This window comes from Roseimaritima sediminicola (genome assembly GCF_009618275.1).
In the GTDB taxonomy this organism is placed as follows: Bacteria; Planctomycetota; Planctomycetia; order Pirellulales; family Pirellulaceae; genus Roseimaritima; species Roseimaritima sediminicola.
The window spans coordinates 1-57,671 of sequence record NZ_WIAD01000036.1 but is presented as its reverse complement, the minus strand read 5'-3'; the positions used below and the strand labels follow the sequence as shown (position 1 = coordinate 57,671).

General features: G+C 63.7%; 47 protein-coding genes, 1 pseudogene and 1 riboswitch (1 of these 49 running past the window's edge). Of the genes and pseudogenes, 27 read left to right on the top strand and 21 right to left on the bottom strand.

Annotated features, from left to right (window positions below; translation table 11 throughout):
* The 3 genes from GE027_RS16295 to GE027_RS16285 all read right to left on the bottom strand — a co-directional run.
* Positions 1 to 72: the 5' end (the start) of a kelch repeat-containing protein gene (locus tag GE027_RS16295; protein WP_162006768.1), read on the bottom strand. Its footprint begins 1,512 nt before the window's first position; 72 of the gene's 1,584 nt are visible here — the first part of the coding sequence; it begins with the start codon at positions 70 to 72; its stop codon lies off the left edge, out of view.
* 85 nt (positions 73 to 157) lie between these two features.
* Positions 158 to 601 (bottom strand): carboxypeptidase regulatory-like domain-containing protein, encoded by a 444-nt coding sequence (locus tag GE027_RS16290; protein WP_153558276.1) that lies wholly within the window; start codon positions 599 to 601, stop codon positions 158 to 160.
* Positions 601 to 1,593 carry a DUF1559 family PulG-like putative transporter gene (locus GE027_RS16285; protein WP_153558275.1) on the bottom strand — a complete coding sequence of 331 codons (993 nt, stop codon included), beginning with the start codon at positions 1,591 to 1,593 and terminating at the stop codon, positions 601 to 603. The genes GE027_RS16290 and GE027_RS16285 overlap by 1 nt, the downstream gene beginning before the upstream one ends.
* Before the next feature lie 324 nt (positions 1,594 to 1,917).
* Here GE027_RS16285 and GE027_RS16280 point away from each other — a divergent pair, with 324 nt between their 5' ends.
* Complete coding sequence (locus GE027_RS16280) at positions 1,918 to 2,118, top strand: hemin uptake protein HemP (RefSeq protein ID WP_153558274.1); 201 nt, start codon at positions 1,918 to 1,920, stop codon at positions 2,116 to 2,118.
* Between the two features lie 227 nt (positions 2,119 to 2,345).
* Here GE027_RS16280 and GE027_RS16275 read toward each other — a convergent pair whose 3' ends face one another.
* On the bottom strand, positions 2,346 to 3,320 hold the full coding sequence (locus GE027_RS16275) for a GNAT family N-acetyltransferase (RefSeq protein WP_153558273.1): 975 nt from the start codon (positions 3,318 to 3,320) through the stop codon (positions 2,346 to 2,348).
* Between the two features lie 108 nt (positions 3,321 to 3,428).
* Between GE027_RS16275 and GE027_RS16270 the strand changes: the two genes are divergently transcribed.
* Complete coding sequence (locus tag GE027_RS16270) at positions 3,429 to 4,475, top strand: PDZ domain-containing protein (RefSeq protein WP_153558272.1); 1,047 nt, start codon at positions 3,429 to 3,431, stop codon at positions 4,473 to 4,475.
* A gap of 101 nt (positions 4,476 to 4,576) precedes the next feature.
* Here the strand turns inward: GE027_RS16270 and GE027_RS16265 are convergent, their stop codons facing one another.
* Entirely contained in the window at positions 4,577 to 5,224 is a 648-nt protein-coding gene (locus tag GE027_RS16265) for an RNA polymerase sigma factor (protein ID WP_153558271.1), read from the bottom strand.
* Between the two features lie 95 nt (positions 5,225 to 5,319).
* On the opposite strand from GE027_RS16265, the gene GE027_RS16260 reads away from it, so the two are divergent.
* The 5 genes and pseudogenes from GE027_RS16260 to GE027_RS16245 all read left to right on the top strand — a co-directional run bounded on the left by GE027_RS16260 (position 5,320) and on the right by GE027_RS16245 (position 16,931).
* Positions 5,320 to 6,144 carry a purine-nucleoside phosphorylase gene (locus tag GE027_RS16260; protein WP_162006767.1) on the top strand — a complete coding sequence of 275 codons (825 nt, stop codon included), beginning with the start codon at positions 5,320 to 5,322 and terminating at the stop codon, positions 6,142 to 6,144.
* Positions 6,145 to 7,998 carry an FMN-binding protein gene (locus GE027_RS16255; RefSeq protein ID WP_153558269.1) on the top strand — a complete coding sequence of 618 codons (1,854 nt, stop codon included), beginning with the start codon at positions 6,145 to 6,147 and terminating at the stop codon, positions 7,996 to 7,998.
* A 1,472-nt stretch (positions 7,999 to 9,470) separates the two neighbouring features.
* Positions 9,471 to 9,716, top strand: a riboswitch (cobalamin riboswitch).
* Positions 9,717 to 9,929: 213 nt separating this feature from the next.
* Positions 9,930 to 10,160, top strand: a pseudogene (locus tag GE027_RS23770) (DUF1289 domain-containing protein); the annotation flags it as partial.
* Positions 10,149 to 10,964, top strand: coding sequence for a DUF1559 family PulG-like putative transporter (locus GE027_RS16250; RefSeq protein ID WP_153558280.1), 816 nt, complete (start codon positions 10,149 to 10,151; stop codon positions 10,962 to 10,964). The pseudogene GE027_RS23770 and the gene GE027_RS16250, both read left to right, overlap by 12 nt.
* Before the next feature lie 12 nt (positions 10,965 to 10,976).
* Positions 10,977 to 16,931 carry a DUF4465 domain-containing protein gene (locus tag GE027_RS16245; RefSeq protein ID WP_153558268.1) on the top strand — a complete coding sequence of 1,985 codons (5,955 nt, stop codon included), beginning with the start codon at positions 10,977 to 10,979 and terminating at the stop codon, positions 16,929 to 16,931.
* 258 nt (positions 16,932 to 17,189) lie between these two features.
* Here GE027_RS16245 and GE027_RS16240 read toward each other — a convergent pair whose 3' ends face one another.
* Complete coding sequence (locus GE027_RS16240) at positions 17,190 to 17,486, bottom strand: hypothetical protein (protein WP_153558267.1); 297 nt, start codon at positions 17,484 to 17,486, stop codon at positions 17,190 to 17,192.
* A 28-nt stretch (positions 17,487 to 17,514) separates the two neighbouring features.
* Positions 17,515 to 18,558: a Gfo/Idh/MocA family protein gene (locus tag GE027_RS16235; RefSeq protein ID WP_153558266.1), complete on the bottom strand. Its 1,044-nt coding sequence runs from the start codon at positions 18,556 to 18,558 to the stop codon at positions 17,515 to 17,517.
* A 733-nt stretch (positions 18,559 to 19,291) separates the two neighbouring features.
* Here GE027_RS16235 and mfd point away from each other — a divergent pair.
* Together mfd and GE027_RS16225 are read left to right on the top strand one after the other, a co-directional pair.
* Positions 19,292 to 22,474, top strand: a complete 3,183-nt coding sequence (gene mfd / locus GE027_RS16230) for a transcription-repair coupling factor (protein ID WP_237607586.1) — start codon at positions 19,292 to 19,294, stop codon at positions 22,472 to 22,474.
* A gap of 137 nt (positions 22,475 to 22,611) precedes the next feature.
* Positions 22,612 to 23,784: a peptidylprolyl isomerase gene (locus GE027_RS16225; RefSeq protein ID WP_153558265.1), complete on the top strand. Its 1,173-nt coding sequence runs from the start codon at positions 22,612 to 22,614 to the stop codon at positions 23,782 to 23,784.
* 236 nt (positions 23,785 to 24,020) lie between these two features.
* Here GE027_RS16225 and GE027_RS16220 read toward each other — a convergent pair whose 3' ends face one another.
* The 4 genes from GE027_RS16220 to GE027_RS16205 form a co-directional block, all read right to left on the bottom strand.
* On the bottom strand, positions 24,021 to 25,307 hold the full coding sequence (locus tag GE027_RS16220) for a beta-ketoacyl-[acyl-carrier-protein] synthase family protein (RefSeq protein ID WP_153558264.1): 1,287 nt from the start codon (positions 25,305 to 25,307) through the stop codon (positions 24,021 to 24,023).
* 41 nt (positions 25,308 to 25,348) lie between these two features.
* Positions 25,349 to 25,855, bottom strand: coding sequence for a 3-hydroxyacyl-ACP dehydratase FabZ family protein (locus GE027_RS16215; protein WP_153558263.1), 507 nt, complete (start codon positions 25,853 to 25,855; stop codon positions 25,349 to 25,351).
* A 77-nt stretch (positions 25,856 to 25,932) separates the two neighbouring features.
* Complete coding sequence (locus GE027_RS16210) at positions 25,933 to 26,319, bottom strand: acyl carrier protein (protein ID WP_153558262.1); 387 nt, start codon at positions 26,317 to 26,319, stop codon at positions 25,933 to 25,935.
* Positions 26,320 to 26,447: 128 nt separating this feature from the next.
* Positions 26,448 to 26,930 (bottom strand): 3-hydroxyacyl-ACP dehydratase FabZ family protein, encoded by a 483-nt coding sequence (locus GE027_RS16205; RefSeq protein WP_153558261.1) that lies wholly within the window; start codon positions 26,928 to 26,930, stop codon positions 26,448 to 26,450.
* 134 nt (positions 26,931 to 27,064) lie between these two features.
* Between GE027_RS16205 and proB the strand changes: the two genes are divergently transcribed.
* On the top strand, positions 27,065 to 28,255 hold the full coding sequence (proB, locus tag GE027_RS16200) for a glutamate 5-kinase (protein WP_237607583.1): 1,191 nt from the start codon (positions 27,065 to 27,067) through the stop codon (positions 28,253 to 28,255).
* A 19-nt stretch (positions 28,256 to 28,274) separates the two neighbouring features.
* On the opposite strand, the gene tilS is transcribed toward proB, so the two are convergent.
* A complete protein-coding gene (gene tilS / locus GE027_RS16195; protein ID WP_153558259.1) occupies positions 28,275 to 29,288 on the bottom strand; it encodes a tRNA lysidine(34) synthetase TilS in 1,014 nt (337 codons plus the stop codon).
* 306 nt (positions 29,289 to 29,594) lie between these two features.
* Here tilS and rny point away from each other — a divergent pair, with 306 nt between their 5' ends.
* Together rny and GE027_RS16185 are read left to right on the top strand one after the other, a co-directional pair.
* Positions 29,595 to 31,157, top strand: coding sequence for a ribonuclease Y (rny, locus tag GE027_RS16190; protein ID WP_153558258.1), 1,563 nt, complete (start codon positions 29,595 to 29,597; stop codon positions 31,155 to 31,157).
* A complete protein-coding gene (locus GE027_RS16185; RefSeq protein WP_153558257.1) occupies positions 31,157 to 31,942 on the top strand; it encodes a TIGR00282 family metallophosphoesterase in 786 nt (261 codons plus the stop codon). The genes rny and GE027_RS16185 overlap by 1 nt, the downstream gene beginning before the upstream one ends.
* A 70-nt stretch (positions 31,943 to 32,012) precedes the next feature.
* Here the strand turns inward: GE027_RS16185 and GE027_RS16180 are convergent, their stop codons facing one another.
* Entirely contained in the window at positions 32,013 to 32,618 is a 606-nt protein-coding gene (locus tag GE027_RS16180) for a peptidylprolyl isomerase (RefSeq protein ID WP_153558256.1), read from the bottom strand.
* A gap of 242 nt (positions 32,619 to 32,860) precedes the next feature.
* Between GE027_RS16180 and GE027_RS16175 the strand changes: the two genes are divergently transcribed.
* The 9 genes from GE027_RS16175 (at position 32,861) to GE027_RS16135 (ending at position 42,835) form a co-directional block, all read left to right on the top strand.
* Complete coding sequence (locus tag GE027_RS16175; protein ID WP_153558255.1) at positions 32,861 to 33,817, top strand: 3-keto-disaccharide hydrolase; 957 nt, start codon at positions 32,861 to 32,863, stop codon at positions 33,815 to 33,817.
* A gap of 286 nt (positions 33,818 to 34,103) precedes the next feature.
* Positions 34,104 to 34,934 (top strand): endonuclease/exonuclease/phosphatase family protein, encoded by an 831-nt coding sequence (locus tag GE027_RS16170; RefSeq protein ID WP_153558254.1) that lies wholly within the window; start codon positions 34,104 to 34,106, stop codon positions 34,932 to 34,934.
* A 14-nt stretch (positions 34,935 to 34,948) separates the two neighbouring features.
* Complete coding sequence (locus GE027_RS16165; RefSeq protein WP_153558253.1) at positions 34,949 to 35,251, top strand: P-II family nitrogen regulator; 303 nt, start codon at positions 34,949 to 34,951, stop codon at positions 35,249 to 35,251.
* Between the two features lie 158 nt (positions 35,252 to 35,409).
* A complete protein-coding gene (locus GE027_RS16160; RefSeq protein ID WP_153558252.1) occupies positions 35,410 to 35,928 on the top strand; it encodes a hypothetical protein in 519 nt (172 codons plus the stop codon).
* A 139-nt stretch (positions 35,929 to 36,067) separates the two neighbouring features.
* Complete coding sequence (locus tag GE027_RS16155) at positions 36,068 to 36,985, top strand: ABC transporter ATP-binding protein (protein ID WP_153558251.1); 918 nt, start codon at positions 36,068 to 36,070, stop codon at positions 36,983 to 36,985.
* A 19-nt stretch (positions 36,986 to 37,004) separates the two neighbouring features.
* Complete coding sequence (locus GE027_RS16150) at positions 37,005 to 38,261, top strand: ABC transporter permease (RefSeq protein WP_153558250.1); 1,257 nt, start codon at positions 37,005 to 37,007, stop codon at positions 38,259 to 38,261.
* A gap of 259 nt (positions 38,262 to 38,520) precedes the next feature.
* A complete protein-coding gene (locus tag GE027_RS16145; protein WP_153558249.1) occupies positions 38,521 to 39,801 on the top strand; it encodes a glucose-1-phosphate adenylyltransferase in 1,281 nt (426 codons plus the stop codon).
* Positions 39,798 to 40,502, top strand: a complete 705-nt coding sequence (locus GE027_RS16140) for a hypothetical protein (RefSeq protein ID WP_153558248.1) — start codon at positions 39,798 to 39,800, stop codon at positions 40,500 to 40,502. Before GE027_RS16145 ends, GE027_RS16140 begins: the two co-directional genes overlap by 4 nt.
* Positions 40,502 to 42,835, top strand: a complete 2,334-nt coding sequence (locus GE027_RS16135) for a tetratricopeptide repeat protein (RefSeq protein ID WP_153558247.1) — start codon at positions 40,502 to 40,504, stop codon at positions 42,833 to 42,835. Before GE027_RS16140 ends, GE027_RS16135 begins: the two co-directional genes overlap by 1 nt.
* Positions 42,836 to 42,954: 119 nt before the next feature.
* Here GE027_RS16135 and GE027_RS16130 read toward each other — a convergent pair whose 3' ends face one another.
* Both GE027_RS16130 and GE027_RS16125 read right to left on the bottom strand, forming a co-directional pair.
* Complete coding sequence (locus GE027_RS16130) at positions 42,955 to 44,298, bottom strand: trypsin-like peptidase domain-containing protein (RefSeq protein WP_162006765.1); 1,344 nt, start codon at positions 44,296 to 44,298, stop codon at positions 42,955 to 42,957.
* Positions 44,299 to 44,574: 276 nt separating this feature from the next.
* The gene (locus GE027_RS16125; RefSeq protein WP_153558245.1) at positions 44,575 to 44,970 is read right to left on the bottom strand and encodes a hypothetical protein; all 396 of its coding nucleotides are present in this window, start codon (positions 44,968 to 44,970) and stop codon (positions 44,575 to 44,577) included.
* 188 nt (positions 44,971 to 45,158) lie between these two features.
* On the opposite strand from GE027_RS16125, the gene GE027_RS16120 reads away from it, so the two are divergent.
* From GE027_RS16120 to GE027_RS16110, 3 genes are all read left to right on the top strand, one after another.
* The gene (locus GE027_RS16120) at positions 45,159 to 46,430 is read left to right on the top strand and encodes a DUF4013 domain-containing protein (RefSeq protein WP_237607582.1); all 1,272 of its coding nucleotides are present in this window, start codon (positions 45,159 to 45,161) and stop codon (positions 46,428 to 46,430) included.
* Positions 46,431 to 46,565: 135 nt separating this feature from the next.
* Positions 46,566 to 46,712 carry a membrane or secreted protein gene (locus GE027_RS16115; RefSeq protein ID WP_153558244.1) on the top strand — a complete coding sequence of 49 codons (147 nt, stop codon included), beginning with the start codon at positions 46,566 to 46,568 and terminating at the stop codon, positions 46,710 to 46,712.
* Between the two features lie 242 nt (positions 46,713 to 46,954).
* Positions 46,955 to 47,368 (top strand): hypothetical protein, encoded by a 414-nt coding sequence (locus GE027_RS16110; protein ID WP_153558243.1) that lies wholly within the window; start codon positions 46,955 to 46,957, stop codon positions 47,366 to 47,368.
* A 68-nt stretch (positions 47,369 to 47,436) separates the two neighbouring features.
* Here GE027_RS16110 and GE027_RS16105 read toward each other — a convergent pair whose 3' ends face one another.
* From GE027_RS16105 to GE027_RS16095, 3 genes are all read right to left on the bottom strand, one after another.
* Positions 47,437 to 49,422, bottom strand: a complete 1,986-nt coding sequence (locus GE027_RS16105) for a DUF4129 domain-containing protein (protein WP_153558242.1) — start codon at positions 49,420 to 49,422, stop codon at positions 47,437 to 47,439.
* A gap of 18 nt (positions 49,423 to 49,440) precedes the next feature.
* Entirely contained in the window at positions 49,441 to 49,956 is a 516-nt protein-coding gene (locus GE027_RS16100) for a GrpB family protein (RefSeq protein ID WP_153558241.1), read from the bottom strand.
* A 71-nt stretch (positions 49,957 to 50,027) separates the two neighbouring features.
* Positions 50,028 to 51,707, bottom strand: coding sequence for a nucleoporin (locus tag GE027_RS16095; protein ID WP_153558240.1), 1,680 nt, complete (start codon positions 51,705 to 51,707; stop codon positions 50,028 to 50,030).
* A gap of 310 nt (positions 51,708 to 52,017) precedes the next feature.
* Between GE027_RS16095 and GE027_RS16090 the strand changes: the two genes are divergently transcribed.
* Complete coding sequence (locus GE027_RS16090; protein WP_153558239.1) at positions 52,018 to 53,877, top strand: sensor histidine kinase; 1,860 nt, start codon at positions 52,018 to 52,020, stop codon at positions 53,875 to 53,877.
* Here GE027_RS16090 and GE027_RS16085 read toward each other — a convergent pair.
* Positions 53,846 to 54,274 carry a secondary thiamine-phosphate synthase enzyme YjbQ gene (locus GE027_RS16085; RefSeq protein WP_153558238.1) on the bottom strand — a complete coding sequence of 143 codons (429 nt, stop codon included), beginning with the start codon at positions 54,272 to 54,274 and terminating at the stop codon, positions 53,846 to 53,848. The two genes, GE027_RS16090 and GE027_RS16085, sit on opposite strands and share 32 nt — an antisense overlap.
* Positions 54,275 to 55,146: 872 nt before the next feature.
* Here GE027_RS16085 and GE027_RS16080 point away from each other — a divergent pair.
* Positions 55,147 to 55,371: a hypothetical protein gene (locus tag GE027_RS16080; protein ID WP_153558237.1), complete on the top strand. Its 225-nt coding sequence runs from the start codon at positions 55,147 to 55,149 to the stop codon at positions 55,369 to 55,371.
* A 103-nt stretch (positions 55,372 to 55,474) separates the two neighbouring features.
* On the opposite strand, the gene GE027_RS16075 is transcribed toward GE027_RS16080, so the two are convergent.
* Both GE027_RS16075 and hisI read right to left on the bottom strand, forming a co-directional pair.
* Positions 55,475 to 55,939, bottom strand: coding sequence for a RidA family protein (locus tag GE027_RS16075; RefSeq protein ID WP_153558236.1), 465 nt, complete (start codon positions 55,937 to 55,939; stop codon positions 55,475 to 55,477).
* 194 nt (positions 55,940 to 56,133) lie between these two features.
* Entirely contained in the window at positions 56,134 to 56,613 is a 480-nt protein-coding gene (gene hisI, locus GE027_RS16070) for a phosphoribosyl-AMP cyclohydrolase (protein ID WP_153558235.1), read from the bottom strand.
* Between the two features lie 411 nt (positions 56,614 to 57,024).
* On the opposite strand from hisI, the gene GE027_RS16065 reads away from it, so the two are divergent.
* Positions 57,025 to 57,609: a glycosyltransferase family 2 protein gene (locus tag GE027_RS16065; RefSeq protein WP_162006764.1), complete on the top strand. Its 585-nt coding sequence runs from the start codon at positions 57,025 to 57,027 to the stop codon at positions 57,607 to 57,609.
* Positions 57,610 to 57,671: the final 62 nt, after the last annotated feature.

The window sequence follows — 57,671 nt, the reverse complement described above, 5'->3', positions numbered from 1 at the left end:
CACCGGTTGCTGCTGGTCATCGGTCACCAGGAAAGGAAAGTGGGCGAGAGCCGAGTGCGATGCGGAAATCACGGCTACCAGAAAAAGGGAAGACAGAAAAAAGGTTCGTCGTATTTTTAACATTTTTTATTTCATGGTGAGGAAGGGAAATCGGAACTCATCGGGAACGAAGGCGAAACTCGAATCGATTATCGCCCTGTTCTGTCACGGTTGCATGAACGCGACCGGGTTTTTGGTAGGCCAGCGGGACCGCGCGAACGCCCAACGGATCGCGGCTACCTTGCTTCATCGCCGCAACCGCTTCGGCAAGCTCCGGCTCCGCAGTCGTAAATACGACATCGTGCTCGCCGACGCTCGGTCCGCTTTCGACCGGCAACTGGAACCGCCCCTGGTCGACCGCCGCGGCCGCTCCGCGACCGTGTTGCTGGGGCACAAAGCGAACCAGGACCCCGTCGAGCGGCCGCCCGTCCAAGGTGACTTCGCCCTCGACGGCCGCCCGCACCACGGGCGGTTCGCCTCCGCAACCGGTCAGCATGAGACCGGCCAAGATGGCCCCGGAGACCCACCGGACGCGATGCGCCGGACGGCTAGCGACACGCATCACCGGCCTCCTACGACTTCGCCACCGCTGCGCGTTGCGAGCGCATGGAGCAGGTCGCGGTCGAGCGTGTCGGCCGAAAAACGGACACCGCCGTCGCCGTACAAGAACTGAACGCCGCCCGGATGCATGCTCTGAAAGCCGCCGTTGTTGGCCGCGTTGTGAACATTCAAATCCTTCAACGTCGTGCCCAGCGAGACGACCGGATAACCGACCACCCAGCGAGCCGTGCCCCATTTCACTTGCCCCGCATCCGCCGCGGGCGGCCGCCACAAGTAATCGGCCATGTCGTAAGTCGTTTCACCAAAGGCCAGCGTGTTGCTGGTGCCGTCGAGCAGGTCGGCGAAGCGGACCGCGGGGTTGCGAAAACCGTAAGCGGTCCAGTTCAAGCCGAACATGCCATCGGCCTGCGGCATGTAAGAAGCCGTGCCCTCACAAGCCAAGTAACTGCTCGGGCCGCCCGTCTCGCCGTTGCGGGTATCCGGCACGTCGCGAGGCAACGTCATCGACGGACACAAGTAGGTGGGAATGGTTTGGGCGCCCACCTGTTGGTTGTAGGGCGCGCTATAGGACTGCGCAAAGTCGAAGTGCTGGAAGGTGTTGCCCTGCTCTAAAAACGGCAGCACGCCGGTCAGCGGGCCGATCATATTGCTCTGCTGCGAACCTTCGGGAAAACAACCGTGGGTGTCGTGATAGTTATGCAGCGCCAAACCGATCTGTTTGAGATTGTTGCTGCACTGCATCCGCCGCGCCGCCTCGCGAGCCGCCTGCACCGCCGGCAGCAACAACGCCACCAACATGCCGATGATCGCGATCACGACCAACAACTCAACCAAGGTAAACCCCGCGCCGGCAGCCCGCCGCCGGCTTCGAGCCCTCGGTTCTGCTGGACGCGATGGTTGGGGACGAGATGCTTGGGGAGACGGCAGAGGGGTCCCAAGAGGTAGGGCCGAGGACGACGCGCACAGAGCGCGCGAGGGTTGAGACGGATCCATGAATTGGATACTCCAGCAAACGGGGCACACGGGCAAAAAGCATCCGTCGCGATACCGCTGGGCAGGATCCTTGGGCCGAACCACCGCAACGCAGCGGCGGCGGGAGCATCGGCCGCGAGGGTCGCGGACAGCGGGTCGGGCGGAAACGGTTCGAGCGTGGCTGGCTGGTCGCGGTCAAGAACCGCCGACCTGGCTTGCTGCGTCGTCGAGATACCGAAACGCACTGATATTGCGAATCAGTCTCAATAAGTATTGCGAGACGGCGGCCGCTTGGCAAGAATGGTTCGAAAGAAAAGTTCCTTCGACCTCCCACGCAGCCCTTCCATGACCGATTCTCAACCGCCTCGCAGCGTCCCGGCCGCCGCCAACGCCGCCGCCACCGAAGCGTGGCGCACGCACGTGGGTTCGAAGATTGTCCGTTTCCAGGACCTGGCCCACTGCGGCGAAGAAATCTGGATCGAGCACGAGGGGCAACTGTACCGCCTCCGCAAAACGCGCCAGGGAAAATTAATCCTGACTAAATAGGTAGCCGAAGTCGCCAGACTTTGGACGCAGAGGCGAGCGGCGTCGTATCGAGCACCGGCACGGTTTTCACAGGCTGGAAGCCTATGCCACAGAGTAGCTCGGCTGTCTCAGCCGAGAACAAACGCGCTCACAGGCTGGAAGCCTATGCCACAGAGTAGCTCGGCTGTCTCAGCCGAGAACAAACGCGCTCACAGGCTGGAAGCCTATGCCACTGGTTTCCTATGCCACTAGGGGACGCGGCCCCAGACGGCTTCGCTGGCGATGGTCTGGAAGCCGGCTTGGTGATAAACGTGCCGCGCCGGGGTGTTGGCTTGATCGACCGCCAACATCAGCTCCTCGCACCGCAAACGGCGGGCGATCCGAAACGCTTCGTCGATCAGCTGCCGGCCCCAGCCGCGTCCCCGCTGCCCCGGCACCACGCCCATATAGGTCAGCTCCAGCGTCCGGGCCTCGACGTAGGGCGTCGTGATCACGCAGGCCACGTCCTGTTGTTGCCACTGCAGAATCGACCAACCCGACGGGTCGAAGGCCGGAGATTCCAGGTACGCCGCCACAATATCGCTGGGCGTCCGGTAGCGATTCAGCGCCGGGCAGTCCTGGGTCCCGACGAACGTTTCGGTGACGATCTTCGTCATCCGCCGCTGCTGGTCCGCTTGCCGAGGATCGATCGGACAGACCACCAAACGATCTTCTGCCGGTGATGGTGCATCCGGCGTCTGCCGTGATTCACCCGCCAGCGTTGCCTCGGCGACCGGCTCGGCTGGCATCCGCGCAGAAAGATAATCCAACCGGGCGATGGCTTCGTAGCCTGCCGCTGCGAATGGCGGCGTTTCCCCATCGACGTCCCAACAGGCCTGCACAAACCGAATGCCCGCCTCCGCGATCTGTTGATGCAGGCCCTCCAGACAGGCCACCAGGGCCTTCGTCCCGGGCTGCGAAGTCTCCTGATCACAGCCCACCAACATGGCGGCGTCGGCGGCGATGCGAGTGGCCACCGCCGCGGCCACGGTTCGGCTCGCCGCCTGAACGTGGCTGATAAAAACGTCTTCCGCTCCGCGGTTCTTCAAGGCATCGGACAACTGTGCCATCGCCAGGTGCTGGCGTCCGATCGACATCGAGGCCATCGCGAACTGGGCAAGCTGGGGCAGATCGGCCAGTTGGCCAGGCAGGGCAGGGGACAGCGAGGACGAAGATTCGGGCATCGGATCGGACGAAGGCGACAGGAGATGTGTATTCGTAGCGGGGTCTCGCAGTAGAATTTCTGACAGTCAATGATCTGAAAGTCTACGGCAAAACGTAAAGGAATAGCGATGCGTTGGATTCTGATCCCGATGATGCTGCTCAGCTGCGGTGTGGTTTCTGCCCAGGGGGTGCTGGAGAGGCTGCGAGATCGCTTGCAAAACGCGCCGCTGTTGGATCCGGTTGCGCCGCCGCCGGCGGTTCGTCCGGAACTGGGACCGCCGCGCCCGCTGCTGGGTTTTCAAGCCGAAGAGCGGACCGAGGACGGCGTCCGCAGCGTGCATGTGGACCGGGTACAACCCGAAACGGCGGCGGCCCAAGCGGGTCTCGAGCCCGGTGACCAGATTGTCCAGCTGGGCGAGCAACCGATTTCCAGCATCGAAGACCTGACCGCCTTCATGGCCCAGCGCCGCGTCGGCGAGGAAGTGGAGATCAAGGTCCTCCGCGATGGCCAACCGGTGGTCGCCACGGCGACGCTGCAGGCCGATCCCCGCGTGCTGGCTCGGCCTACCCTGCCGCAGGGCGGACCGCTGCCCGGCCCCCGTCCCGATCGCGACTCGGCAGACGTCCCGCAACCGGCCATCCCCCTGGCCCAACATGGCCGCTTGGGCGTGGTCGTCGAAAACGTCCGCCCCAGCGAGGACGCGGCGGCGTCGCACGTCCGCATCAGCACCGTGGTTCCCGGTTCCGCAGCCGCCGCGGCAGGCCTGCTTCCCGGAGACCAGATCCGGCAGATCGATGGCGTGGCGGTCGACGGAGCCATCGATGTCGCTCGGCGGATGCGGGCCACCCAGCCCGGCCAGCAAGTGACGATCGAGTTCCAGCGCGACGGCGAGGTCTCGCAAACCACCGCAACGTTGACCGCCATGGCTCCCGTGCTCGGCGACCCCACTCCGGCAGACTCGATGCCGGTAGGCCCTCCGTCGATCGCGGCCCCGGCCGATTTGCCGCAGCCGCAGGATCCCGGCGACGCGGCTTCCACAGATCCCGCCGAGGCGGGCGAAACCGCGACCGGGGAGACGGCGGAACTGCGGCGACTGCTGCGGGAGCTGCGCGAGGAGGTCGGGCGGCTGCGCGACCGCGTCGAGCAACTGGAATCTTCGCAAGACGATTCGTAGCGGGGCGTCCGCGTTCGATGACGGGCAAGCCGATCTCGCCAACGTTTGGATCGACGCGGCGAGGAAGTCCAAAGTCTGGCGACTTCAGCTACGGACGAGTCTCAGGCATCCAGCTCGGGAAACACTTCCGGGCTGAGGTCCTGGCGGCGGATGATGGCTTTCAGGCGGATTTGAAAGTCGCTTTTGTAGTTGGCCACCTGCTGTTCGCTCAGGCCCAGTTCGTCGGCGGCCTGCTTGTTGCCGACGCCGCGGACGAACAGCAGTTCCAGACACATTAATTTGGTCCAGTCACCGCGTTGTTTCCAGCGCTCGATCTGCTGCTCGATGGCTTGCTCGACGGCTTGCTCTTCCAAGCGTTTGCGTTCGACGCTGCGGGCGATACTGCTGGCCGGTCGTGCCGAACCGGGCAACTGCCACGCCGCCGACTCGTCGCCTCGTCGACCGGGGCCATCGAGCCGCAGCGTGGGGCGGCGTCCTTCGCGACGCAGGTAATCGGTTAACTTGTAGGCACAGATCGAAAACAGATAACTTTCCAGCGGCCGCGCTCCGTCGTAGTTGGGCAGGCTGGTTAGAAAGCCGACGAACGCCTCCTGGACAATGTCTTCGCTGGCCGCCCGATTTCCTACGCGGCTCTCCGCAAAGGCCAACAAACGACCTTCATAGCGGCCGATCAGATCCTCCCACGCGCGGGTGTCTCCAGCGCGGATCCGGCGGACGACTTCGGCGTCGGGCGACAAGGGTTGGTTCATAGCTTAACGGGCCTTTTCGTTGTGCCGGCGAGGCGCTATTTTACGAGCGATCTTATCATCGGTGATCCTCTCGGAAACAGAAAGCCGCCTGAGTGTTGAATTTGGACAGTACCCTTTCGGTCATTACCGCTCGAACCGACCTGCGGCCACGCTTTGGCATCGTGCTGGGCAGTGGCCTGGGAGGATTGGCCGACGCGATTTGTTCGCCGGTGGTAATCCCGTTTTCCGACCTGCCCGGATTCGGCACCAGCACCGCCGGCGGTCACCGCAGCCAACTGGTGCTGGGCTATCTGGCCGATACGCCGGTCGTGGCCCTGGCCGGCCGCCTGCATCGCTATGGGGGCTGGAGCACCGATCAAGTGACGTTGCCCGTGCGAGTCATGCAGGCGCTGGGTGCAGAAAAATTAATTGTCAGTAACGCGGCCGGTGGCGTGAATCCCAAACTGTGCGTGGGCGACATCGTGGTGATCCACGACCATGTCGATTGGATGTACGGCCTTCCGACGGCTCGCTTCGGCTGCGCTTCACCGGACTGGGATCTGGATACGGTCTCCCGCTGCGAGGCGGTCTATGACAGTCGCTTGTCGGCCCATGCGTTCGGTGCCGGGCGCCGCGGCGGTTTTGCCGTCCATCCGGGCACCTACCTGGGCACCCTGGGGCCGAACTACGAAACCCGCGCCGAGTACCGGATGATGCGCCGACTGGGCGCCGACGTGGTGGGGATGAGCACGGTGCCGGAAGTGATGACCGCGGCACGACTGGGCATGCGCGTGTTGGCCTTGTCGATGGTCAGCAACGTGGCCTGTCCCGATGTGCGGCACGTGGCTAGTCACGACGAAGTGCTGGCGGCGGGACGCAATGCCGAGCCACGGATGGGGCAAATCGTGCAGACCGTCATTGCCGCCGAACAGGACGGATAGATGACCACCTCCGCTGGTTCCTTGCCGGTCGTCGCTTCGCCACCGCCGCCGGTGTGGCGCAGCCGAGCGGTTCATCTGGGCCGCTGGCTGATCATCGGATTGTTGGTCGTCGCCCTGCGGGTCGCCAACCTCCAGCGTCAGGAGTCCGCTTCGTCGGCCCGGCCAGTCCCCGAGTTGGACGCCGAGCGGTTGGTCCAGTGGTTCGGCCCCACGGCAGCCGAACAGCCCTTGGACGACGATGGTCGACAGCGGTTGGTTCGTTCGGCCGAGGGCGACGTCTTGGGCCGGCTGATCGCGACGTTGCCCGAGGCCGCCCAGGTCACCGGATACAAAGGCCCCAGCGACGTGCTGATCGGGCTGGACGCCCGGCGCCGAATCGTCGGCACACATCTGCTGCACAGCCAGGACACCATCGATCACGTGCAAGCGATCCGCGACCAGCCCGCGTTTCTCGAGCAGTTTGTCGGCCGCCAAGAGAGCGCCGTGACGGACGACGTCGACGTGGTATCCGGAGCGACCCTGACCAGTTTGGCGATCCGCGATGCGATCGCGCTGCGACTCGGGGCGACGCTGCCGATGTCGACGCGTTTTCCCGAGCCGCTGCAACTCGGCGAAGCTCGGCGGTGGTTTCCAGCGGCGACCCGTTTAACGCCTGCTGGCTCGGGCGTGGCCACCGTGCACGGCCGCGATGGATTATCACTGGGAACCATCGCTCGCACCGGAGTTCTGGAAGAACACATCAACGGCTACCAGGGTCCCACCGAACTGTTGCTGGCCTTTGATCCTCAGCCGCCCCAGCCGCCATCAGCCGATGCGGCCGCTGTCGCCCCACCGGCGGAGGAACCGGCTGCAGCGGATGCGCCCGGGCCGGCGTCCACCGGTCCCTGGCTGCGCGCGGTGGCGGTGCGGAAGAGTTACGACAACCAGCCGTATGCCTCCTACATCGACGACGAACCCTGGTACTGGGATCCGTTTCTCGGTCGCGACTGGTCTCAGTTGGCCGCGGCCGATCTGGAAGCGTTGCGGATCGAAGGCGTGTCCGGGGCCACAATGACCAGCGTGGCGGCGGCGGAAACGCTGGTCGCGGCGGCCGGTGAACATCAGGCGAATCTGGCGGCCGAACAAGCCGCCGCGCCGACCGGCTGGTGGGCTGCTTGGCGCCGCGTTCGCTGGTCCGCCAACAGCGTGGCCACGGTGGCCATCTTGGCCGGATCGATGTTGTTGATGTGGACGCCGCTGCGCCGCTGGCGACGACTGCGTTTCGCTTGGCAGTGGGTCCTGATCCTGGGCCTGGGACTGTTGACCGGTAACCTGCTGTCGCTGGCCCTGATGATCGGCTGGGCCGGCAGCGGAGTGGCGTGGTTTTTGGCGCCGGGCCTGGCGGCCGTGTTGGTCGTGGCATTGGGCTTCGCCGCCACCAGCAAGTCGCCGTATTACTGCGCGCAGGTTTGTCCCCACGGGGCCCTCCAGCAACAGTTGCGGGGCTGGCTGCCCCGCCGCTTCCGCTGGCACCCTTCGCCGCGAACCACCACGGTGCTGCTGCAGATCCCGCTGGTGCTGTTGGTGGCCGGATACTTGGTCGTCTTTTTTGGGCTGCCCTACGACCTCTCGCGTTGGGAACCCTTCGATGCCTACCTGTGGTGGACCGGCGCCGGCGGCAGCGTGCTGTTGGCGATTGGCTCGCTGGTCCTGGCGACCGCCCATCCGATGGGCTACTGCCGCTTCGGCTGTCCCACCGGCCGATTATTAGGGCACCTGCGGCGACACCGCCGCTCCGGCAGATGGACCGCCGCCGACACCGTCGCCGCCGCGCTATGCGCCGCGGTCTGGATCGTCCTAGCGACGAACGCGTAAAAGGGGCCAGCTGACGGCGCGCTTTCGCGGGTTTCCCAGCCACGGCTAGACGACTCCGCGAAACGAATCGCAACCATCAACGGTGCGGAAACGCGAACCGCCCGAGGATCGTCCATCACCGCGAGACCCGACAAAGCGTGCGTACGGCTCGGGATGCTATCGGCCAACACCAACCCGCAGGGCGACACAGCCGCACGCGTCCCTGTCGACCCTCCGGGGCTTTCATTTGTTTGGGTGACACGGACCGGCGGTTGACACCGCCGGCAAGGGCTGTGTCGCCCTTCGGGCTGGTTCTGCGGTCGGGCGGAATGATTGCGGCATGGATTGTTTGGAGGCCGCTGCCGGTCTAACTCTTGGTGTCCGAGCGGACACCCCGCACGCGGGCTCTCAGCCCGAAGGGCGGCACAGCCCCTGCCGGGGCCGGTGAGTCCCCGGATACGCGCACCTTAAACATACTTAGCCCGAAGGGCGGCACAGGTGCAGGCTCCCCTGTCGCCCCTCCGGGGCTTTCATTTGTTTGGGTGACACGGACCGGCGGTTGACACCGCCGGCAGGGGCTGTGTCGCCCTCCGGGCTGGTCCGGCGGTCGAGCGGAATCATTGCGGCATGGATTGTTTGCGTGCCGCTGCGTGTCTAACTCTTGGTGTCCGAGCGGACAACCCGCACGCGGGCTCTCAGCCCGAAGGGCGGCACAGCCCCTGCCGGGGACGTGAGTCCCCGGATACGCGCCCCTTGAACATGCTTAGCCCGAAGGGCGGCACAGGTGCAGGCCGGCTGTGTCGAACCTCCGGCGATTTTATTTGCTTGGGGAACGCGTCCCTGTCGCCCCTCCAGGGCTTTTATTTGTTTGGGTGACACGGACCGGCGGTTGACACCGCCGGCAAGGGCTGTGTCGCCCTCCGGGCTGGTTCTGCGGTCGGGCGGAATGATTGCGGCATGGATAGTTTGGAGGCCGCCGCCGGTCTAACTCTTGGTGTCCGAGCGGACACCCCGCACGCGGGCTCTTAGCCCGAAGGGCGGCACAGCCCCTGCCGGGGACGTGAGTCCCCGGATACGCGCACCTTAAACATACTTAGCCCGAAGGGCGGCACAGGTGCAGGCCGGCTGTGTCGAACCTCCGGCGATTTTATTTGCTTGGGGGACGCGGGCCGGCGACCCTCCGGGGCTTTTATTTGTTTGGGTGACACGTACCGGCGGCTGACACCGCCGGCAGGGGCTCTGTCGCCCTGCGGGCTGGTCCTGCGGTCGGGCGAAATGATTGCGGCATGGATTGTTTGCGTGCCGCTGCCGGTCTAACTCATGGTGTCCGAGCGGACACCCCGCACGCGGGCTCTTAGCCCGAAGGGCGGCACAGCCCCTGCCGGGGACGTGAGTCCTCGGATACGCATCCAGCTCTGACACCTTCTCGTTCGGTCTCTGCCGCAGCCGACGCTCCGCAGCGGCTGCCAGTTGACGCCTTGCGTGCAGCGGTTACATTCTATCGCGTCCTCGGTGACTTTCTCGCTTGCTGGCGAAAAGGTGAACAGGGAACTCCGGTGAAATTCCGGGACGGTCCGGCCGCTGTGTGCCACAGGCAATCCCAAGCGATTGCAACCGTCGCTCCATTCTGGTGAATGCGCCATTGTCCGAACGCGCTCCTGAAGAGTTCGCGGATGAGAAGGCTGTGAGCAACGGTAATTGTGGTGAGTCAGAAGACCTACTGAGGACAAGACGGCTCCGTGCCCTTCCGGATTGAGGGCAGTCGTTGCAGTCGCGAGGATCGTCTCCCGCAGTGTATCGGTGGGGATGTGTGCCGGTGGGGAACTGCTCCGCGCTACTGGACATTTGCTGGATCTGACCAAGTGCCCGTGCTTCGGTATTAACCCGAGCAATCGCTGTTGTTCGTTGGGTTTTTCCGCGAACACGCAGTTTGCGTTTGCTGGGGTTATCGCGTGAAGAAAGGGCTGCACGGTCCCGAGAAAAGATCTTCGAAAGTCGTGAATCCTACCCAAGGTTACTGCAAAACCGAGCGGCCGACGGTCGTGCCGGCCCCAGCGTCTCCGTGCACCGGAGTCTGCCGCCTTGATCGCGATAGTGTTTGCGTTGGATGTGGTCGCACGCGTGAGGAAATCGGCCAGTGGGGCCGGTCAGGTGCTGAGACGCGCCGCCAGATCGTGACTCGGGCGCGAACTCGGCTATCCACCGCCAGACGGCCGGCGAAGGCGTTCACCCTGGTCGAGTTGCTGGTGACGATCGGGATCATCGGCGTCCTGGTCGGTTTGCTGCTGCCGGCGGTTCAGGCGGTGCGCGAAGCGGCCCGCCGCATGCAGTGCCAGAACAACCTGCACCAAGTCGGCATCGCGCTGCACCACTATCACGACGTACACAGCACGCTGCCTGCCGGCGGAATCCAGCCGCGTCCGTTTTGGCCAGACGGCAAACAGCTCGCTTGGTCGGCGTTTCTGCTGCCGTATCTGGAACAGGAAACGGTGCATGAGGAGATCGACTTTAACTATGCCTTCGACCACCCGGTCAATGAGTCGATCGCCGCGACGCCGCTATCGGTCTACATGTGCCCGAGCACGCCGCGCAGCGAGCCGCTGAATCGCGGGCTGGGCGCGACGGACTATGGCGGGATCTACGGCGAACGGATCGTCAGTCGGAACGATCCGCCCAGCGGCGTGATGATCTACGACGAAGCAATGCGTTTTCGCGACATCACCGATGGCCTCTCCGGCACGTTGGCCGTTTCGGAAGACGCTGGCTTTCCCGACGGCCAGTGGATCAACGCGCGAAACCTTTTTGATCAAGGTTATCGAATCAACAAGGCCCCCGCCTTCGAAAACGACATCCGCAGCTTTCATCCCGCGGGCGCCGAAGGTTTGTTCGCCGATGGCTCGGCGAGGTTTCTCGACGAGAGCATGGACCTCCGCGTCCTGGCGGCGATATGCACCCGCAACGGCGGCGAAGTCGTCCCCAACTTTTGAGTAAAACTATCCATGAATATTCGCCAAAGAAGACAACGCAAGAATTCACGTCCGCTCCGCAGTTCCGCTGGTCGTCGCCGCCAATTGATGGCCCAGCAGCTGGAAGACCGGCGGTTGCTCGCCGCCGGCCCCTATTCGCCGGCGGCCGGTCAGCCGGACTCGACGGCCATCGCAATGGACGATCCGGCTCTGGTCGGCTGGGCCTCCGGCGTCGCGGATTACGCTCCTGGCGGGGAGGTCGATCTCCAGTGGCAAGACACCGACAAGGCGCTGGGGCCGGCCATCGGCAACAGCTTTGACATCACGTCTCTCGGCCGCGGCGGCCAGATCACATTGACCTTCGACGCCCCGATCTGGAATGGCATCGGGCCCGACTTTGCTGTCTTCGAGAACGGTATTAGCGATACTTTTCTCGAACTCGGTTTTGTCGAAGTCTCTTCCGATGGCACGAACTTCGTCCGGTTCCCCAACGATTCGTTGACCGCCGGTCCGGTGGGAGCCTTCGGAGCGGTCGATCCGACCAACCTCGACGGATTGGCCGGCAAATATCGTCAAGGATTCGGCACGCCGTTCGACTTGGAGCAACTGGTCGGCGTTAGCCCCGAGCTGAACACCGCGGCGATCACCCATGTCCGATTGATCGACGTGGTCGGAGACGGCACGGCGACCGACACCAGCGGCGATCCGATCTACGACCCCTATCCGACCGCCGGCAGCGCCGGATTGGATGTCGACGCGGTCGGCGTGCTGCACAAAATCGAATATGTCGAGTCGACCGTCGGATTCGAAGACGTCGGAGCCAACTTGTCACAGGAGTCGGCTTGGCAGGGACCAGATCCCCAGGGCGCAGAGGTCACCGGCCCCTATGGCGGCACGACGGTGCTGGGCGGTTTCGAAAGCGGTGGGCTTCGGTTCAATAACGCGCATTCGCTAGACTACGGTTCGTGGAATCAGTGGGCTTACTCCAATCAAACCGACACCACGACGGCCGGTTTCACGAACCAGAACAGCGTTTACGCCGGCCAGGGAGCTGAAGGATCGAGCACCTATGGCGTAGCCTTTGGCGATTCGCAAGGTATCTATGCTCCGCCCACGATTGAGCTGGCCGAAAACGATCCGCGGTCGTTTCACTCGCTGAGCGTGACCAACACGACCTACGCCGCCCTCTCCATGCTCCAGGGCGATTCGTTCGCCAAGAAGTTCGGCGGAGAAAGCGGCGACGACCCCGACTGGTTCTTGTTGACCATCGAGGGGTTCGACGCGGAGGATCAATCCGTCGGCACGGTCGATTTCTACCTCGCCGACTATCGCTTCGAGGACAACTCACTCGATTACATCGTCGATCAATGGACCGAGGTGGATGTCTCGTCGTTGAGCGAAGCGCGTGCGCTCGCGTTCACCGTGAGCTCGTCCGACGTTGGCCCTTGGGGCATGAACACGCCGGCCTATTTTGCGGCCGACCATATCGTGCTGCGGCAAGCGGTCGTTCCGCTCGACCTGGCCAGCGACGTGTTGTCCGAATCCGCGGGCGCATCCGCCACGACCGGTCGCGTCAGTCGCGTCAGCGATGACACCAGCGAACCGCTGGAGGTGACGCTCGCGGTGAGCGACGCCTCGCTGGCGGAGGTTCCCGCCTCGGTGATCATCCCCGCGGGTCTGACTTACGTCGACTTTTCGATCGACATCCTGGATGACGAACTGTTTGCCGGTGACCGCCAGTTCTTCCTGACCGCTTCGGCCGAAGGGTTGGTCGAGGCGGAGGCTGAGGTGACGGTCGTCGAGGACGAGGTGCGCGCTTTAACGGTTTCGCTTGCCGAGGCGGAAGTTTCCGAAGGGGCCGGCGCTGCGGCGACCACGCTGACCGTTTCTCGCAACGATGCCGACCTGTCATCGCCCCTGGTGGTCAACTTGGCCAGTGACGATCCCGAATCGGTGACGGTGCCCGAGTCGGTGACCATCCCGGCTGGTGCGGCGAGCGTGGAGGCGGCCGTGACGGTGATCGACGACGCGGTCACCGGTGGCAACCGATCGGTGACTTTGACCGCCGCCTCGAGCGATTATGCCGGCGCTGAAGCGGTGCTTCAGGTCATCGACGACGATGCCCCCCAACTGTCGCTTGCCCTCTCGGCCGCGAGCATCGGAGAAGCGGCCGGCGCCGCGGCGCTGACCGGCACGGTCCATCGCAATTCGGCGGATCTCAGTGAGCCGCTGGAGGTGACCCTGGCCAGCAGCGATACCAGTGAAACGACCGTGCCGGCCAGCGTCACGATCCCGGCGGGCGCCGCGTCGGCCGAGTTTCTGATCGACGCGGTCGACGACGACTGGGCCGATGGGACGCAGCGCGTTTTCATCGAGGCGACCAGTGAAGGGTTCGCTCCGGCCACCGCGGCTTTGGATGTGCTCGACAACGATCGCCCGCGCATCTCGATCACCGTCTCGACCGACTCCGTGTCAGAATCCTCGGCACCCCCGACGGCTTCGCTGGAACAGCTCGGCCGGCGTCTGGGGCCGGAGTCGTTCGATAACGGCAGCGGCGGCGAGGGTGGTTTTGTCTCCGCGGGGCTCGAATTCAACAACACTTACAACGAATCGTTCGGTGTTTGGGGCGGTTGGTCCTATTCGAATACCACCGACGTCACGACGCCCGGGTTCATCAACCAGTACAGCGCGGTTGCCGGCGGCGGCGCGGCCGGATCGGACACGTATGCGGTGGCCAGCGCTTTCGCCGGCTCATCCGCTCCGACGATTCTTCGCGATCCGTCCGAACAAGGCACCTTCCAGTCGCTGATGGTGACCAACACGACGTACGCGGCGCTTTCGATGCGCGATGGTGACCAGTTCGCTAAACAGTTTGGTGGTGAAAGCGGCGACGATCCCGATTGGTTCTTGCTGACGATCGAAGGATTCGACAGCCAGCAGCGGTCGGTGGGCACGGTCGATTTCTATCTTGCCGATTACCGCTTTGAGGAGAACAGCCTCGACTACATCGTCGACCAGTGGACCGTGGTGGATGTATCGAGCTTGAGCGATGCCACGGAGCTCGCGTTCTCGCTGAGTTCTTCCGATGTCGGGCAATTCGGCATGAACACGCCAGCTTACTTTGCGATCGATAATGTCGTGCTGGCCGAGGAAACAAGCGCGCCGACGGCAACGGTCTCCCGCAACACAGCTGATCTCAGCGAGCCGCTCGAGGTCACGCTGAGCAGTGATGATCAATCGGAGATCCTGGTTCCTCGCCGGGTGACGATTCCGGCCGGAGCCGCATCGGTCGACGTGCCGCTGACGGTGTACGACGACGGGTTGTTCGACGGCGATCAACGGGTATCGCTTCACGCTCAGGCCGACGGTTACGAGTCCGGCGAGACGGCGCTCACCGTCGTTGATGATGACTTGCTGGAGCTGACCATTTCGACTTCGCCCGGTTCGCTGTCCGAGAACGCCGCTCCGCCCACCGCTGGCTTGGAAGACATCGGCGGCCGGCTCGGTGGTGAATCGTCCTATCGCGGCAGCGACGGAGCCGGTGGTTTCATTTCGGGGCCTCTTGAGTTCAGCAATGGCTATGACCCGCAGTACGGTGTGTGGTCCGGTTGGGCGGTGTCGAACACGACCGACACGACCATGGCGGGCTTCGCAAACCAGTTCAGTGCGTATGCCGGTGGAGGTGCCTATAGTTCGTCCACCTACGCAGTCGCCAACGCGTATCCGGGCGGCGCAACTCCCACGGTCGAAATCACCGATTCCGTTTCCTCCGACGGCTTCGACTCGATTCATGTCACCAACACCACGTACGCCGCGCTCTCGATGCTTCATGGCGATTCATTCGCCAAGAAGTTTGGTGGGGAGAGCGGCAATGATCCCGATTGGTTCTTGTTGACGATCGAAGGTTTCGACGGCGAGGACCAGTCGGTGGGCACGGTCGACTTTTACCTCGCCGACTATCGGTTCGAGGACAATTCGCTGGACTACATCGTCGACGATTGGGTGAAGGTCGATCTGTCGGGCCTGGACGGAGCGCAGCGGCTCGGCTTCCAGCTCAGTTCGTCGGACGTTGGCGATTACGGGATGAACACCCCGGCTTACTTTGCGGCTGACCAAATCCAGCTCCGCAGCGAAAACGCCCCCGCCGGCCGCGGCGTCGTGTATCGCAATGCGGCCGACACGAGCGAGCCGCTGATGGTCAACCTGTCGAGCGATGACATGGGCGAGTTGGCGGTGCCTCAGACCGTGACCATTCCCGCCGGCCAGCGACGCGTCAGCTTTCCTCTGCGCGTGTTCAATGACCCGTTCGTCGATGGGGACCAAAGCGTCGGATTGACCGCGACGGCTTCTGGTTATGCCTCCGCCGAACAGAGCTTCACCGTCATCGATGACGACGAGCCCACGCTGTCGCTTTGGGCCAGTCGGCTGAGCGTCGGCGAAGGCGCCGGCGCCGCGGCGGTCGAGTTCACCGTGCACCGCAATGTCATCGACCTCAGCGAACCGCTGACGGTCGAATTGGCCAGCGGGGATACGGACGAATTGATCCTGCCCGCCAGCGTGACGATCCCCGCCGGGGCCACTTCCGTTACCTTCACCGCCGAGACGCTTGACGATGTGGTCGCGGACGGTCCGCAGTCGGTTGCGGTCTCCGCCTCGGCTGCGGATTACCACGCGGCGTCTTTGGAGGTCACGGTGGAAGACAATGATGTCGCCGGTCTGCAGGTCCGCGAAAGCGACGGAGCCACGGTCGTCAGCGAAGCGGAAGGACAAGACGCCTTTGAGGTGTCGCTGACCGCTCAGCCGATCGGCAGAGTCGTTGTCACGGCCACGCCATCGGTCGAAGGCGGCATTGCTGTTGGACCTTCGCGGTTGACCTTCACTCCTGAGAACTGGGACCAGCCTCAAACGATCACCGTTACCGGCATCCTCGATTTGGTGCTCGAGTCGGACCAGCAATTAGACGTGCAACTGAAGGTCGAGGAGGCGGCGTCCGACCCGGCGTTCGCCGAGCTGGCGCTCACTTCCGTGTCGGTCACGATCGAGGAGTACCATCCGCAGCGTTTGATATTGAGCCAAAGCGATGACTCACTCGTACTGATCGATTCCGAAACGGGAGTGGTTATCGCCCAAGCCGCCCAGCAGGACGGTCTCCATGTGACGGCGGATGATCGAGCGGATACGGTCACGGTGGAGCCGATGTCGGATGCCGCTGGCGAGATCCGCATTGAGACGGCCGGCGGTGATGACACCGTGAAAGTGAGGAGCGACCATTTCACCTGGCTCGATGGCGGCGAAGGCTACGACACGCTGGTGCTGAGGGGTGAAACGTCCGGCGACTTGGCCGCCTTGCTAGGGCAGCGCGTGACCGGGTTTGAGAAGGTTGTCCTGGCCGGGAACTCCGCTTCACCGCTGGTCGCCGACGCCGCGGCACTGCAAGCAGCTCTGGAACAGGAGGGCGACGTGCTGATCGAGGTGGCAAGCCAGGAGGCGGTGAGCTTGGAAGGCGACTGGGTTCTCGACGAGCCGCAGTTCGTCGACTCGCAATTCACTCAAGTGGTTCGCGCCGGTGGCGTCACCGTAAACGTCGTCAACGATGCTCCGTGGCAAAATGTTCTGCAGCCGGTGGACGTCAACGGCGACGGCCTTGTCACGCCACTCGACGCATTGATCGTAATCAACCGGCTCAACCGCATTGCGGAATCCGCATTGCCGGATCCCAGCCCCAGCGAGCCGTTTGGCGGCAATTACTATGACGTTTCCGGCGACCGCCACATTACCCCTCTGGATGCCTTGCGGGTGATCAACCACCTGAATCGAGCCAGCCGACAGCAGGCGGCGGCGGCGGGAGAAACGCTCAACCGGCACGGCATGTCGGGCGAATTCAATTCTGTCCCGTCCACCGCTGCGGTGTCCCCGGAGGTAGCGGTTCGTGACAAGGCGATCCGCGAGCTTTTCGGTGACGATTCCGACGCCGAGAACACTCTATAGCCGCCCGAGCGCCGGCACCTCCGGGGCTTACGAACTGGGCTATCGCCCAAACGGCTCACCTAAGCACGTCGGCATAAATCTTTCGGTGAAACCCCGCGACAACACCCTCCCGCGCAGCGGGAGGGTAAAGCCGAATGAAATGTTGCGACGTGCTTAGCAAATGCGTTTTCGACTAAATCGACAGCCGGTCCCGTCGCCGGCGGCGGGCTGTGTCGATTTGCGGGTTCGCCTATGGATTCCAAGCCTCGCGAGGTTCGGCTAGGGGCCGGAGAGGTCTTCATCGATGGCTGCTTCCCAGCCCAGGACACGGCAATCCTCGCGGCTGGCCCAGCGGCTGTGCGGTCCCCAGAGGGCGGCTTCGCAAATCGGACAGCGAGCGTTTTCGGCATCCGGATAGACGTGCTCGGTGGCCGTGTCGGGCTCCTGCCAGATGGCTTCGCACTCGTCGCAAACGACCAGTCCGTGTGGGGCATCGCTATGGATCCCGCACATCCGGATCCCACACAGCCCGTTGCCGCACAACGGACATTGGCTGACAGAATAGTGAGGCGTCATTTGGCGTGACCCGCTTCGAGGGAACCGCCTACTGGAGACGAACGATCTTGCCTTGCTGGGCCGATTCGTAGATCGCACAAATGATTTCGACGCTGCGGCGACCTTCGCGACCACAGACGGCCGGTTGGCGATCTTCGCGGATAGCTTCGACGAAATCGTTGAACAGACAGGTGTGGCCGTGGTGGCCGATTGCCGCCGGGTCCGACGCTCCGCCACCGGTTTCGGTCTTGCCGGCCAAGGCCGCTTTCAAGGCTTCGTCCTCGGCCGTGGGTTCGGCAAAGTCCCAGTCCCGGATGTCTTCTTCTTCCAGGACGGCCGAGCCCTTGCTGCCGGAGACCTCGATGCGTTTGAGCGCACCGGGGTAAGAGGCCGTGGTGGCTTCGATCACGCCCAGGGCTCCGTTGGCAAACCGCAGATTCGCCACGGCCACGTCTTCGACCTCGATCCGCTCGTGGGCCAGCGTACTGGTAAACGCGCTGATTTCGGCAACCGGGCCCATCACCCAGGAGAGCAGGTCGACGGTATGAATGGCCTGGTTCATCAGGGCTCCGCCGCCATCCAGCTTCCACGTGCCGCGCCACGCGCCGCTGTCGTAGTATTCCTGGCTGCGATACCATTTGACGTAGGCATCGCCCAGCGTCACGGTTCCGAAGCGGCCCTCTTCGACCGCTCGCTTCATGGCTCGGGACGATTCGTGAAAGCGGCTTTGGAAGGCGACGCCCAGCTTCACGCCGGCTTTTTCGCAGGCCTCGATCAACTGATTGCAGCGTTCGACCGTGATCTCCAGCGGCTTTTCCACAAACACGTGCTTGCCGGCCGCGGCGGCGGCCAATCCCGGATCCAGATGGTTGCCGCTGGGCGTGCAGATGGCCACCGCATCGATCCCCGGGGCGGCCAGCATCTCTTCCAAGCTGTCGAACGCCTGTCCGCCGTGCTCGGCAGCGAACTTTTCGGCACTTTCCCGGCGGTTGCTGGTGCAGCCGAGCAGCTGGGCACCCGTGGCATCGGCCAGAGCGCGTGCGTGAAAGTTGGCGATCATGCCACATCCGACAATCCCAAAACCGACACTCATCTTGATCTCACTGTTGTTGTTGGGGAGACGATTCAGCGGTCAATATAGAAAGTAAGCGATCGGGTTTGTAGGCGGAGAGGCAACGAGGGTGAGGGGGGGGGGTGAGGAGAGCCGGATGAGGCGGGGCAGGGCGGTAGGAGGAGGAGGGGGAGAATTGCAAAGTGCAAATTGCAAATTTTTAATTTCCTGACTTTAACGGAATCTATGTACGACAAGAAAAGATTTCTCCCCTCTCCCCCGAAGCCTGGCGAGCCTAAGCGAGCCAGGCTTCGGGGGAGAGGGGGCGGGGGTGAGGGGGATGCAGAGCAGCAGCACCATGGCCGTATCTCGATGCGGTGCACGGCAGTGGGGATCGTACGTCATGAGTCATTCCGTTACACCTGAGCCCCCTCACCCCCGGCCCCTCTCCCACCACTGCTTCACTCGCTGACGCTCGCGGCGCCGCGGGGGAGAGGGGAGAAAACACTGCATTTGACCGCCCCGCGTTGTACATAGATTCCGATAGAGTTAGCAAATTGCAAATCTGAGATCTCAAATCTCAGATCTGCAATCCGATCCTTTGGACTTGCTCCTTCCGCTAGAATACGTCGACTTTACCTGTCACTTCTTCGGGCTTGCTGGGGCGAGCTCGGCGGAGGGGACTTCGTTGACACCCGTGATACCCAGGAGTGACGTGACCGAAGCGGCGATCGCAGAGAGTATCGAACTGACCGCACTGCCGCGGCAATTGGCTGTGGCGGCGGAGCTGGCTGCGCCGCTGGATCGTTGGCAGCCCGGCCAGAACCTGTGGTTCGAGGGCGTCTATGGCAGTGTCCGGGCCCTGTTGGCCGCCACGCTTTGTCCACACAACCGAGCCACCTTGGTGCTGTTGCCCGAAGCGGTGGATGCCGAGGTCGTGGCCAGCGACCTGCAAGCGTTTGGGGTCAGCAACGTGTGCTCGTTGCCGCTGTCGGCCAACACGCAGGCCCCGGAGTCGATCCGCGACGCCGACTTTGCCGATCGCCTGCAAGTGCTGCAGCGGCTGCGTCATCTGGACGAGAACGACCAGCCGCTGGTGGTCACCGCATACGTGGGCGCGGCCCTGCAGGCCGTTCCCTCACCCCACGCGATCGCTCAGGCGACGCGGATGCTGCGCGTGGGCGAGACGCTGGACCTGGAGGACACGCGGCGGTGGTTGGCCGAAGCCGGTTTCCATCCGGCCACCGCGGTGGAATTGCCCGGGGAATTCTCGCAGCGCGGCGGCATCCTGGACATCTATTCGCCGGACCAACCGCTGCCGCTGCGGATCGAATTGTTCGGCGACGACATCGAATCGATCCGGCGTTTCGATCCGGCCAGCCAACGCAGCACCGAAACGCTCGACGAGGTCGAACTGGCGGCCGTGGGCAGCTCGGTCGCCACCCCGGGCCGCCTGATCGATTACCTGCCCGAAGACGCCGCCGTTGTGGTCGTGGACCCCCAGCGTTGTCAAAGCAGCGCCAAGGCCCTGGCCGATCGCAGCGGGGCCAGCGGCGACTTCGGTTCCTGGCAGGAGCTGCTGGCCAGTTTCGTCGGCCATCGCGTGGCCCTGGCCAGCGACTTGGCACCCGGCGACGCCGACAACCTGGTGTCCCTGCGGACCGCGTCGGTCGAAAGCTTCATCGGCAATCTGGAACAGGTTCAGGAGCGGATCGACACGGTGGCCGCCGGACACCGTGTGGTGGTCGTCGGCGATACGGGCGCCGAAGCCGAACGGTTGAGCGAACTGCTGCGGAGCACCCAAGCGGCGAAGGAGGGCCGCCTGAAGGTGACCGTCGCCTCACTGAGCGGTGGGTTCCGGCTGGCCGGCGCCGAAGCCCTGGTTTTGACCGGTGCGGAACTGTTTCATCGCAGCCCGGTGCGCCGCGTCAAGACCCGCGTGCGCGGCAAGCCCATCGACAGCTTCCAGCAGCTGAAAGCCGGCGACCTGGTCGTCCATCTGTCCCACGGCATCGGACTGTATCGCGGGATGGAGCTGATCGAGAAACAGGGTCATGGCCAGGAGCACCTGGTCATCGAGTTTGCCGAAGGCACCAAGATCTATGTGCCGGCGGCCCGCATCGGCTTGATCCAGCGCTATGTCGGCGGCAGCAAGACGCGGCCGCGACTGGCCAAGATCGGCGGGACGGCGTGGAGCAAAAATAAAAAGGCCGCCGAAGCCGCCGTCCACGATATGGCTTCGGAACTGCTGGACGTCCAAGCCGCGCGGGCTTCGCGCAGCGGCCTGGCTTTCAACGTCGACAGTCACTGGCAACAACAATTCGACGCCATCTTTCCCTACACCGAAACCCCGGACCAATTGCGGGCGATCGAAGCCTTTAAAGAGGACATGCAGCAACCGCGGCCGATGGACCGGTTGATCTGCGGCGACGTGGGCTATGGCAAAACGGAAGTCGCCATGCGGGCGGCGTTCAAAGCCGTCGACAGCGGATTTCAGGTGGCCGTGCTGGTTCCCACGACGGTGCTGGCCGAACAGCACTACCACAGCTTCACCACGCGAATGGCCGAGTTTCCCTTCGACATCGCTAAACTGAGCCGTTTCGTGTCCGCCAAAGAACAGCGCGACGTCGTCAAGCGGCTGAAGAGCGGCAATGTCGACATCGTGATCGGCACCCACCGCTTGGCTTCCAAAGACGTCGACTTCTACAACCTCGGACTGGTGATCATCGACGAGGAGCAGCGGTTCGGTGTGGCGGTCAAGGAACGGCTGAAAACGCTGCACAGCAACGTCGACGTGCTGACGCTCTCGGCCACGCCGATCCCGCGGACGCTGCACATGGCCCTGGTGGGGGCGCGCGACATCAGCAATCTGGAAACGCCGCCCGAGGACCGGATGCCGGTGGAAACGCACGTCGGCCGCTGGGACGATTCCATGATCCGCGACGCCATCGTGCGAGAATTGAACCGGGGCGGACAAATCTACTTTGTGCATAACCGGATCGGCGATATGGGAGCCATCGCCGAACGCCTCAAACGCATCGTCCCGGAGGTGCGGATCGGCATCGGACACGGTCAGATGGCCGAAGGGGAACTGGAACGCGTGATGGTGGGGTTTGTCGAGCGTCAGTTCGACCTGCTGCTGGCTACGACGATCATCGAAAGCGGACTGGACATCCCCAACGCCAACACGATCTTCGTCGACCAGGCCGATCGCTATGGGCTGGCCGACCTGCACCAGTTGCGCGGTCGCGTCGGTCGCTACAAGAACCAGGCCTACTGCTATCTGATGGTCGACCGAAATAAATTTCTCACGCCCGAAGCCTCGAAACGGCTGCGAGCGATCGAGGAGTTTTCGCAGATGGGGGCGGGCTTTGCCATCTCGATGCGGGACCTGGAAATTCGCGGCGCCGGAAACCTGCTGGGCACGCAGCAGAGCGGCCACATCGCCGCGGTGGGTTACGAGCTGTACTGCCAACTGCTCGAGGATGCCGTCCGCAAGGCCCAGAATCTGCCGCCCAAGCTGTCGGCGGAAGTCGATATCGACATGCCGGTCGAAGCCTATCTGCCGGCGGACTACGTCCCGGACATGCGGCACAAGATCGATCTCTACCGGCGGATCTCGCGGATCGACGGCGCCGCTCAGATCGCCGAGATGCGTGAGGAGCTGCTGGATCGTTTCGGCCCTCCACCGCCTCCGGTCGAGCGGATGCTGCAGCTGGCCGAACTGCGGCTGGACGCGGCCATCTGGTTGATCTCCAGCCTGCAGACGCAAACCGGATTCCTGGTGCTGAACTACAGCGATTCCGGGCGGATCGAGCAACTGGCTCGCCAGAGCAAGCATCCGGTACGCATTGTCGACTGCCGCAAGGCCTACGTGCCGGCCAAGGAGATCGATCCCGACGACCCCACCGGCGTGGGCTGGCTGCAGCTGGCTCGCCGCGTGCTCAGCCCCGGCTAGCATTGCCGCCCGTCGATTCTGGTTGACACCCCCGCGGGCTTCTGCGTACAAGCGAAGCGAACCGTCATGATCGATCCGGACCGGCCCGCCAGGGACGCGTCCGTTCGGCCCCGTTTCTCGCACTCCTTCGACGCCCCATGCTCGCTGCCGCTGTCCCATTCCGCTCGCCTGCGCCGGCGATTCTGCTGGCCGGTTTGCTGTTGTCGATGCCCTCGATGGCCGCTGCCCAGCAAGCGCCTTCGCCAGAAAAGATCGAGGAAGCGTTGGCGACCGAACTGCCGGAAAACCCCGCCGCGCTGATCGCCGTGGTCGGACAGTCGCCGATCCTGTTGGGCGATTTGATGCCCAAAATCGACCGCCGCCTGCAGATGGTCGAAGAGCAACAGGGCCGTCCGTTGACCGAAGAAGAAATCAAGTACGGCCGCGTCAACATGCTCCGCGGCCTGCTGCAGCAAGCGATCCAAGCCAAAATGATGGGCGAAGCGTTCCTCTTGAAACAGGCCGGAACGCAGGGCGCCGACAAGCGAGCCGAGGTGCAGAAAATGATGCATTCACGGGCCCGCAAACTGTTCTACGAAAGTCAGGTCCCGCACCTGATGGAGAAACTGGAGCTGACCGAATTAACCGAGCTGGACGAAAGACTGCGTTCGCAGGGCTCGTCGCTGGAAAGCCAACAGCGGGAGTTCGTCGACAGCATGCTCGGACGCATGTACTTGAACGAAGTGGTCGACCAGGATCCCAAGATCACCATCTTTGAGATCCAAGAGTACTACGACGGGCACCGGGACGAGTTCCGTCAAGCGGCGCAGGCAAAATGGGAACAGTTGACCGTGCGTTTTGACCGCTTTGACTCGCGTCAGGAAGCCGCCGAGGCGCTCGCGGCGATGGGCAACGAAGCCCTGTTCGGAGGCAATATGCAGGCGGTGGCCAAGAAGAAATCCCAGGAACCCTTCGCCTCGGCTGGCGGATTCCACGACTGGACCCAGCGCGGATCGCTGGTGTCCAAACGGCTGGAGGATCAGATCTTTGCCCTGCCGCTGAACAAGATGAGCCCTTTTATCGAGGACGAAGTCGGCCTGCACATCGTCCGCGTCCTAGACCGCAAAGAGGCCGGCCTGCGGCCCATCTCCGAAGTGCAGGATGAAATCCGCGAGAAGCTCCGCAAGCAGCGGATCGCCGAATCCGAGGAACGACTGCTGGCCGACATGCAGTCCAAGGTGCCGGTCTGGAGCATCTTTCCCGAGGACGTCCAAGGCGCGATGCCGCTGGAACGCACCGCCGCCAAAGAAACCCAGCAGCAGCAGCGCTGAGCCCACGCGGCCGAGGCTTCCCAGTGGCATAGGCTTCTAGCCTGTGATTTTTATTCTGGTCTTCACAGGCTGGAAGCCTATGCCACTGTCTTCACAGGCTGGAAGCCCATGCCACTGGTTTCACAGGCTGGAAGCCTATGCCACTGTCTTCACAGGCTGGAAGCCTATGCCACTGGTCTTCACAGGCTGGAAGCCTATGCCACTGGTTTTCACAGGCTGGAAGCCTATGCCACTGGTTATTTGCCGTCGTAGCGGCCGAGGCAGAGGGTGACGTTCTGGCCGCCGAACCCGAAGCTGTTGTTCAGGGCGTAGCGGATCTCGGCCGGACGGGCTTCGTTGGGCACGTAGTCCAGATCGCACAGTGGGTCGGGGTTGTGATAGTTGATCGTCGGCGGCAGCACCGAGTCGCGGATCGCCAACAGGCAGACGATCATTTCGGTGACGCCGGCGGCGGCGATCAGGTGCCCCATCATGCTCTTGGTACTGCTGACCGGCACCTTGTCGGCGGCTTCGCCGAACACGGTCCGGCAGGCCAGCGTTTCGACTTTATCGTTCACCGTCGTGCTGGTGCCGTGGGCGTTGACGTACTGGATGTCTGCGGGGTTCAGCCCCGCATCGGCGATGCTCATCCGCATGCTGGCGATCCCACCGTGGCCGTCCGGCGGGATGTCGGTGATGCGGTAGGCATCGGCGGTGGTCCCATAGCCGAGGACTTCGCCATAGATCGTGGCCCCACGGCGTTTGGCGTATTCCAATTCTTCCAGAACGACCATCGCCGATCCTTCGCCCAGGACGAACCCATCGCGGGTGGCGTCAAAGGGTCGGCTGGCCTTGGTCGGTTCGTCGTTGCGTTCGCTCAGTGCGGTCAGCAGATTGAACCCCGTCACGCCGAAGGGGTGGATCATGCTGTGCGTGCCGCCGGAGAGCATCACGTCGGCATCGCCGCGGCGAATGATCTCCGTCGCTTCGCCCACGGCTTGGCTGCTGGCCGCGCAGGCGGTCAAGCAGTTGTAGTTGGGCCCTTGGGCGTTGAACATTCCGGCCAAGTGGGCGGCCGGCATGTTGGGTTCTTGTTCCAGTTCGACGGCCGGGTCGAGGATTTCCAGGCCTTTGCGGATGAACTTTTCCGCGTCGTATTCTCCGTCGGCCAGCGAAGCGGCCATCATCTGCGAGAACGAGGCAAAGTCCTGATTGCCTTCGCCGCTGCCCAGGTACACGCCGAACCGGGTCGGATCGACTCCGCTGTCCAGCACACCGCTGTCGGCGATCGCTTGCTTGGCCGCACCGGCGGCGAACTTGGTATGTCGTCCGCGATGCTTCCACTGCTCGGCCGACTCGCCGCTGTCGGTGATGTCCCAGTTTTTAACTTCGGCCGAGATTTTGGTGGGAAACCCGCTGGCATCGAACAACGTGGTATAGCCCACGCCGCTCTTGCCCTCTTGCAGGCCGGACCAGACGGTTTGCACGTCATGCCCCATGGGGTTGATCATGCCGATGCCGGTGACAACAACTCGTCGACGCATATTCGGTTCGCGCTGGGTGCGTGGCGGTAAAAAAACGGAAGTTACAAGTTTGGCGAAATTTCCAACGGCTGTCCATCGGCATCGACGGCCACATGGAACAAGTCCATCAACCGCAGCATGGTCAGCAGATCGCCTTTGTTAAACATCGATTCCACCCCGAATCGTTTTGCATCCAGGAAGGCGAACATCAGATCCACCTCCGCTTGCAACTGGCCATCGCAGTGGCTGGTACAACTGCAGATGGCCCCTTCGGACTGGGTGTTTTCCAGTTTTGCGTAGTAGTGCAACTGGTCGCCGGGCCGGGCGCTACGGTGGTAGACCGCGCGGTTGACCTTGGCCAGCACCACGCGGACTTTGAAATCAAAATGCTCGGCGACCAGGATCCCGCTCAGCTGCGCCAGGCCTTCGATAATCAACGTCGGAGGAAAGAAGGGGTGGCCCGGGAAGTACTCGTCGACCACCTCTTCGTCCAACGCCACACATTTGATTCCGCGGGCGTGACTGCCGCTTTGAAATTCAGTGAACCGGTCGAGCCACAGCCAACGCATCGTTCGTTACCGCCGAGAAAACAGAAGCAGACAAAAAGGGTCGGGACGCCACGCCATGCTTCCTTGCAAAACGGCGTCTAGTTGGCTTTGGCTTTGACGTAGGAGCACATGTCCTGAACGGTCAGCAGATTGCCGAAGTCCTGGACGCGGGGATTCTCTTCAAAGTTGCTCAGGTCGGCCCAGGGCATCCGCCGCTTGAGTTCCTCGAGGCCCTGGGCGGTGACTTTGCCGTCGTCGACGTAGGTGCTGTTGGTGAGGATGTCCTCGGGCCACAGCTCTTCGCGAGGGATTTGGATATCGAACGATTTTTCCAGCTTGAACACGATGTCCAGGAAGTCGATCGACTCGGCGCCCAGATCCCCCACCAAGGTGGCGTCCGGAGTCACTTCGTCTTCATCGACACCCAAAGCGTCTTCCAAAGCTTCGCGAACTTTCTGAAAAATTTCTTCGTCGGTATAGGCCATTAGAGAGTTCCTACAATGCAGTTGTGTAAGGGGCAGTGGAAGGGAAGGTGAGCGGAAATGTGGGGGCGAAGCCCGGGAGCGTCCACGCGGAGCGGGGCGAGTCGAAGCGAAAGTCTTGGCGTGGGAGGCTATGCTGTAGCGGAAATCGCTTCGCTGAACAATTCAGAAAACTGTTTTTTTAACCGTCCCCGGACAAATTCATCGGTTTGCAGGCGTTCGGGATGGCCCGTGCCCTTCTTTTCCAATATCAAGCGGGCCGAGACGGTGGTCCGTTCGCCCTTGCAGGCCTTGGCTTTGACCGTCACCAGGCCGTCTTTCTCTTTGACGCATTCGGCCGTCACCCGCAGCGTCTCGCCGGGCGTCAAAAAATCGCCAAATTTGACGCTCTTGGCCTCGCGCAGCACGACCAGCGGGTGGGCAAAATCGTCCCCGGTGTACACCATCCAAAACGCCGCTTGATGCAGGGCTTCCAGCATCATCACGCCGGGCATCACGGGAAACCGCGGAAAATGATCCAGCAGGTATTCTTCGTCGGCACGCAACGTCCGCGTCGCTACCAGCTTGCGTCCGGGCACAAGCTCGATGATCGAGTCCAGCTGGCAGTATCGCATAAGACGCTTTGGGGGCATTGCTAAGGGGGACTAGGAAAGCCATAGAATAGTTACCCGCAATTCCCGACTCAACCGGCCTTTCGTACACTTAAGCAATCCGTTCGTCCCTCCCTTGTCGAGTCCTGGAGAATTCCTTGCCCTCTACTTCGCAAACCGTGACCGCGCCCGACCCTCAACGCCTTGCGGCGATCTCGCAAGCCAGACGGGTGATCGTCAAAGTCGGAACGCGAGTGTTGACCAATGCCAACGGCCAACTGGATGTGCCCCAGCTGGAGCGGCTGTCCGCCCAGTTGTGCGAGATCGCCGACACCGGCCGGCAAGTGATTCTAGTCAGCAGTGGTGCGGTGGGTGCAGGCATGGGCCGGTTGGGGCTGGATTCCCGCCCTACAGGCCTTTCCAAGCTGCAGGCCCTGGCGGCCATCGGACAGGCCCAGCTGATCCAGGTCTACGAGGCGGCCATGGCTCAGGGCGGATACCACGCCGCCCTGGTCCTGTTGACGGCCGAGGACCTGCGACACCGAACCAGTTACCTGAATGTCCGCAATGCCCTGTCCCAGATCCACGACCTGGGCGCGATCGCCGTGATCAACGAAAACGACTCGGTGGCCGTCGAGGAACTGATGACCACCTTCGGCGACAACGACCGCATGGCGGCCGCCGTGTCGGGCCTGCTGCAGGAGGCGCTGCTCATCATTCTGTCCGACGTTGAGGGGTTGATGGACGGGCCGCCCGACCAGCCCACCAGCCAGGTCATCCCCACGGTGGAAAAGCTGGACGAACCCGTCTGGGACCTGGTGCAGGCGCCCACCGCCGGCGGGCTGAGCAAGGGCGGCATGGCCAGCAAGTTGCACGCGGCGGCCGCGGCCTGTGCCTACGGCCACCCCACGATCATCGCCTCGGGACGCTGCCCCGACGTGCTCAAGCGGATCTGCGCCGGCGAGCCGCTGGGCACCCTGTTCAAGCCGGTCTCGGATCCGCTCCGCGGACGCCGCCGCTGGATCGGACACGCCGCGGCCATCACCGGGCGAATCGGTATCGACCAGGGCGCGGCCGATGCCATCGTCGCCGGCGGCAGCCTGCTGGCGATCGGCGTGGTCGGCTGCAGCGGCTTGTTCGAACGCGGCGACTGTGTGGAAGTCTGCGACCCCAGCGGCCGCACGGTCGCTCGGGGCCTGATCAATTACCCGGCCGACGAACTGTCCCGGATCGCCGGACTGCCCAGCGACCAGATCGCCGACGTGCTGGGACACTGCCCCTTCGAAACCGTCCTCCACCGCGACAACATGACGATCGAAAACGACGACCCCGGCGAACCGCTGCTGTGAGTGGAGGAGTCAGGAGGTTTCAGATTTCCGATTCCAACCTCAACTCGCTGCCGTGCCGGTGCAGGCGGATGTTTCCCGGCAGGGTCTGCGGCGGGGCCTGAGGATTCGAAATCGCGCGGGCGATTCGCTGCCAGTGTTCGGCGCTGAAGCCGCCGCGGGACCATCTCTGCCGGTCCCAGGCTTTTTGCAGGGCCCGCACGATGGTCGCCTCGGCCGCCGACTGGTCGCGCACCGTTAATCGGCCCGGCGCGAAACGGACGCACTGCTCCAGCCAGCGATCGGCGGCGGCGTCGAGCACCTGCAGGACGTCGGCTTGCTGCTGGATCGTCTGGGCCAATCGCTGACCGGCTCCGGGATACTGCTGCTCGATCTCGGGCAGCAGATGATGCCGCAGCCAGTTGCGTTTGTAGTGCAACTGGGCGTTGCTGGCGTCTTCCCGCCAGGGCTGGCCCCGAGCCTTCAGGGCGGCGCGGAGGTCGCCGCGGGGCAGCTGTAGCAAAGGCCGAATCAACATCACGTCGGCGACCAGCTCGCGACTGCGGGGCATGCCGGCCAGTCCCTGCGGGCCGCAGCCGCGCAGCATCTGATGCAGCAGCGTCTCCACGTTGTCCTCGCGCGTATGCCCGACGGCCACCCAGCGGGCGCCACAGCGATGCGCTTCGGTTCCCAGGAACCGATAACGCAGCTCGCGCAGGCTCGCTTCGTCGGCCACCGCGACGCCGGCTGCCGATGGGGATGCGGTCCCGACGACGAAAGGCAACTGCAGGCGACCGGCCAGCCGCCGCACGAAGTCGGCATCGGCGTCGGCGGCCGCGCCGCGGAGTCCGTGATGGTAGTGCGCCACGCGCAGGGTGCCGCGGCCGCGGTGCGCGGCATGCACCGCGGCCATCGCGCACAGCAGGGCGACGCTGTCAGCTCCGCCGCTGACGGCCACCAAGCACGGCACATCGACCCAACTGGCCGCCGGCCAGGCGTCCTCCAAGCGGTGGCACAGCCCGCGGAAAGCGTCGCCGAAAGGCTTTTCGTTCCCCATTGTTTCAGCCCGCTATCACAACTGGTAGGATTGCCCGCAGCCACGAGAGCGATCGCGGGAATGGCTCCCGAGATCGAGCTCTGGCCGATTGATCTTGAGAACACACAACTCGCCAGTAGACCGGCCGGTTACTCTCGTGGGCAATCGTTTCTCGTCTTTGAATTTTGACAGGCTAACGCTGTTGATCGGTCACGGAAACGGTGTTCCGCGTTTGCCCTCGGGACGTCCCGCAGGAAATGCCATCCCGATAGCCCCCTCCGCCACCCCGGTTTTCCGGCGATTCTCCCCCATATAGAGGATCGCGACATGCTCGACCCGTTCGTACTCATTGCCGTCTTGCTGGCGGCTGTGTTCGGTTGCTTCTTGACTTTGGGCATCGAAAGATGGATTCGGGCCAGGGGACGCCAGGAAGCGCAAAGCGAGGCGGAGCGAATTCTGGAACTGGCTAAGGCCGAAGTCGCCAACCTGAAGGACCGTGCCCGCCTGGAGGCCAAAGAGGCGGCGATGAGCATCAAGGCACAGGCCGAGGAGGAAATCAGCAAGTCTCGCGAACAGGTTCGCAGCGAAGCCGCCCGGGTTCAGCAGCAACGCGATGCGTTGACCGCCCAAGAGGCCAGCTTGCAGAAACAGGCTCGAGGCCTGGAAAACACCCAGCAGCGGCTGACCGCACAGATCGAAACGGCCAACAAACATCGCAGCCAACTGGAGGCGGCGGCCAAACGCCAGGTCGCCGCGCTGCAGGAGGTCAGCGGGTTGTCGCGGGAGGAAGCCGTCACCCGGCTGATGACCAACCTCGAACAGGAACTGGAACAGGAAGTCGGCACGGCGGTCCTGCGGCACGAGCGACGGGTGACCGAACTGGCCGACAGCAAGGGCCGCGAGATCCTGCTGACCGCCATCCAACGCTATGCCTCGGCCCATACCGCCGAATCGACGACCAGCACCGTCGACATCCCCAACGACGACATGAAGGGCCGCATCATCGGCCGCGAAGGCCGCAACATCCGCAGCTTTGAAAAGGCCACCGGCGTCGACGTGATCATCGACGATACCCCCGGCGTGGTGATCGTCAGCGGGTTCGATCCGGTCCGCCGCGAAATCGGCCGGATGTCGCTGGATAAATTAATTGCGGACGGCCGGATCCATCCCTCGCGGATCGAAGAGGTCGTGGCGGCGACCGAAAAAGAAATCGATTCGTTCATCATGAACAAGGGTCGCGAAGCGATCGAAGAAGTGAACCTGCCGGGATTGCCCGACAAGATCGTGCAGATGCTGGGCCGCTTGCACTTCCGCACCAGCTACAGCCAGAACGTGCTGCGACACAGCGTCGAAGTGGCCTTTCTGTCCGGTTTGCTGGCCGAGATGATCGGCCTCGATGGCGACCTGGCTCGACACTGCGGACTGCTGCACGATATCGGCAAGGCGGCCGACCACGAACTGGAGGGCGGGCACCCCAAAATCGGAGCCGACCTGCTGAAACGTCACAACCAGCCGCCCGAAGTCGTGCACGCCGCCCTCGGGCACCACGATGAAATCGTCACCGAATACCCCTACACGATGCTGGTCGCCACGGCCGATGCCTGCAGCGCCAGCCGCCCGGGGGCGCGCCGCGAGTCCCTGGAACGGTACATCAAACGCATGGAAGAGCTGGAAGCGATCGCCACCGGCTTTGACGGCGTCCAGCAGGCCTTCGCCATCCAGGCCGGCCGCGAACTGCGGGTCATCGTCGGGGCCGAAAAAACCGACGATGCCAAGGCCGCCTTGGTGTGCCGCAAAATCGCCAAAGCCTTCGAGCAACAGCTGACCTATCCCGGCGAAATCAAAGTCACCGTGGTGCGGGAGAGCCGTTTTACCGAGGTCGCACGCTGATGCGCATCCTGTTCCTGGGCGACATCGTCGGCAAACCCGGCATGTCCGCGATCAAAGCTCACCTGCGCGATCTGCGCACCGAACATCGCTTGGATCTGGTGATCGCCAACGCCGAGAACGCCGCCGATGGATCGGGTTTGACGGTGCGTCAATTCGATGCCCTGATCCGCGACGGCGTCGACGCGATAACCATGGGCGATCACGTGTACCGCAAACGCGAGATCTATCCGCGACTGGAATCCGACCGGCGGATCGTGCGCCCGGCCAACTATCCGGCCAGCGCCCCCGGCAAACCCTGGACCACCATCACCGCCCCCGACGGGACCACCGTGGCGATCTTTGCCCTGCTGGGCCGAGTCCACACGCGCCCGGTCGACTGCCCCTTCGCCGCCGCCGACCGTGTGCTGGAAGAATTGCCGGCCGCGGCCACGGTGAAAATTGTGGACGTGCACGCCGAAGCGACCAGCGATAAACAGTTGCTGGGACGCTACCTGGACGGGCGGGTTTCCGCCGTGCTGGGAACCCATACCCACGTCCCCACAGCCGATGCCGCGGTGTTGCCCGGCGGCACGGCGTTTCAGTGCGACGTGGGCATGACCGGCCCCTACGACAGCATCATCGGACGCAGCATCGAACGCGTCCTAAAAACCACGATCAGCTTCGAACCGGTACACTACCACGTGGCCACCGGCGACGTGCGACTGTGCGGCGCGTTGGTCCACGTAGACCCGGCCAGCGGCCGCTGCGAAAGCATCGAAAGGTTCGAGCACCGAGCAGAGGCATAGGTTTCCAGTGGCATAGGCTTCCAGCCTGTGAACAGTGGCATAGGCTTCCAGCCTGTGAAAGCCTCTCCCTCTACTTGTCAGCTTCGCCGTCGTTTTTAACCACGCGTGCCTTGGTGATCGTGATCGGCTCGACCGGGACGTTGGCATGTCCAGCTTTGGTGCTGGTTTCGACCGCGGCGATCTTGTCGACCACTTCCTTGCCCTCGATCACTTTGCCGAACACGGCATAGCCGAAACCGTCGGCCGACTCTTCGCGGTTGAGGAACGAATTATCGGCGTGGTTGATAAAGAATTGGCTCGTGGCGCTGTGGGGATGAGGCGTGCGAGCCATGGCGACCGAGTAGGGCACGTTCTTCAGCCCGTTGCCGGCTTCGTTTTCGATCGGCTCGCGGGTCTCCTTCTCCTTCATGTCGGCGGTCATGCCGCCACCCTGGATCATGAAGTCCTTGATCACGCGGTGAAACACGGTGCCATCGTAGTGGCCCTCTTCGACGTACTGAACAAAGTTCTTGACCGTCTTGGGCGCCTTGTCGTCATCCAGGGCCAACTTGATTTTGCCCGCGGTCGTATCGAGTTCGACCACGACCGGGTCGGCAGCGGTAGCCGAACCGACGGACAGCAAAAACGCCAACGAAGCAACGGCCAACAAGCGAACGGAGGAGAGGGAGCGGTTCATCAACACGACTCTTTGGGAAAGGTGGGAAACAAGCGGTTAGTCCGTTTCAAACGGGCATTCATTGTTGCCGAGCCCGATGCCGAGACAACCCCCGCAGCGGAGCGAGCAAATCTCAAAATCTCTTGCCACAACCCCCCGCTGCCAATCTCGCTCCGCCGCGGCGGGAAGTACAATGGGCCAAAAGGGTTTCTTTTTTTCGTGTCCGACAACGCTTCGATTGCTATCGTCCCGTGAATAAGACAATGAGAGTTTCGTTTCTGCTGCTCCTCTTCGCCACTGCCTCCTTGCTGGCCTGCCCCGTCTCCTCCGCGCTCGCCCTTCAGCCACCCGCGGAGGAAAAACCCGCAGAGCAAAAACCCGCTGAGAAGAAACCCGCTGAGAAGAAACCCGCTGAGGAAAAACCGGCTGAGCAGGATGACGCGAAGCCGGCTGAGTTGGATCCGGCCAAGTATCCGAAACTGCCGAAAGTGGGAGCGGACAACTCGGGAGCGATCGCCGGGTTGCCGTGGCGTGTCCACGACATCTATCGGCCTCGCCCCGCGCAGGTGACGCCGGGCGAGGTGGACCTGAACAAGGGGCAGGGGACGACCGCGCCGAGTGACGCGATTGTCTTGTTCGATGGCACCGACCTGTCGGCTTGGGCTCACATCCGCGGCGGCGACCAACTGTACAAGCCGCGATGGAAAGTGGAGAACGGCTACATGGAGGTCGTCGGCGGCACGGGCAGCCTGCACACGATCGATACGTTCGGCAGTTGCCAGCTGCACATCGAATGGTCCTCCCCCGAACCGGCTCGGGGAGCCAGCCAGGGTCGCGGCAACAGCGGCATCAAGCTGTTCAACGTCTACGAAGTCCAGGTGCTCGATTCGTTCGACAACTTTACCTACGCCGACGGCCAGGCCGGGGCGATCTATGGGCAATTCCCGCCCGAGGTGAACGCCGCCCGCCAGCCCGGCCAGTGGCAGACCTACGACATCCTGTTCCGAGCTCCCGAATTCACCGATGGCAAAGTCACGCGTCCGGCCGTGATCACGGTGCTGCACAACGGCGTCATGATCCACCACGCTCGCGAACTCAAAGGCGTGGCCCGAGCCGGCCGTTCCCCGGTCTATTCGGCGCATCCGCCCGCCGGCCACATCATGCTGCAGGACCACGGCAATCCCGTCCGGTATCGCAACATCTGGATCCGGCCCCTGTAGAGCCCGGTCTACCGAAAAGCCCGGTCTACCGAAAAGACAGGTCTACCGAAAAGACAGGTCTACCGAAAAGACAGGTCTACCGAAAAGGCCGGGGTCCTTGTAAGCCGCCCGGGCTGGCCGTCTACTGTTACGCAGCCAGGCAGGAGTCGTTGGGGAGATCAGCCGAATGTGCCCAGTGGTTCCTACGCACCTGTTTAGTACCCCGCCTGCATCCCGCCGCTACGGAGTTTGGACTGTGACGCGAAGATTCCTGAGTTTGCCTTTGTCTTGTTGCCTGGCCTTGCTGATGACGATGTCGCTCGAAGCCGAAGAGAAGCCTTCCGAACAGAGCTTCGACCTGCTCAGCTACAACATCCGCTACGCCAATCCGGGTGACGGCCAGGACGTGTGGAGCGAGCGACGGGACCGCGTGGCGGAGGTCATCCGCGGGGCCGATGTGGCGGGCCTGCAAGAGGTGACGACCGGTCAACTGAAAGATCTGCAGCAGCGTTGCCCCGATTTTTCCTGGTACGCCGTGGGCCGCACCGACGGCAAACAGGATGGCGAATCCTGCGCGATCGCCTTTCGCAAGGATCGCTACGAACGCTTGGAGGCCGGCACGTTCTGGCTGTCTCCCACCCCCGACGTCGTCGGTTCGAAGGGCTGGGACGCGGCCCTACCGCGAATCGCCAGCTGGGTGCGGCTGCGCGACCGGCACAGCAAGGCCGACTGGTTGGTCGTCAACACCCACCTGGACCATCGCGGCTCGCAGGCGCGCCACGAATCGGCACGGTTGATCCAGCGGAAGCTTCAGTCCTTGGCCAAGGGCGACCCGGTAGTCGTCACCGGCGACTTCAACGCCCGGCCCGACAGCGCTCCTCTCCAAGCCTTTACGGCCGCCGGCGATAAGGTCCACCTGCAGGACAGCCGCGACCTCAGCGACACCGCGGCGGAGGGTCCGAGCGGAACCTGGAACGGCTTCAAAGCCATCGACGACAAGGTCCGCATCGACTACGTCCTGGTCGGCGACCGCGTCCGGGTGAAGACGCATCGAACGCTGAACCCGAAAACCGCCGCAGGACGTTTTGCTAGCGACCACCTGCCGGTCCTGGTCACGCTGTCGCCCCAAGCCCCGTAGCGCGGAGCTGGATCGTGAAACAGATCGTCGCGGTGGTAAAACCCTACCTGACCCAAGCGGTACTGGATAACCTGCGCCGCGCCCCGCTCGAAGGCCTGAGCATCACCGAGGTCAAGGGCTTTGGCCGCCAAAAAAACTACCTCGACCAATACCAGGACCGCGAGTACGCCGAAGCGTTCTTGCCGAAAGTGGAAATCACCATGTGGGTGGACGACCTCCGCGTCGAAGAGGTGGTGCAGAAGGTGGTGGCGGCGGCGCGCAGCGGCCGGATGGGCGACGGCAAAATTTTTGTGATGCCGGTGACGTCGTTCTTCTAGCCATCTTGTACAGCCGGGCCGGTACGCGTCAAAATGGCGTCCCCGCCTCGCGGTGGCTGTCTAGCCCGCAATTCACCTGTTGTCGGCGTGCGAAAACCGTCACAATAGATGGTTTATCGCCCCGTCCAGCCTTCCTTTACGCTGAATCGGTCCCACCCATGCCTCAAACTTCCGTCGTTTTCGGACTTGCTCTGTGCGGGCTGACCGTACTGGGGATGGTAGGCAGCCCCGAAAAACTGGCGACCGCCTTTGTGCCCATGATGCTGGGTATCCCGCTGGTGTTTTGCGGGATCGTTTCGCTGAATCCGCACCGCAAACGCAGCTGGATGTGGGTCGCCGGAACGGTTGCTCTGATCGGCCTGCTGGCTTCTTCGGTCCGGCTGGTGCACCAGGCTTACCAGGTCCTGGACCATCACCTGGTCAACTGGTTCGCACTGGGACTGATGTGGGGCGTGTGCGGACTGTGCTCGGCGTATTTGTTGTTGCTGGGGCTGGACATGTTCCGGCAGCACCGGCGGCGCGGCGGCCGCCGCCGCGGCCGCTCCAAACCGCATACGCCTCCGGCCGAAACCCCGGTGCCGCCCGAGGACACTGCCCACGAAACCATCCGCTCGCCGGCCCTGCTGGCGAGCGAAAAGAAAACGCCTCATTCGATGTCTTCCTCGCTGGGTGCCTGACAACTCGCTGGGTGCCTGACAACTCGCTGGGTGCCATACCGGGCAACTGGCATTGACGTCCCGGGAGCGAATCGAGGAAACGTGAAGGAGCGGCCCGAAACGAGCGGCCCGGTGGGCCGAACCGTGGGAGACTGGCGAAATGGATTTCGCGCTGCAAACGATCGATCTGCGCAAAGCCTTTGGCAACCAGCACGTCCTGCGCGGCGCGTCGCTGCAGCTGGCACCGGGCGAGCGACTGGGGCTGCTCGGTCCCAACGGCGCCGGTAAAACCACCCTGATCCGCTGCTTGACCGGGCGGACGCGTCCCGACTCCGGCACTATCCTGTTGGGCGGCCGGCCGCTGGAACACCGCGATCAGCGGCATAGCCTGGGATTGGTGCCTCAGGAATTGGCCATCTACAGCGACTTGACCGCTCGCGAAAACCTGCAGATCTTCGGCCGCTTGTACGGCCTCCGCGGCCGCCACCTTCGCCAGCGCGTGCAGTGGGCCCTGGCGTGGACGGGTTTGAGCGACCGCGCCGGCGACCCCGTGGGCCGCTTCTCCGGCGGCATGCAGCGACGGATTAACCTGGCCTGCGGTGTGCTGCACGCCCCGGAAGTCATTCTGTTGGACGAACCGACCGTGGGCGTCGACCCCCAGAGCCGCGCGCGGATCTTCGCCATGCTGGACGAGCTGGGAGCGACCGGCACCTCGATCATTTTGACCACGCACCAACTGGACGAAGCCGAAACCCGCTGCGACCGGATCGTCATCTTCGATCACGGCCGGGTGGTGGCCGAGGGCACGCTGGACGAATTGATTCGGCGGACCCTGGGCACGGCGCGGCACGTCCGCCTGCGGGTGCACGGAACCGTCGCTGCAGCGCCTCGCTACTGGCGTCGAGGCGGCCGCGCCGACGAGCTGGAAGCGCAGCTCGAGGACGTTTCGCGGCGGCTTCCACAGTTGCTCGACAGTGTCGAGCGGGCCGGCCACAGGATCGCCGACCTCGCCGTCGCCGCGCCCTCGCTGAACCAGGTCTTCCTGCAACTGACCGGCAATAACCTGCGCGACGCATGAACACGGAGCCGCCCCTGCGATGATCTGGACCGTGGTGCAAATCAATCTGCGTCGATTGCGACACAGCCGCGTCGAACTGCTGCTTTCGTTCGTCGTTCCGCTGGCGTTCTTCAGCATCTTTGCGGTCATCTTCGGCGGTGGGATCGGCGGCCAGGACTCGCCGCGCATCAAAGTCCTGACGGTCGACGCGGCCGGCACGGCCCGCAGCGCGGCGGTGCTGGCACGCTTGGCCGACGCCCCGGGGCTGCAGCTGTTCGCCCTGCCGCCGCCAGAACACCCCGACGGCAAACACCCCGACGGCAAACACCCCGACGGCGAACGAACCGACCGCGAACGTCGGGCCCGCCAGCAGGTGCGCCGCGGCGAGGTCGTCGTAGCGTTGTTGCTGGAGGACGGTCCCGAGGGCCCGGCGGCCCGTCTGTTGGCCGATGCGTCCGACCCGATCGCAGCTCAGCTGGTTTCGGCGATCACGGCCCAGGCGATCAGCGTCACCGCCCGATCGACCATCCCCCCAACTCCGCCGGGCAAGCCCGCCCCGCCGGGCAAGCCAACTCCGCCGGGCACCCTGGTAAGCGTGCCGGGGGAAGCGCCGGCCGCGCGCCGGTTGCCGGCCGAAGCCGGGCTGAGTGCCCCGCGGATTAGCGTCGAGGACGTGCTGCGGGGCGACGAAAGCAAACCGGCGGTCAGCATGTACGCGGCCGGAATCGCCGTGATGTTCCTGCTGTTCGGCGCCAGTGGCGGTGGTGGAGCGTTGTTGGAGGAGCAGGAGAACGGGACCCTGGAACGCCTGTTCGCCACGCGTCTGACGATGGACCAATTGTTGCTGGGCAAATGGGTGTACCAGCTGGGTCTGGGCGTGGTTCAAACGACGCTGATGTTTCTGTGGGGACAATGGGTCTTTGGCATCGATCTGCTGGGCCACTGGCAGGGCTTTACGGCGATGACGTTGGTGACGGCCGGAGCGGCGGCGAGTTTTGGGTTACTGCTGGCGACGCTGTGCCGCACCCGCAACCAGTTGAACGGCCTGTCGGTGATCCTCGTGCTGTCGATGAGTGCGTTGGGCGGATCGATGGTGCCGCGCTACCTGATGGGGGAAGGATTGCAGCGAGCCGGTCTGTGGACGTTCAACGCCTGGGCCCTGGACGGTTACAACAAGGTGTTTTGGCGGGAGTTGCCGCTGGCCGAGTTGTGGCCGCAGATCTCGGTGCTGGTGGCCAGCGGGTTTGTCTTTCTGATGGCCGCCCGGGCGTTGGCCGTGCGTTGGGAGACCGGTTGAGCAGGCCGTTCTGGGGGCTGGAGAAGATAAACCGTCTGGGGACCATGGTCCCGCTGTAGCGAACGGTGGGCGACCGGCAGCGTGATTCGCGGCCCTTTGTCGGCTCGCCCCATGCAGCCCCCACGGGTAACTGGTAAGATGCGCCATCGGCAGTCGTTTGCATCATTCGCACTGCCCATTTGTGTCGTCATCACCCGCGCTTGCACCGAGCCGCGGGTTGCAACCGGGAAAGAACTTTTCAGATAAGGCACCGCCGATCATGCGGAATGCGATTGCGCTCATTCTTGGCGGGGGACGTGGAACTCGCCTGTTTCCCCTCACGAAGATTCGATCCAAGCCAGCCGTTCCGTTGGCCGGCAAGTACCGCTTGATCGATATTCCGATCAGCAACTGTATCAACAGCGACCTGAATCGGATCTACGTGTTGACGCAGTTCCTGTCGGTCAGCTTGCACCGGCACATCCGCCAGACCTACTCCTTCGATGCCTTCCGGGGCGGGTTTGTCGAATTGTTGGCGGCCCAGCAGACGGTCGAAGCCGGCACCGATTGGTATCAGGGCACGGCCGATGCGGTGCGAAAGAACCTGCGGTACATCGACCAGTTCGACGTCGAACACGTGGTCATCCTGTCGGGTGACCAACTGTACCGCATGGACTTTCGCGACATGATGAAAACGCATGTCGACAACAACGCCGATGTGACGATCGCCGGGATCCCGGTGGACCGCAAAGAGGCCGGGGCGTTGGGCATCATGAAAGCGGATGACACGGGCCGGGTGACCGGGTTCCTGGAAAAGCCGCAGAGCGACGAAGAGATCGACATGGTCCGCACCGATCCGGCCTGGATCGACGCTCAGGGCGTCCCGTCCAATGGCCGCGACTGCGTGGCCAGCATGGGGCTGTATATTTTCAACAAACAGTTCCTGGTCGATCTGCTGGAGAAGACCGCTTACGAAGACTTCGGCAAAGAGGTCTTTCCCACGGCGATCCGCACCCGCCGCGTCCAGCTGCATCTGTTTGACGATTACTGGGAGGACATCGGCACGATCCGCGCGTTCTACGAAGCCAACCTCAGCTTGGCGACGCGGAATCCGCCCTTCGACTTCCGCTGTATGGAATCGCCGGTCTACAGCCGTCCCCGCTTCCTGCCGCCCAGCCTGATGGAAGAGGCCAAGGTCTCGGGCAGTCTGATCGCCGACGGTTGCCAGATCGGCCCCGGAGCGGTGATCGAGAACAGCGTGATCGGGCTGCGGACGGTGATCGGCGAAAACGTCACCATCCGCAACAGCGTCGTCATGGGTGCCGACTACATCGACAGCAAGCTGAACCCGCGCGTCGATAGCGTGCCCCTGGGGATCGGAGACAACTCCGTCATCGAAGGCGCGATCTTGGACAAAAACTGTCGGCTTGGTAAGAATTGCCGTATCGTCAACGATGCGGGAACAGACAACCAAGGCGACGACGATCCGGTCCAGATTCGCGACGGCATCCCCATCGTCATCAAAGACGCTCAACTACCGGACAACTTCAAACTGTCATGACCTATTCAGTGCGGCGAAATCGTTCACTCGGCGGCTTTGTCGCCAGTTTGTTGACTGGTGGATGCGTGTGGGCCGGGGGATGCTTGTGGACGGCAGCCGCAGTGGCCGCGCCGCCGCTGGCCGGCGACCCGCCGTCGATCGAACAGGCCCAGCCGGCGGGCCCCACCGCCCCGCAGGATCTTGAAACCTCGCAGGAACTTGAAACCCCGCAGGAACCTGAAACCTCGCAAGTACCGGCCGATGCACCGCAGCCGGCCGCTCCGCCCTCGGGCCTTCGGCAACCGCCACCGCAATCGGCTCCGCCGTCGCTCGAGCGGCAGCGCGACGAGGCGGTTCGCCGGCAGATCCAGCGGGCGCTGGAAAAGGGCGAGACGGCCGAGACCGGCGATCCCATCCTCGATGGCGCGATCAACGCGATCCGTCGCCAGGGCAGCGTACTGGACAAATGGCCGGCCGAGCAGGCGTTGTTCCATCAGTCGCCCGAGGTTCATCGCGACCCGCCTGCTCTGGCGGCCGACCCGCGGGCCGACGACGCGCAGATGCGGGACGAATCCTACTACCTGACCGCTGAATCGCTGCTCCGCTCCGCCCGGCTGCTCAGCCGTTTGCCCGGCCGGGACGCCCGCCGCGACCAACTGATCAATCAGCTGCGCCGCGAAGCCCAGCGCTGTCTCGCCGGTGGCGACGTCCCCACCCACTAATGAACAAACTTCTTTTGTCGCGTCTGGCCCGCCTGTCCTCGCCCTGGCTGTGGTTTCCGCTGTTGGTGTGTGGATTGTGCGCGGTCGCCGTCCTGGCAGACTACCTTCGTCCCGGTCTGCCCGCCAACGCCCAGGCCAGCTACGTCGGCCGGCAGACCTGCGCGCAGTGCCACCAGGAGGAATTCGAAAAGTTCGTCGGTTCCCATCACGACCTGGCAATGGATGTCGCCAACGAAGACACCGTGCTGGGGGATTTCGACGACGTGACGTTCGAGCACGACGGGATCACCAGCCGCATGTTCCGCAGCGGCGAGCGCTTTATGATCCACACCGAAGGACCGGACGGCGAACTGGCGGACTTCGAAATCAAGTACGTCTTCGGCGTCACTCCGTTGCAACAGTACATGGTCGAATTCGACCGCACCGAGGCGGTCGCCGAGGACGAGATCGCGCGGTTGCAGGTGCTGCGGATCAGCTGGGACACGCTGCGGAAACGATGGTTTTATTTGCGCCCACCGGATGTCCAGGACAAACTGGAGCCCGACGATCAACTGCACTGGACCGGTATCGCCCAGCGCTGGCAAACGATGTGCGCCGAGTGCCACTCGACCAATCTTGTCCGCGGCTTCGATCACCAGGATCTGACCTATCACACCACGTTCTCGGAGATCGACGTCAGCTGCGAAGCCTGTCATGGCCCGGCCAGTTTGCACGTCGAACTGGCCAACCGACGGTCCCTGTTCTGGGATCGCGAGCACGGTTACGGTCTGACTAAGTTGAAGGCGGAATCCAACCAGCCACAGATCGACGCCTGCGCGCCGTGCCACAGCCGGCGCGGTCTGCTGGCCGCCGGACATCAAGCCGGCGATGCCTTCTGCGACCACTTCAACCTGGAACTGCTCCGCGAGCAGACGTACTTTGCCGACGGCCAGGTCAAGGACGAGGACTACGTCTACGGCTCGTTCATTCAAAGCCGGATGTACCACAAGAACATCCGCTGCACCGACTGCCACGATCCGCATTCGCTGAAATTAAAATTCCCCGGCAACGCCACCTGTACCTCGTGTCACCAACACCCGGCGGCCCAGTACGATACGCCGGCGCACCACCATCATGCCGTGGGCACACCCGGTGCCGCTTGCGTGAATTGCCACATGCCCACCCGCACCTATATGGACGTGGACGTCCGCCGCGACCACAGCCTGCGGATTCCGCGCCCCGATCTCTCGGTCGCGCTGGGCACGCCCAACGCCTGCACGGCTTGCCATATCGAAGACCGCTTGGAACAGGTTCCCGAGGACCAGCGCGCGGAACTGGAAGAGTACGCCGACTGGCAGGCGGCCGCCGAAGCCGGAGATGAAACGATCGCGGCCTTGATGCTGCAAACCGATCGCTGGAGCGACGAGGCGTGCGACCGCTGGTATGGCGCGAACCGCCGCCGCGACCCGCACTTTGCCGAACCGATCACGGCCCTGCGACGCGGCCAAACCGAAGCGATCGATGAACTGCTCGAGCGGGCCAAACAACCCAACATCCAAACCGCGGCCATCGCCCGGGCGACCATCCTGGACGAATTAACCGGACATCCTCAAGGTCTGGTTCGCTCGGTGACCACGGCCGAAGAACTGCTCGAGGACGAAACGCAGGAGCCGATGGTTCGCGCCGCGGCCATCCGCCTGTTGGCCGCCGCGCCGCTGCGTCCGGTGGCCCTCGGGCGATTGCTCGTGCCGCTGCTGTCGGCGGACAGTCGTCTTGAACGTCACGAAGCGGCCGTCGGCATGACGCAAGCCGGAATCTACGGCCACCTGACCGCTTCGCAACGGCAGCGGCTGGACATCGTGCTGTTGGAGGTTCGCGAGTCGCTGATGGCGTCGAACGATCGCGCCGGATCGCACCTGGCCTGGGCGATGCTGTGTGAACAACGCGGCCTGCATGCCCGAGCGATGGAAGCCTACGAAACGGCCATCCGGGTCGAACCCGAGCGTACCGGGGCGCGAGCCAACCTGGCGGCCCTGCTGGACCGGTTGGCCGCCGGCGACGTCACCGGCACCAGTCCCGAGACGCAGGCCCAACGCGCGGCCCGCGCCAAACAGCTTCGCAGCGAAGAACTGCCGCTGCTGGAGCGGGACGCGAACCTCGTGCCCGACAATGCCATGCTGCAGTACCGCCTGGGGCTGGCCTATTACCTGGACGGGCAGATGGACGAGGCGCTGGCCAAGCTGCAGCGGGCCGTGGAGCTGAGTCCCGAGGACGAGAGTTTCCAAGAGGCCCTGCGGTTGCTCAAGGAGAAGCTGGCCGAATCGGCCGCGACGGTCGAGCCGCGCAGTGAGTGACCGCACAACGCCCCTGGCTCGAGCAGGGTCTCGGCTGGGTCGACGAAGCCTGCCCGAGAGCAGGCTTCGTCCCGAGACGCTGGTTCGAGCCAGGGGCATGAACGGCGTGCAGCAGGATCTTAGTGATGCGTCGCGGGGCGATTGGCCAACCGCATGAAGCCGTACAGCGTGCGATTGCTGCGAAGGATGTAGAACTTGGTCTCCGCCGTACGCTGCAGTTCGGGGTGTTCGACAATCATCTCCAGGTCGTCCAGCGTGGCGGTGCGCCATTCGTGAATGCCCAACAGCACATCTCCCGGTTCGATGCCCTGACGGGCCGCCGGCGAACCGCTGCGGAGCGAGGTGATTCGCAGTCCGCCTTTGTAATTGGTCCCCAGCCGGCTGTTCATCCGCCGCACCGAAGAGATGTTCAGCGGTTCGGCGCGGATCCCGATCCATTCCCAGACCAGCTCTGCGGGAGTTCCCGTGCGGGCGTCCAGCCGCGGATGGCCGGCGACCAAGGTGAAGTCTCGAGTCGTTCCATCGCGCTGGACCTGCATCGCGATCGACTCACCGGGCCGCACGTCCAGGGCTGCCAAAGCCAGCTCGAACCGATCGCTGACCGGTCGGTCCCCGATGCGAACGATGCGGTCGCCAGGCTCCAGCTCGGTGCTTCCGGCCGCGGCGATCTGCAAATCCTTGGCGTCGCTGACCAACAGATCCTCGATGCCCAGCGAGGACCGCTGGCGGTTGTACTGCTCGATCATCTCGGTGACCGTTTCCAGTGCCTGATCCACGGGAATCGTAAAGGCGATCTGCTGCGCCCCCACCCGTACGGCGACGTTGATTCCGATCATCTGCCCTTCGATGTTCAGCAGCGGGCCGCCGGAATTGCCCGGATTGATACCGGCACTGGTTTGAATCAGATTGCGATAGGACTGGGTTTCGTTGACCGGCACGTCGCGATGCAAGGCGCTGATGATGCCCTGGGTCAGCGTGTTCTCGTATCCGAATGCGTTGCCGATGGCCAGCACCGGTTCACCGACCATCAGATCTTCGCTGGAACCCCGCGGGATCACCGGCAACGGTTCGCCGACGGTGATCTTGATCACCGCCAGATCGTCTCGCTTGCTGGAAGCAATTAATTCCGCCGAAAACGTTCGTTCGTCCTTCAGCGTGACCCGGATGTCGGCGACATCCTCGACCACGTGGAAGTTGGTCACGATGTAACCGCGAGGATCGACCACCACGCCGGTGCCCATCCCGTTGACTTGCCGAAAGGAATCCGGCGTCGCCCCGGCAAAGCCGGCCGCGGTCGCTCGCACAGTCTTCTGACCGTGAATGTTGACGACCGATGGACTGGCCGAACGGAAGGCGCGAACGACCGCCGTCTCCCGCAGCGATTCTGCCTGTGCCGCCGGCGCGGACATCGTATTTACAACCAGCACGCAAGCCAACATGCACTGCACTGTCAGCCGCGTCACTGGGATCAAGGTGTGGTGAAGCATAGAACCCCGCGCCGCTCTGCGAGCAGTTTCAGAAGGGATGACGCATCCACTTCCTACAACTGCGATAATGGGTGGATCTCGTAAGACCCTTATGCGTGCAAGAATCGGAAGCTCACCCCCTCCAGCTTGATGCCGCAGAGATCAACCGGCAAGGTTTACCACCCTTACCATGAACGGGCCGGCGTCCTGGCATCCGGCTTGCTGCTGGTAAGAAAGATTTCACAGGCTGGAAGCCTATGCCACAGCCGCGCGTCACCCGCCGAACACCGGCGAAGTCGGAACCGGATGGAAACGCGGCCACGGCACTTCGGGCAGCTTCGGCCCAGGTTCCTGCGGACCACACCCGTGCGGCCCCCCGGACGCGTCCTCCGGGCCACAGTTCCCCAAGGCACAGCCGGCCGAACCCATCGCGGCGTTGCCGGTGGCCGGTGGCAGCGGACCGCCGGCGGAGGGAACGTCACAGCCGCCTCGGCCCGTAGGCGAGAACAACAGGACTTTATCCAGCGTGCGCGGCCCGGCGACCGGCTCGCTTTCGTGATAGCGAACGCTGGGAATGTTCAGCGCGATGCACCCACCGTTGCTCAGCGCGGCGACGGCCAGCAACAGCACGGTCCCGCGGGCGGAGATCGATTGGCAGAGCGGTCTCATGGGCATTCTCGGACCGGTTTCCCGCGGCCGTTCCCTCGAACTCCGCGCACCGGCCAACCGTTGTCGGGCCCCCCCGCACTGTCTTGTATCGACATCCGTTACAAGCCACTTAATCGGAATTCTCTGTTTTTTCCCACCCGTTCCGGTAATGATGTCAAGATTCCAACTTCGCTAGCGAACAAACCCCAATGACTGCTCCCGACCCTCAGCCGATTGCCGCGAAGCTTGCCGACACCCGGCCGATTCCTGCGCGATTGGTCGAGCCGCCGGCGGCCTCGGAGGTGGTTCCGGCTCGCCTGGTGCACCCGGCCGACGCAGGCCCGAAGCCCCCCCCGCGCCGCGTCGGTCTTCTGCGGCGCGGCGGGCGATGGATCCGAGCGTCGGTCACCGCCACGTTTCGCATGGCGTCGTTGACGGTCCTGTTGGCCTTGATCACCGCGGTGCCGGCCCTGCAACTGGTGACATTCGGATATCTGCTGGAGGTGGTCGGTCGGCTCTCGCGAGGCGCGGCCCTGCGAGACAGTTTGCCCTGGTACCGCCACGCCACGCGGCTGGGCATGGCCTTGCTGGCCATCTTCCTGGTCAGTCTGCCGGTGCATCTGTTGACGCACTGGTCCCAGGTCGCTCGGTTGGTGGATCCACAAAGCGGTGCCGCGTCCCCGCTGCGGGCTGCCGGCATCGCCGCCGCGGTTTTGGCGATGGCCTTATTGGCCTGGGCCTGGATGCGCGGCGGACGGCTGCGCGATTATCTGTGGCCCGCGCCGCTGCGTTTTCTGGGCGAGTTCTGGCGGCCGAGCACTTGGATCCAAGCCAAGCAGGATCTGTGGAAATTGTTTTTGTCGCTGGAAATTCCGCGACTGTTTTGGTTGGGCCTGCGGGGCTTCGTGGGAACGATGATCTGGATCACGATTCCCGCGGTGCTGCTGATCGTGGCCAATCGCGAAGGTCGCGGCGGCGGAGCCGGGTTGTTGGCCGTGCTGGCGTTCCTCTCGATGGGCGTCGTGCTGCTGTACCTGCCGCTACTGCAAGCGAACTTTGCGGCCGAGAACCGGTTGCGGGCGATGTTTCAGTGGAGCGCGGCGCGGGACTTTTTCCGCCACGCGCCCTGGTCCTGGACGATCGCCATGCTGTTGGTTTACGCCCTGGCGATTCCCTTGTACCTACTGAAGATCGAAACCCTGCCCCGGGAAGCGACCTGGGTTCCGTGCCTGTTGTTCGTCGCTTTGATGTTGCCGGCCCGCGTTGCCACGGGACTGGCGATGCGGCGGGCCCGGCGATTGCCGCCACCCCGCGGGTTCTTTCGCGGCCTCGCCCGCTGGACCGCTCGCTTGCTGATGCCGGGAATCGTCGGCGCCTACCTGTTGGCCGTGTTCCTGTCGCAGTACCTGGATGTCCACGGTTTGGCCACCTGGTTTCACCAGCACGCCGTCCTCGTTCCGGTTCCGTTTACCGGAACCTAAGCGGGGTCCAGTTCTCCAACAATGAACACCAGGACAGCCAGGACAGCCAGGACTAGAAATAAGGAAAGCAATCGCATCGTGTTCGTGTTGACTTGGGAAGGTCACCATGGGTACAGCAGGGAAAAGGAGTCCCCCATGCGTCAACTCATGATAACCCTCGTCCTGCTCGCCGTGTGCGTCGCCGGCTGTGCGGCCGCGCGTGACATCCTGCTTCCCGGCAATGACCCATCGGACGTGAACCGCCGATTCTGGGACCAAACCTCCGACAATCCCTATCGGTAAGGATTCGATCCCGACCTGAGCCGGACGCGCCGGCGGGCTGCCCCCGCAGGAAAACTTCCGAGGTCCGCGTTCGCAGGTGGCTGCGATGTTTTCTCGGTTTGGCGCATCGGTTGCTCGTACGCAGTGGTGTTCACGTTAACTCTGGCCCGAGAACGCAAGATGTTGATGGTTCGACCATGCTCGAATTATCGACCGCTTGTTCTGCGGGCTGTTTACACCCTTGCGTAGTTGAGAGAGACACCATGAAAAAGCCAGGTCTACTGTTATCGTTCGGTTTGTTCGCTTTTGCCCTCGCCTTGGGCTGTACCGATGAAGTGGAAGACGTTGCCGAAGGCGACGCGACTACTGGCGAAGTGAAAACCCTGACCGGGGAAGTCGTCGCTGTGATCGATGCCAGAACGTTTACGATGAAAGACGAGCACAAGTGGCTCGAGGATGACCTGTTGACCGTTGTCTCCAAGACAGATCTACCGTTCGACTTGAACGACGAAGATGAAATCACGGTCACGGGGACGGTGCAAAATGTTGCCTACACGGAAATCGAATCCGGGTACGACTGGGATTTTGATCCGGTGATCGAAGCGGAACTGGAAGAGATCCGAGGTTTCTTCATCGCGGACTCCGTGGTCGTGACGGAGCATGAAGATGCGGACTGAGTCGAGGCGGTAACCGAGCCGGCAATAACGACAAGCCGCTAGCGGCCTGTCGGCCACAGGACAGGTTCTCACGGCGCGACGGCGGGCTCTGGATTGGAAGTGTGGGTGGAAGTCATCCACTGCCAGAGCGAACGGGCGGCTTGCAGATCTTCCGCTGCGACGTTGCGGCGGCCGTAGACGACCCGGTTGTAGGCGGCGGCGAGACGCTGCAAGTGGCCCGCCTGCGGCGGATGCGCACGTCCCAATCGGCGCAGAAACTCGCTGGGCGTTTCGTCGTCCCGCCGCGCCTCGCCCGCTTCGCGCGCCCAGGCTTCAAGGGCCGCAAAGCTGATCACGATCTGTTGGCGACCATCGGCGGAGGTTCCCGTCGGGTTTCGGAAGGAAGCGAAGCTGCGGTACGTGCGCTCGGCGACCGGTGCCGCATCGTCTTCCTCGGCCACGCCCAGGTCTTTCTGCCACCGCTTCCACGAAGCGAGGAAAGCTTGCCAAGCTGCGATCAATGCCGCTCGGTTGCGGATCACAAACCACGCGATCACCGCAACCAAGAACAATCCGATCAGCAGCTTCAGCAGCGAGCTGAACCGGGGCATCCACCGAGTCAGATCCGGCAGTTCGCGACGGGGACTTCGCTCACTCGATGCCGGCGGCTGCGACGCGTCTTGCTGCGAAGCCGCTCCGGACTCCCCTTCCGACGGTTCACCGCCCGACTGGTCTCCACCGGACGGTTCACCGCCCGACTGTTCACCGCCCGACTGTTCTCCGCCGGACGGTTCTCCACCGGACTGTTCTCCACCGGACTGCTGGCCACTCGACTGTTCGCCACCGGACTGCTGGCCACTCGACTGCTCGCCACCGGACTGCTGGCCACTCGACTGCTCGCCGCCGGACTGTTCTCCACCGGACTGTTCTCCACCGGACTGTTCTCCACCCGACTGTTCACCGCCCGACTGTTCACCGCCCGACTGTTCGCCGCCCGACTGTTCGCCGCCCGACTGTTCGCCGCCCGACTGTTCGCCGCCGGACTGCTGGCCGCCCGACTGGTCTCCGCCTGACTGCTGGCCACTCTGCGACTTTCCCTGTCCTTGGTCTCCTTCCGTGCCTTCGCCGCCGCGTTCGGCGGAGGCTTCCACGCGGCTCTGCGGGTCCTCGACACCTTCCTCGCCCCAGCCCCAGCGACTGGGGCTGAGCCACTCGGGCGACTCCACGGCCGCGGGCAGCTCCAAGCGAGCCAGGGTGTGGCCCGGCAGCGGCAGCAGGAAGCTGGCCATCAGCAGCAGGACCGTCAGAACGATCCCGCCCCCAATCCAGCTGACCGACACCTTGGCCGGCATCTCGGTACCGCGGCGGCGGAGGTAGGCTCGCAAGGCCAGAAAGCTGGTCGCCACCAACAGGCTCAGCGTTGCAAACAGGTACGTCGCCAGGGCCCAGCGAGCGGCGCCGGCAACCTGCGGGTCATGGGGCAGCAGCCACTGGCCCAGGCCGAACAGCGGCAGGGCGGCCATGGCCAGCAGGAAGACGGACCGGCCGGGTTTGGTTGCTCCACGGCGGCGCCGTTTCTTGCGGCCCGACTCCGACGACTGGGTCGCGGCGACGGTGGTGGTCCCGTCGAGCTGGACGTCGGTGTGGCGAGCAGACCTTCGGCCGCCCAACAGTTTACCGGTGCCCAACAACCCTTCGCCGCTGGCCCGTTCCGCATCCTCGATCACCGTGCAATCGGCGGTGATGTGATCGGCCAGGAACCAGACCAGGACGATCATGGCCAGGGCAAACACGGGGTTGCTGAACTGGGCCAGCACCATCAGCGTGGCCAGCCCCAGGATGCCGGCATAGACACTGGCATGGGCCCGCCCGAAATCCAGCGAGATGCGGGCGATGCCCGTGGCCCCGACGATGAACATGAACAGGATGTACGTCAGCCGCATCGTGAACTCGCCGCGGTAGATGCACAGGATCAAGAAGTGCACCAGGGCGGTCAGCATGACGACGATCAGCGACGGGCAAAGGCTGACGGCCGCATAGTCGGCCACGGTCATCTGTTTTCGTTCGCCGGCCATACCGCACGTCTCCCGCCCTCAGCGTCCCGAACGGATTTGATCTTCCAAGTGCGAAAAGTAGATCGCCTTGGCTTGTTGGTAGCGCTCGCGATCCGCCTGCGAGGCTTTCCAGTGATGCACCTTGGCTTCCTCGTAGCGGAGGGCGGCGTCGCGGTGTTCGCGGAGCCAATCGCGAACGGCCAACAGACGTTTCCACAAGGGACTATCGATCTGCGTCAGGTACACACAGTGCGTGGGTTCGCCGTGTCGCGGCTTGCGCAGCAGCACCGCATCGTCGGCCCACTCGGGCAGTTCGGTGACCTGAAAGTTCAGCCCCTCGACGCGTTGCCGCGCCGGATCGAGTCCGGCCGGATCGACTACGCCGGCCAAGACGTCGACGATGGGTTGAGCGACGAGGCCATCGATGGCCGTGCTGCCGACGTGCTCGACCGCCTGCACCCAACCGGTGCAGGACATCAAGACGCTGCTGCGCGTTTGTTCAAATTCCTGACGCCACTGCGGATCGTAGTGCATCAGGCGGACTGGGTGGTTCATCGCCAGACTCCTAGGCGGCGGGCCGCGGGACCCGCTGGCCTAGGGGACCTGGTGAACAGCGGCTGGTTCGATCAGTCCTGGATCAGCATCGCCACGGTTTCCGCCGGCAGGCGGCTCGCGACACTCTCCACGTACTTGGCGTCCGCCGGACTCAGCCGACGCAGCGGCACCGTGCAGGTGCGACCGTTGGACTTCTGCAGTCGCACATGCGTTTCGGTGATCTTAATCAGCCGACCTTCGGTGGAAAACCCACCGGTGTTGTCGATCCAAACACGCGACTCGGTGGCCGAGAGCGGATCGACCGAAGCACTGACCGTCGAGGCGGCGTCACGAGCCTTGGCACCGAAGATGTCCAGGGCGTCGGTTTGCTCGGCCTCTTCCTCTTCGGGGGTGCCGAACAGATCCTCTTCGGCCGGAGCGGCTTCTTCCTCGGTTGCGTCGGCCGGGCCGAACAAGTCGCCCATGGGTGCGGCGTCACCGGCCGGTTCCATCGCGTCGGCCGGACCGAACAGGTCTTCGCCCGGTGCAGCTTCTTCACCGGCTGCGTCGGCAGGTCCAAACAAGTCGTCACTCGGCGCGGCGTCACCGGCTGGCTCCATGGCGTCGGCCGGCCCGAACAGGTCGTCACTCGGCGCAGCCTCTTCGGCCGGCTCCATCGCTTCGGCCGGCCCGAACAGGTCGTCACTCGGCGCAGCCTCTTCGGCTGGCTCCATGGCTTCGGCCGGGCCGAACAGGTCGGTCTCCGATGCAGCTTCTTCCGCCGGTGCGGCGTCTTCGGCCGGACCGAACAGATCCCCACTCGGCGCGGCCTCTTCGGCTGGCTCCATGGTTTCGGCCGGGCCGAACAGGTCGGTCTCCGGTGCGGCTTCTTCGGCCGGTGCGGCGTCTTCGGCCGGACCGAACAGATCCCCACTCGGCGCGGCCTCTTCGGCCGGTTCCATGGTTTCGGCCGGGCCGAACAGGTCGGTCTCCGGTGCGGCTTCTTCGGCCGGTGCGGCCTCTTCGGCCGGACCGAACAGATCACCACTCGGCGCGGCCTCTTCGGCCGGTTCCATGGTTTCGGCCGGTCCGAACAGGTCGGTCTCCGGTGCAGCTTCTTCGGCCGGTGCGGGCTCTTCGGCGGGTTGCATTTCCTCAGCGGGAGCAGCTTCTTCGGCGGGAGCAGCTTCTTCGGCGGGAGCGGCTTCTTCGGCCGGAGCGGGTTCTTCGGCCGGAGCGGGTTCTTCGCTGGGCAACGCGATTTCTTCGGCCACCGGATCGGGCGTGGCCGGGACGGGCATCGGGTCGGCATCGCTGGGCGAAGCCACATCATCGGGAACCGGAGCCGTAGGAGCTTCCGGAGCCGGCGGCTCTTCGGGCACGCTGGGCGCTTCCAGATCTTCGACAGCCGGCTTGAGCGACTCGGGTTGTGAGGGCTGCGCCGGTTGACCGGATTCGATTGGCGAACCGGAATCGATCGGCTGGCCTGATTCGATCACCACGCCTTCGTCACAGCAGCCGGCCGAAGCCGCCGGAGGGCAAGCAGGCTGGATCACGACCACCGGAGCCGGATCACAGCATGATGACGCCGGCGGGCAGGCAACAGGCGGGCAGGCAACGGGCGGGCAGGCAACGGGCGGGCAGGGACTGGGGGCCACCTGACAATGGGCCCGTTTCTTCAGCCAACCTGCCGAAGCGGGGCTGAAACACATGATCGTGGTCAAGGTGCCCACGAGCACCGATTGAAGAACACGGCGGGTCTTTCGGCTCATTACAGTTTGCTCCTCCGCAGCTAGCGCGGTTGGATCCCTAAAAGGTTTGCGAGAATCGAAGATAATAAACGAAGATGATAAACGAGGGGGGGGGTGGGGCAGGGGCCGGGACGCACCCGGCCGAGCGTGGCGTTGGACTCAGTTGCTATGCTAGTTCTCGTTATGGGTGGCAGCAAGCAACGGATTCTTGGTAGTTTACACCGACCGCCGGCGGTCGTCACGCTTTTTACGGTTTCGCCGGTTACACCCTGCTCGACAAGGCAAACCTCGCCCGAGCCCGCATCCGTTGACCTCCCTGAGCTCCGGTCTTATGTTCCGACTGCTGCAAAACGTCTTTGCATCGATGAGCTTGGAACGCAAGTCGGTGCTGCTGTTCGTCTCGGCCCTGGTGCCGCTGATGTTTGCCGCCTTTTGGGTCGTCCAGCTGTTGGCCGGACGCCTGGTGATCGACCGCACGCGGCAGGTCGCCCGAGACTTCGGCGCCGCCAAAATGATGCGGGTCCACTGCGACGCGATCTACGGCAGCGATCTGGACGAGACGGCTCAGGAGGTCAAGCTGGATGTGCTGAACGAACTGGAGAGCAAACTGCTGCGGCCGGAGTACGACTATCAGGTGCTGAGCCTGGGCGAAGGCGGCACGACCTACGACAACCTGTCCGACGCGGCCCAGCCGGCCGATGCCGCCGAACGCGCCTTACTGGAGCAGCTGGAGAACAAGTTCTATCTGCGGCTGGAGCAGTACCTGGCCAAAGACCGTCCGGACCTGGCCCAGCGGCCGATGGTGTTGGAGGAGAACGAAGCGTTCACGCAAATCGCCCCGGGCTCGCAACCTCTGTTCGCCGAGCGTGGCCCGATCGACGGTCGCTATATCCATTACACGCCGGTGTTCAGCGAACCGGAGTGCCTGGTTTCGTGCCACAGCCCCGTCCAGCCGGTTTCGTTCGCCGCCGACGAAGACCCCAAGGTGCTGGCCCAGCAGTACCCGTTTCGCGTGATTCGCGTCAGCATGCCCTACCACGCGACCCAGCAGGCCAATGCCTGGATCCGGGCGGTGGTGATCGCCGTGGCAATGCTGATCATCGCGATCACCGTGGTCGTGCTGCACCGTATCATGCGGTACCTGGTCCTCTCCCCGCTGTACCACCTTCGCGACGTCAGCGATGCGATCACCCATGGCGATACCGACATGCGGGCTTCGATCGAAACCGAAGACGAATTCCGCGAATTGGCCACCGCCTTCAACCGCATGCTTCGCCACCTGGTGGAAACTCGGCAACAGATCCAGAACGTCAACGACGAACTCGATCAACGCGTCGACCAATTGGCCCAGTTGAACCTCCAGCTGTACGAAGCCAACCGGCTCAAGAGCGACTTCCTGGCCAATATGAGCCACGAGCTGCGGACGCCGCTGAACAGCATCATCGGATTCTCCGAGGTGCTGGCCGGCATCGACTCGCTGAACGACAAACAGCGACGCTATGCCACCAACATCCAGAAAAGCGGCCGTGTGCTGTTGGAGATGATCAACGACATCCTCGACCTGGCCAAGGTCGAAGCCGGCAAGATGGAGATCCGTCCGGTGGCCTTTGATCTGGCCATGCTGGTCCAGGCCCAGTGCGACATGATCCGCAGCCTCTCGGAAGAAAAGAACATCCAGCTGACGGTGACGGCCAGCGACGAATTGCCCAAAGCCGTCCAGGACCAAAACAAGTTCGGCCAGATCCTGACCAACCTGCTGAGCAACGCCATCAAGTTCACGCCCGAGGGCGGGATGATCCAGGTGAATGTCCGCGAGCTGGAGGACGCGAGGTTCGAGCTGTCGGTCTCCGACACCGGCGTGGGCATCGCCGAGGAAGACCAATCGATCATCTTCGAAAAATTTCGCCAAAGCCGCAAAGTGCTCGACGGCGAAGGGCTGACCCGAGAGTTTTCCGGGACCGGCCTGGGACTGTCGATCGTCAAGGAACTGAGCAAGCTGCTCGGTGGCGAGGTGACGTTCGAAAGCCAGCTGGGCCGCGGCAGCACGTTCTACGTTCGCCTGCCGCTCCGCTTGCCGCCGCGCCCCTCGGGTCCACCGCCGGCACCGCTGCTGGCCGACGCCGAAACCCTGACCAGCGAATCGCTGAACACCCACGTGCTCAATCGCGTTCGACCTCCCCATGAATCGTGATCACCAGGTTCCGGCTTCCGCCCCGGTCGCGATGCTCGCATAAATAGATTCCCTGCCACGTCCCCAGCTGCAACCGGCCCCGGGCGATCGGAATCGTCAGACTGAACCCCATCAACGAGCCCTTGACGTGCGCCGGCATGTCGTCCGGGCCCTCCAGCGCGTGGCGGTAGGGCAGGTCCTCGGGGACCAGATGGTTCGCCGCGGTTTCGAAATCCACTCGCACCGTCGGGTCGGCGTTCTCATTGATCGTCAACGAGGCGCTGGTGTGCTGGATAAACAGGTTCATCCAACCCACCTTCACGTCGGCCAGTCCCTCGGCCGCCTCACACACGGCGTCGGTAATCAAATGAAAGCCGCGCGGCTTGGCCGGCAAGCGAAGGGTGCTCTGCGTCCACATGCGATCCTCAGCTGCTCCAGAGAGAGAGAGAGAGTAAAAAACTGCGAAACCGGTTTCACGGCCGCGAAGGCTCCTGCGGCCCCCAGCTGATCCGCGTCCACCGGCCGCACCGTTCACCTTGGCGGTGAAGGTTTCCCATTCTGGGATATCCTCTCAGGACGGACGAGCCGGGGCAGCGGTATAAAATGCCCATCCGTCAGGCTGCCAGGAGTCCAGCCGGGAAAAAAAATCAGGAAAACTTCTCGGCTTTTTCATTGCGTCCAAAGCGGTAAAAAAATCTGCGACATCCCGTCCCACCCGCCTTGACGCGCGGCGGTCAACGGGCCTTGACATCAACACCCCAGCGGGCTCCGAAGGCGACCGGAACGGTCCGTAGAATCCAGCTAAAGGAGCAATCCTTTCCCTAACGGCCAGTCGCGCCGCTGGGTTTGCCGCCCCCCTAGGCCCGTTCCCTGCCGCCGATTTCCCCGCCGATTGCCAGCGTTTTGCCGCCTCGCACCGGGTCCTCAGAGCCTTGCAAATGGCGGCCGAGGGCCGCTGTAGAGCAATGGGCGGCAACAATTTTCTTGACTGAGGAGCAAAGCCGGCAATAATCGCAGCATGCCGGTCAGGAAGCCGTGTCAAGCCGTAACGGAGTTATTCACCTAAGGGGGAGGTTTTCCCCGGTCGACATAACCGTTACGGACGGTTCTTGAGGACACGCATCGACAACCCGTCTACGCATCGAACAACCGGCCACTATCCCACAACTTGTTGATCCGCATCGGGTTCCCGCGAACCCGCTCCCTGGTCGTCGCGAAACCGCCTCACCGGAGAGACATGCTGACAGACGCTAACACCCTTTTGTTTCCTCCCGGTTCCAGGGACTTGGTATGAACAACTGCAAAAACGTATTCGAAGCCATCCTCCGCTACGGTCACGACGAAGATTTCGTGCCCCAGGAAGACAATGAATTTTCCCGCACCGATGCCCCGGCCGGCTCGTCGGCAAAGATCGAAGTGCTGCGCCGCCGCGTCGAACTGGGCCAGCCGCTGTGGCACTACGAAGACCGCGTGGACTACAGCGGTCTGACCGGTGCGATCCGCCCTCGCGAATAGTCCATCCTTCTCCGTGTGGACCAATGGTCTTTTGACCCAGGCCGCCGTTGCCACGATTCGTGGCAGCGGCGGCTTTTTTTTGCGGCGGCGTCAACGTTTCCTCTTAGGACTTGATCTCGAAGATGGCTTCGATCTCGACGGCGATCTTTCCGGGCAAGGCGTTGGTCCCCAGGGCACTGCGCGCCGCCACTCCGGCATCCTCGCCGAACACGTCCCGGAACAGTTCGCTGCAGCCGTTGATCACGGCCGGCTGTTGGTCGAACTGTTCGGTACAGCGAACCAGGCCCAGCAATTTGACCAGTCGCACGACGCGGTCCAGGCTGCCCAGTTCGTTCTGCAGCGTGGCCAGCATCCCCAGGCCGGTCAGGCGCGCGGCTTGAAAACCCGCCTCGACATCCAGATCGTCGCCCAGCCGCCCGGTGATCAAGGTCTTGTCGTCCTTCAGCGGACCGTGCCCCGATAGGTAGGCCATGTTGCCCGCGATGACCAAGGGTTTGTACACGCCCACGGGTTTGGGACTGATCGGCAGTTCAATGTTCAACTCTTTCAGTTTGGCTTCGGCGCTCATGGCTTGGATGGTCTGAATCTCAAGAAGGAAGGAAACGGCGACGAGCTCCGGCTCGTGCGCGCCGCCCCAATCCTAGCCGAATCCGTTGCCGCTCGGCACCGCCGTCCGGTTCCGGCAGCCGTCCCGCGTTCAGCCATGGAAGTCCCGCGTTCAGCCATGGAATCCGAGCAAGGCCGCGGCCCATCGGAGCCCACTCAGTCGTTGGAACCGTAGACGCTGGCCGGATCGACCAACACCGCCGCGTTGACTTCGACCGATCCGTCGCGGTGGACCGTGCGGTAGAAGCAGCTGCGGTAGCCGTCATGACAAGCCGCACCGCGCTGGCGAACGCGCAACAAAATCGTGTCGCCATCGCAGTCCACCCGCGCCTCGACCACCTCCTGCGTATGACCGCTGGATTCGCCCTTGCACCAGATGGATTGGCGGGAACGGCTGTAGTAGGTCGCCCGCCCGGTCTCGAGCGTTTGCTGCCACGCCGCGCGGTTCATCCAGGCCAACATCAGCACCTGGCCGTTGTCGGCGTCCTGAGCGATGGCCGGCAACAAGCCGTCGGTGCCCCGGGCAAAATCCGGCAGGTCCGGCTGCGCAGGCGAAGACGCATCGTGCGAGGAAGAATCCTGGGGCGAGGAAGAATCCTGGGGCGAGGAAGAATCCTGGGGCGAGGACGGGGTCATAACAGACGGCGGGTCAGCGGGACGAAGGCCAGACGGGGCAGGGCGGCGCCGCATTATAGACGCCCCGCGGTGGTATCGAACCCCGCTCGCCCGCGTCACCCGGCGGCGGCCCAGTCTGTCGATTGATTCGAAAACGCATTGCTTGCGTGAGCCGTTTGGGCGAACGCTCCGGTTTTGCGGTGACGAAACCGGAGCGTTCGCCTAAACAGCTCAATAAATCGACAGGCCGGGCCCGCACAGGCCACAGAAACGCTACAGCGAGCCGTGTCGGGACTGGGCTTGAACCCGGGCGAGCCGAGATGCCGATGATGCTTTCTGGGACAGTGGATTCATGCACAGTGAATTCCTGAAGGGGGCCGCCCGCAACCCCTGCCTTCTCCCCCCGCGTCCGCAAGAGATGAGATGTCCGCGATGGCTCAATTCAGCGTTGTCCTGCCGGTTCGCGACTGCCAGTACAGCATCATCGACGAGGTCGAACAGTTGCTCGACGCGCTGCCGGGAATCATCGACGAAGCGGCCGAGGTGGTGGTGGTCGACGACGGCAGCCGCGACGCCACGGTCGACGTACTGGCCGAACTGGAGCGTCGCCACGCGGGCCTGCGCGTCGTCTGCCATCCGCGGCCGCGAGGCATGGAGGCGGCCGGGCAGACGGGGCTGGAGAAATCGATCGGCGATGTCGTTTTCATTCGCGAAACCGATGCCCCGGTGCGTCTGGAAGACCTGCGACAGTTGTACGAGATGAGCCGCGACCGATCGGTCGTCGCCGCGCGGGCCCAGTCGGCGCCGAAATCTTTCGAGGGGCCGCTGATGCGGCGGCTGAAGGCCTGGAACCCGGCCGGCGCGACCCACCGGATCGACCGGGTGGGCGCCGGCCTGCAAATGATCCGCCGTCCGCACCTGCAGCAGTTGGCTACGCCCGCCGGCCAAGCGACGCCCCTGCAGCGCGAGCGGATCACCCTGGTCCGCCAAGACGCGGTCCAGGCTCGCAGCCTGTAAGAAAAACGATAGGGGTAGGGAAGCCCGGTTGAGCCGGGCTCCCCTCCCTCCGAACCGTGCGT

Bases quoted from the DNA above. Each gene is read 5' to 3' on its own strand.
- GE027_RS16290 (WP_153558276.1), bottom strand. From the start codon at position 601: ATGCGTGTCGCTAGCCGTCCGGCGCATCGCGTCCGGTGGGTCTCCGGG.
- GE027_RS16285 (WP_153558275.1), bottom strand. From the start codon at position 1,593: ATGGATCCGTCTCAACCCTCGCGCGCTCTGTGCGCGTCGTCCTCGGCC.
- GE027_RS16280 (WP_153558274.1), top strand. From the start codon at position 1,918: ATGACCGATTCTCAACCGCCTCGCAGCGTCCCGGCCGCCGCCAACGCC.
- GE027_RS16275 (WP_153558273.1), bottom strand. From the start codon at position 3,320: ATGCCCGAATCTTCGTCCTCGCTGTCCCCTGCCCTGCCTGGCCAACTG.
- GE027_RS16270 (WP_153558272.1), top strand. From the start codon at position 3,429: ATGCGTTGGATTCTGATCCCGATGATGCTGCTCAGCTGCGGTGTGGTT.
- GE027_RS16265 (WP_153558271.1), bottom strand. From the start codon at position 5,224: ATGAACCAACCCTTGTCGCCCGACGCCGAAGTCGTCCGCCGGATCCGC.
- GE027_RS16255 (WP_153558269.1), top strand. From the start codon at position 6,145: ATGACCACCTCCGCTGGTTCCTTGCCGGTCGTCGCTTCGCCACCGCCG.
- GE027_RS16245 (WP_153558268.1), top strand. From the start codon at position 10,977: ATGAATATTCGCCAAAGAAGACAACGCAAGAATTCACGTCCGCTCCGC.
- GE027_RS16240 (WP_153558267.1), bottom strand. From the start codon at position 17,486: ATGACGCCTCACTATTCTGTCAGCCAATGTCCGTTGTGCGGCAACGGG.
- GE027_RS16235 (WP_153558266.1), bottom strand. From the start codon at position 18,558: ATGAGTGTCGGTTTTGGGATTGTCGGATGTGGCATGATCGCCAACTTT.
- GE027_RS16225 (WP_153558265.1), top strand. From the start codon at position 22,612: ATGCTCGCTGCCGCTGTCCCATTCCGCTCGCCTGCGCCGGCGATTCTG.
- GE027_RS16220 (WP_153558264.1), bottom strand. From the start codon at position 25,307: ATGCGTCGACGAGTTGTTGTCACCGGCATCGGCATGATCAACCCCATG.
- GE027_RS16215 (WP_153558263.1), bottom strand. From the start codon at position 25,855: ATGCGTTGGCTGTGGCTCGACCGGTTCACTGAATTTCAAAGCGGCAGT.
- GE027_RS16210 (WP_153558262.1), bottom strand. From the start codon at position 26,319: ATGGCCTATACCGACGAAGAAATTTTTCAGAAAGTTCGCGAAGCTTTG.
- GE027_RS16205 (WP_153558261.1), bottom strand. From the start codon at position 26,930: ATGCGATACTGCCAGCTGGACTCGATCATCGAGCTTGTGCCCGGACGC.
- tilS (WP_153558259.1), bottom strand. From the start codon at position 29,288: ATGGGGAACGAAAAGCCTTTCGGCGACGCTTTCCGCGGGCTGTGCCAC.
- rny (WP_153558258.1), top strand. From the start codon at position 29,595: ATGCTCGACCCGTTCGTACTCATTGCCGTCTTGCTGGCGGCTGTGTTC.
- GE027_RS16185 (WP_153558257.1), top strand. From the start codon at position 31,157: ATGCGCATCCTGTTCCTGGGCGACATCGTCGGCAAACCCGGCATGTCC.
- GE027_RS16180 (WP_153558256.1), bottom strand. From the start codon at position 32,618: ATGAACCGCTCCCTCTCCTCCGTTCGCTTGTTGGCCGTTGCTTCGTTG.
- GE027_RS16175 (WP_153558255.1), top strand. From the start codon at position 32,861: ATGAGAGTTTCGTTTCTGCTGCTCCTCTTCGCCACTGCCTCCTTGCTG.
- GE027_RS16170 (WP_153558254.1), top strand. From the start codon at position 34,104: ATGACGATGTCGCTCGAAGCCGAAGAGAAGCCTTCCGAACAGAGCTTC.
- GE027_RS16160 (WP_153558252.1), top strand. From the start codon at position 35,410: ATGCCTCAAACTTCCGTCGTTTTCGGACTTGCTCTGTGCGGGCTGACC.
- GE027_RS16155 (WP_153558251.1), top strand. From the start codon at position 36,068: ATGGATTTCGCGCTGCAAACGATCGATCTGCGCAAAGCCTTTGGCAAC.
- GE027_RS16150 (WP_153558250.1), top strand. From the start codon at position 37,005: ATGATCTGGACCGTGGTGCAAATCAATCTGCGTCGATTGCGACACAGC.
- GE027_RS16145 (WP_153558249.1), top strand. From the start codon at position 38,521: ATGCGGAATGCGATTGCGCTCATTCTTGGCGGGGGACGTGGAACTCGC.
- GE027_RS16140 (WP_153558248.1), top strand. From the start codon at position 39,798: ATGACCTATTCAGTGCGGCGAAATCGTTCACTCGGCGGCTTTGTCGCC.
- GE027_RS16135 (WP_153558247.1), top strand. From the start codon at position 40,502: ATGAACAAACTTCTTTTGTCGCGTCTGGCCCGCCTGTCCTCGCCCTGG.
- GE027_RS16125 (WP_153558245.1), bottom strand. From the start codon at position 44,970: ATGAGACCGCTCTGCCAATCGATCTCCGCCCGCGGGACCGTGCTGTTG.
- GE027_RS16120 (WP_237607582.1), top strand. From the start codon at position 45,159: ATGACTGCTCCCGACCCTCAGCCGATTGCCGCGAAGCTTGCCGACACC.
- GE027_RS16115 (WP_153558244.1), top strand. From the start codon at position 46,566: ATGCGTCAACTCATGATAACCCTCGTCCTGCTCGCCGTGTGCGTCGCC.
- GE027_RS16110 (WP_153558243.1), top strand. From the start codon at position 46,955: ATGAAAAAGCCAGGTCTACTGTTATCGTTCGGTTTGTTCGCTTTTGCC.
- GE027_RS16105 (WP_153558242.1), bottom strand. From the start codon at position 49,422: ATGGCCGGCGAACGAAAACAGATGACCGTGGCCGACTATGCGGCCGTC.
- GE027_RS16100 (WP_153558241.1), bottom strand. From the start codon at position 49,956: ATGAACCACCCAGTCCGCCTGATGCACTACGATCCGCAGTGGCGTCAG.
- GE027_RS16095 (WP_153558240.1), bottom strand. From the start codon at position 51,707: ATGAGCCGAAAGACCCGCCGTGTTCTTCAATCGGTGCTCGTGGGCACC.
- GE027_RS16090 (WP_153558239.1), top strand. From the start codon at position 52,018: ATGTTCCGACTGCTGCAAAACGTCTTTGCATCGATGAGCTTGGAACGC.
- GE027_RS16085 (WP_153558238.1), bottom strand. From the start codon at position 54,274: ATGTGGACGCAGAGCACCCTTCGCTTGCCGGCCAAGCCGCGCGGCTTT.
- GE027_RS16080 (WP_153558237.1), top strand. From the start codon at position 55,147: ATGAACAACTGCAAAAACGTATTCGAAGCCATCCTCCGCTACGGTCAC.
- GE027_RS16075 (WP_153558236.1), bottom strand. From the start codon at position 55,939: ATGAGCGCCGAAGCCAAACTGAAAGAGTTGAACATTGAACTGCCGATC.
- hisI (WP_153558235.1), bottom strand. From the start codon at position 56,613: ATGACCCCGTCCTCGCCCCAGGATTCTTCCTCGCCCCAGGATTCTTCC.
- GE027_RS16065 (WP_162006764.1), top strand. From the start codon at position 57,025: ATGGCTCAATTCAGCGTTGTCCTGCCGGTTCGCGACTGCCAGTACAGC.